General features: G+C 43.6%; 63 protein-coding genes and 2 other RNA genes (2 of these 65 only partly in view). 39 read left to right on the forward strand and 26 right to left on the reverse strand.

Annotation, left to right across the window (positions count from 1 at the left end):
- Both CFE23_RS02435 and CFE23_RS02440 read left to right on the forward strand, forming a co-directional pair.
- Positions 1-375, forward strand: partial view of a DNA primase gene (locus CFE23_RS02435; protein WP_291083474.1) — the 3' portion only. 39 nt of this gene lie to the left of the window's left edge; the window shows 375 of its 414 coding nt (coding positions 40-414); the start codon falls outside the window, past its left edge; its stop codon occupies positions 373-375.
- Positions 376-418: 43 nt separating this feature from the next.
- Positions 419-910 carry a DNA-deoxyinosine glycosylase gene (locus CFE23_RS02440; RefSeq protein WP_291083477.1) on the forward strand — a complete coding sequence of 164 codons (492 nt, stop codon included), beginning with the start codon at positions 419-421 and terminating at the stop codon, positions 908-910.
- Here the strand turns inward: CFE23_RS02440 and CFE23_RS02445 are convergent.
- From CFE23_RS02445 to CFE23_RS02465, 5 genes are all read right to left on the reverse strand, one after another.
- A complete protein-coding gene (locus CFE23_RS02445; RefSeq protein WP_291083480.1) occupies positions 891-1,406 on the reverse strand; it encodes a DinB family protein in 516 nt (171 codons plus the stop codon). The two genes, CFE23_RS02440 and CFE23_RS02445, sit on opposite strands and share 20 nt — an antisense overlap.
- Before the next feature lie 6 nt (positions 1,407-1,412).
- Complete coding sequence (locus tag CFE23_RS02450; RefSeq protein ID WP_291083483.1) at positions 1,413-1,910, reverse strand: hypothetical protein; 498 nt, start codon at positions 1,908-1,910, stop codon at positions 1,413-1,415.
- Positions 1,911-1,935: 25 nt separating this feature from the next.
- Positions 1,936-4,503, reverse strand: coding sequence for a phosphoenolpyruvate carboxylase (locus CFE23_RS02455; RefSeq protein WP_291083486.1), 2,568 nt, complete (start codon positions 4,501-4,503; stop codon positions 1,936-1,938).
- 79 nt (positions 4,504-4,582) lie between these two features.
- Positions 4,583-5,062: a winged helix-turn-helix transcriptional regulator gene (locus CFE23_RS02460; RefSeq protein WP_026705124.1), complete on the reverse strand. Its 480-nt coding sequence runs from the start codon at positions 5,060-5,062 to the stop codon at positions 4,583-4,585.
- Positions 5,063-5,109: 47 nt separating this feature from the next.
- Positions 5,110-6,270 carry a M14 metallopeptidase family protein gene (locus CFE23_RS02465; protein ID WP_291083489.1) on the reverse strand — a complete coding sequence of 387 codons (1,161 nt, stop codon included), beginning with the start codon at positions 6,268-6,270 and terminating at the stop codon, positions 5,110-5,112.
- A 283-nt stretch (positions 6,271-6,553) separates the two neighbouring features.
- On the opposite strand from CFE23_RS02465, the gene CFE23_RS02470 reads away from it, so the two are divergent.
- A complete protein-coding gene (locus tag CFE23_RS02470; protein WP_291083492.1) occupies positions 6,554-6,943 on the forward strand; it encodes a helix-turn-helix transcriptional regulator in 390 nt (129 codons plus the stop codon).
- Positions 6,944-7,116: 173 nt separating this feature from the next.
- Here CFE23_RS02470 and CFE23_RS02475 read toward each other — a convergent pair whose 3' ends face one another.
- Positions 7,117-7,686: a 1-acyl-sn-glycerol-3-phosphate acyltransferase gene (locus CFE23_RS02475; protein WP_291083495.1), complete on the reverse strand. Its 570-nt coding sequence runs from the start codon at positions 7,684-7,686 to the stop codon at positions 7,117-7,119.
- 61 nt (positions 7,687-7,747) lie between these two features.
- Between CFE23_RS02475 and CFE23_RS02480 the strand changes: the two genes are divergently transcribed.
- Positions 7,748-8,410, forward strand: coding sequence for a methyltransferase domain-containing protein (locus tag CFE23_RS02480; RefSeq protein WP_291083498.1), 663 nt, complete (start codon positions 7,748-7,750; stop codon positions 8,408-8,410).
- A 63-nt stretch (positions 8,411-8,473) separates the two neighbouring features.
- On the opposite strand, the gene kdsB is transcribed toward CFE23_RS02480, so the two are convergent.
- Positions 8,474-9,211 carry a 3-deoxy-manno-octulosonate cytidylyltransferase gene (gene kdsB / locus CFE23_RS02485; protein ID WP_291083501.1) on the reverse strand — a complete coding sequence of 246 codons (738 nt, stop codon included), beginning with the start codon at positions 9,209-9,211 and terminating at the stop codon, positions 8,474-8,476.
- 180 nt (positions 9,212-9,391) lie between these two features.
- Between kdsB and CFE23_RS02490 the strand changes: the two genes are divergently transcribed.
- Positions 9,392-9,781 (forward strand): hypothetical protein, encoded by a 390-nt coding sequence (locus CFE23_RS02490; RefSeq protein WP_291083505.1) that lies wholly within the window; start codon positions 9,392-9,394, stop codon positions 9,779-9,781.
- A gap of 119 nt (positions 9,782-9,900) precedes the next feature.
- On the opposite strand, the gene CFE23_RS02495 is transcribed toward CFE23_RS02490, so the two are convergent.
- On the reverse strand, positions 9,901-10,422 hold the full coding sequence (locus CFE23_RS02495; RefSeq protein WP_291083508.1) for a hypothetical protein: 522 nt from the start codon (positions 10,420-10,422) through the stop codon (positions 9,901-9,903).
- A gap of 296 nt (positions 10,423-10,718) precedes the next feature.
- Complete coding sequence (locus CFE23_RS02500) at positions 10,719-12,212, reverse strand: S41 family peptidase (protein ID WP_291083511.1); 1,494 nt, start codon at positions 12,210-12,212, stop codon at positions 10,719-10,721.
- 325 nt (positions 12,213-12,537) lie between these two features.
- On the opposite strand from CFE23_RS02500, the gene CFE23_RS02505 reads away from it, so the two are divergent.
- The 13 genes from CFE23_RS02505 (at position 12,538) to CFE23_RS02565 (ending at position 25,450) form a co-directional block, all read left to right on the forward strand.
- A complete protein-coding gene (locus tag CFE23_RS02505) occupies positions 12,538-13,023 on the forward strand; it encodes a hypothetical protein (protein WP_291083514.1) in 486 nt (161 codons plus the stop codon).
- A gap of 607 nt (positions 13,024-13,630) precedes the next feature.
- A complete protein-coding gene (locus CFE23_RS02510; RefSeq protein WP_291083517.1) occupies positions 13,631-17,617 on the forward strand; it encodes a PAS domain S-box protein in 3,987 nt (1,328 codons plus the stop codon).
- Positions 17,618-17,709: 92 nt separating this feature from the next.
- Positions 17,710-18,267: a metallophosphoesterase family protein gene (locus CFE23_RS02515; RefSeq protein WP_291083521.1), complete on the forward strand. Its 558-nt coding sequence runs from the start codon at positions 17,710-17,712 to the stop codon at positions 18,265-18,267.
- An 88-nt stretch (positions 18,268-18,355) separates the two neighbouring features.
- Positions 18,356-18,781 (forward strand): response regulator, encoded by a 426-nt coding sequence (locus tag CFE23_RS02520; RefSeq protein ID WP_291083525.1) that lies wholly within the window; start codon positions 18,356-18,358, stop codon positions 18,779-18,781.
- A gap of 101 nt (positions 18,782-18,882) precedes the next feature.
- Complete coding sequence (locus tag CFE23_RS02525; RefSeq protein ID WP_291083528.1) at positions 18,883-19,089, forward strand: hypothetical protein; 207 nt, start codon at positions 18,883-18,885, stop codon at positions 19,087-19,089.
- 162 nt (positions 19,090-19,251) lie between these two features.
- Positions 19,252-20,616 carry an exonuclease domain-containing protein gene (locus CFE23_RS02530; RefSeq protein ID WP_291083531.1) on the forward strand — a complete coding sequence of 455 codons (1,365 nt, stop codon included), beginning with the start codon at positions 19,252-19,254 and terminating at the stop codon, positions 20,614-20,616.
- Between the two features lie 63 nt (positions 20,617-20,679).
- Positions 20,680-21,240, forward strand: coding sequence for a DUF6642 family protein (locus tag CFE23_RS02535; RefSeq protein WP_291083534.1), 561 nt, complete (start codon positions 20,680-20,682; stop codon positions 21,238-21,240).
- 90 nt (positions 21,241-21,330) lie between these two features.
- The gene (locus CFE23_RS02540; protein WP_291083536.1) at positions 21,331-21,708 is read left to right on the forward strand and encodes a hypothetical protein; all 378 of its coding nucleotides are present in this window, start codon (positions 21,331-21,333) and stop codon (positions 21,706-21,708) included.
- A 135-nt stretch (positions 21,709-21,843) separates the two neighbouring features.
- Positions 21,844-22,479 (forward strand): hypothetical protein, encoded by a 636-nt coding sequence (locus CFE23_RS02545; protein WP_291083539.1) that lies wholly within the window; start codon positions 21,844-21,846, stop codon positions 22,477-22,479.
- A gap of 139 nt (positions 22,480-22,618) precedes the next feature.
- Positions 22,619-23,821, forward strand: coding sequence for an AraC family transcriptional regulator (locus CFE23_RS02550; protein ID WP_291083542.1), 1,203 nt, complete (start codon positions 22,619-22,621; stop codon positions 23,819-23,821).
- An 87-nt stretch (positions 23,822-23,908) separates the two neighbouring features.
- Positions 23,909-24,589, forward strand: coding sequence for a DUF2807 domain-containing protein (locus CFE23_RS02555; RefSeq protein ID WP_291083545.1), 681 nt, complete (start codon positions 23,909-23,911; stop codon positions 24,587-24,589).
- 10 nt (positions 24,590-24,599) lie between these two features.
- The gene (locus CFE23_RS02560; protein ID WP_291083548.1) at positions 24,600-25,091 is read left to right on the forward strand and encodes a DoxX family protein; all 492 of its coding nucleotides are present in this window, start codon (positions 24,600-24,602) and stop codon (positions 25,089-25,091) included.
- Positions 25,088-25,450 (forward strand): hypothetical protein, encoded by a 363-nt coding sequence (locus CFE23_RS02565; protein ID WP_291083551.1) that lies wholly within the window; start codon positions 25,088-25,090, stop codon positions 25,448-25,450. Before CFE23_RS02560 ends, CFE23_RS02565 begins: the two co-directional genes overlap by 4 nt.
- A gap of 4 nt (positions 25,451-25,454) precedes the next feature.
- On the opposite strand, the gene CFE23_RS02570 is transcribed toward CFE23_RS02565, so the two are convergent.
- A complete protein-coding gene (locus CFE23_RS02570; RefSeq protein WP_291083554.1) occupies positions 25,455-25,877 on the reverse strand; it encodes an EamA family transporter in 423 nt (140 codons plus the stop codon).
- Between the two features lie 74 nt (positions 25,878-25,951).
- On the opposite strand from CFE23_RS02570, the gene CFE23_RS02575 reads away from it, so the two are divergent.
- Together CFE23_RS02575 and CFE23_RS02580 are read left to right on the forward strand one after the other, a co-directional pair.
- Complete coding sequence (locus tag CFE23_RS02575; protein WP_291083557.1) at positions 25,952-26,368, forward strand: DUF1801 domain-containing protein; 417 nt, start codon at positions 25,952-25,954, stop codon at positions 26,366-26,368.
- Between the two features lie 45 nt (positions 26,369-26,413).
- Positions 26,414-27,091 (forward strand): hypothetical protein, encoded by a 678-nt coding sequence (locus CFE23_RS02580; RefSeq protein ID WP_291083560.1) that lies wholly within the window; start codon positions 26,414-26,416, stop codon positions 27,089-27,091.
- Here CFE23_RS02580 and CFE23_RS02585 read toward each other — a convergent pair whose 3' ends face one another.
- Entirely contained in the window at positions 27,092-28,513 is a 1,422-nt protein-coding gene (locus CFE23_RS02585) for an AAA family ATPase (protein ID WP_291083562.1), read from the reverse strand.
- 99 nt (positions 28,514-28,612) lie between these two features.
- Here CFE23_RS02585 and CFE23_RS02590 point away from each other — a divergent pair, with 99 nt between their 5' ends.
- Together CFE23_RS02590 and rsmD are read left to right on the forward strand one after the other, a co-directional pair.
- Complete coding sequence (locus tag CFE23_RS02590) at positions 28,613-29,431, forward strand: DUF3822 family protein (protein WP_291083565.1); 819 nt, start codon at positions 28,613-28,615, stop codon at positions 29,429-29,431.
- On the forward strand, positions 29,428-30,009 hold the full coding sequence (gene rsmD / locus CFE23_RS02595) for a 16S rRNA (guanine(966)-N(2))-methyltransferase RsmD (RefSeq protein WP_291083568.1): 582 nt from the start codon (positions 29,428-29,430) through the stop codon (positions 30,007-30,009). Before CFE23_RS02590 ends, rsmD begins: the two co-directional genes overlap by 4 nt.
- Positions 30,010-30,100: 91 nt before the next feature.
- On the opposite strand, the gene rnpB is transcribed toward rsmD, so the two are convergent.
- Positions 30,101-30,432: RNase P RNA component class A (gene rnpB, locus CFE23_RS02600), an RNA gene on the reverse strand.
- 148 nt (positions 30,433-30,580) lie between these two features.
- Between rnpB and CFE23_RS02605 the strand changes: the two genes are divergently transcribed.
- From CFE23_RS02605 to CFE23_RS02630, 6 genes are all read left to right on the forward strand, one after another.
- A complete protein-coding gene (locus CFE23_RS02605) occupies positions 30,581-30,898 on the forward strand; it encodes a hypothetical protein (RefSeq protein ID WP_291083571.1) in 318 nt (105 codons plus the stop codon).
- A gap of 2 nt (positions 30,899-30,900) precedes the next feature.
- Positions 30,901-31,971, forward strand: coding sequence for a DNA topoisomerase IB (locus CFE23_RS02610; protein ID WP_291083574.1), 1,071 nt, complete (start codon positions 30,901-30,903; stop codon positions 31,969-31,971).
- A gap of 9 nt (positions 31,972-31,980) precedes the next feature.
- Positions 31,981-32,610 (forward strand): hypothetical protein, encoded by a 630-nt coding sequence (locus CFE23_RS02615; protein ID WP_291083578.1) that lies wholly within the window; start codon positions 31,981-31,983, stop codon positions 32,608-32,610.
- A gap of 84 nt (positions 32,611-32,694) precedes the next feature.
- Entirely contained in the window at positions 32,695-33,780 is a 1,086-nt protein-coding gene (dnaX, locus tag CFE23_RS02620; protein WP_291083581.1) for a DNA polymerase III subunit gamma/tau, read from the forward strand.
- A 29-nt stretch (positions 33,781-33,809) separates the two neighbouring features.
- Positions 33,810-34,421 carry a DNA polymerase III subunit gamma/tau gene (locus tag CFE23_RS02625; protein WP_291083584.1) on the forward strand — a complete coding sequence of 204 codons (612 nt, stop codon included), beginning with the start codon at positions 33,810-33,812 and terminating at the stop codon, positions 34,419-34,421.
- Positions 34,422-34,694: 273 nt separating this feature from the next.
- On the forward strand, positions 34,695-35,342 hold the full coding sequence (locus CFE23_RS02630; protein ID WP_291083587.1) for a hypothetical protein: 648 nt from the start codon (positions 34,695-34,697) through the stop codon (positions 35,340-35,342).
- Between the two features lie 139 nt (positions 35,343-35,481).
- On the opposite strand, the gene CFE23_RS02635 is transcribed toward CFE23_RS02630, so the two are convergent.
- The 9 genes from CFE23_RS02635 to pyrR form a co-directional block, all read right to left on the reverse strand.
- Positions 35,482-36,057, reverse strand: coding sequence for a TMEM175 family protein (locus CFE23_RS02635; protein WP_291083589.1), 576 nt, complete (start codon positions 36,055-36,057; stop codon positions 35,482-35,484).
- 3 nt (positions 36,058-36,060) lie between these two features.
- Positions 36,061-36,951 carry a rod shape-determining protein gene (locus CFE23_RS02640; RefSeq protein WP_291083593.1) on the reverse strand — a complete coding sequence of 297 codons (891 nt, stop codon included), beginning with the start codon at positions 36,949-36,951 and terminating at the stop codon, positions 36,061-36,063.
- Between the two features lie 26 nt (positions 36,952-36,977).
- Complete coding sequence (gene ppk1, locus CFE23_RS02645) at positions 36,978-39,083, reverse strand: polyphosphate kinase 1 (protein ID WP_291083596.1); 2,106 nt, start codon at positions 39,081-39,083, stop codon at positions 36,978-36,980.
- Positions 39,084-39,085: 2 nt separating this feature from the next.
- Complete coding sequence (locus CFE23_RS02650; protein WP_291083599.1) at positions 39,086-39,568, reverse strand: histidine phosphatase family protein; 483 nt, start codon at positions 39,566-39,568, stop codon at positions 39,086-39,088.
- Between the two features lie 16 nt (positions 39,569-39,584).
- The gene (gene pdxH, locus CFE23_RS02655; RefSeq protein ID WP_291083602.1) at positions 39,585-40,226 is read right to left on the reverse strand and encodes a pyridoxamine 5'-phosphate oxidase; all 642 of its coding nucleotides are present in this window, start codon (positions 40,224-40,226) and stop codon (positions 39,585-39,587) included.
- 27 nt (positions 40,227-40,253) lie between these two features.
- Positions 40,254-41,159, reverse strand: a complete 906-nt coding sequence (locus CFE23_RS02660; RefSeq protein WP_291083605.1) for a ribonuclease Z — start codon at positions 41,157-41,159, stop codon at positions 40,254-40,256.
- A 62-nt stretch (positions 41,160-41,221) separates the two neighbouring features.
- On the reverse strand, positions 41,222-41,554 hold the full coding sequence (locus tag CFE23_RS02665) for a ribonuclease Z (protein WP_291083608.1): 333 nt from the start codon (positions 41,552-41,554) through the stop codon (positions 41,222-41,224).
- A gap of 48 nt (positions 41,555-41,602) precedes the next feature.
- Positions 41,603-42,529 carry an aspartate carbamoyltransferase catalytic subunit gene (locus tag CFE23_RS02670; RefSeq protein WP_291083611.1) on the reverse strand — a complete coding sequence of 309 codons (927 nt, stop codon included), beginning with the start codon at positions 42,527-42,529 and terminating at the stop codon, positions 41,603-41,605.
- A 6-nt stretch (positions 42,530-42,535) separates the two neighbouring features.
- Complete coding sequence (pyrR, locus tag CFE23_RS02675; RefSeq protein ID WP_291083614.1) at positions 42,536-43,075, reverse strand: bifunctional pyr operon transcriptional regulator/uracil phosphoribosyltransferase PyrR; 540 nt, start codon at positions 43,073-43,075, stop codon at positions 42,536-42,538.
- A 335-nt stretch (positions 43,076-43,410) separates the two neighbouring features.
- On the opposite strand from pyrR, the gene CFE23_RS02680 reads away from it, so the two are divergent.
- The 3 genes from CFE23_RS02680 to CFE23_RS02690 all read left to right on the forward strand — a co-directional run bounded on the left by CFE23_RS02680 (position 43,411) and on the right by CFE23_RS02690 (position 45,572).
- Entirely contained in the window at positions 43,411-43,845 is a 435-nt protein-coding gene (locus tag CFE23_RS02680) for a response regulator (RefSeq protein ID WP_291083617.1), read from the forward strand.
- A 13-nt stretch (positions 43,846-43,858) separates the two neighbouring features.
- On the forward strand, positions 43,859-45,280 hold the full coding sequence (locus CFE23_RS02685; RefSeq protein ID WP_291083620.1) for a sensor histidine kinase: 1,422 nt from the start codon (positions 43,859-43,861) through the stop codon (positions 45,278-45,280).
- A gap of 121 nt (positions 45,281-45,401) precedes the next feature.
- Positions 45,402-45,572, forward strand: coding sequence for a hypothetical protein (locus CFE23_RS02690; protein ID WP_291083621.1), 171 nt, complete (start codon positions 45,402-45,404; stop codon positions 45,570-45,572).
- A 47-nt stretch (positions 45,573-45,619) separates the two neighbouring features.
- On the opposite strand, the gene CFE23_RS02695 is transcribed toward CFE23_RS02690, so the two are convergent.
- A complete protein-coding gene (locus tag CFE23_RS02695) occupies positions 45,620-47,236 on the reverse strand; it encodes an ATP-binding cassette domain-containing protein (RefSeq protein WP_291083623.1) in 1,617 nt (538 codons plus the stop codon).
- Between the two features lie 98 nt (positions 47,237-47,334).
- On the opposite strand from CFE23_RS02695, the gene CFE23_RS02700 reads away from it, so the two are divergent.
- The 4 genes from CFE23_RS02700 to CFE23_RS02715 all read left to right on the forward strand — a co-directional run bounded on the left by CFE23_RS02700 (position 47,335) and on the right by CFE23_RS02715 (position 51,132).
- Complete coding sequence (locus CFE23_RS02700; RefSeq protein ID WP_291083626.1) at positions 47,335-48,099, forward strand: prolipoprotein diacylglyceryl transferase family protein; 765 nt, start codon at positions 47,335-47,337, stop codon at positions 48,097-48,099.
- Positions 48,071-49,462 (forward strand): radical SAM protein, encoded by a 1,392-nt coding sequence (locus CFE23_RS02705; protein WP_291083629.1) that lies wholly within the window; start codon positions 48,071-48,073, stop codon positions 49,460-49,462. The genes CFE23_RS02700 and CFE23_RS02705 overlap by 29 nt, the downstream gene beginning before the upstream one ends.
- Complete coding sequence (locus CFE23_RS02710) at positions 49,462-49,650, forward strand: hypothetical protein (protein WP_291083632.1); 189 nt, start codon at positions 49,462-49,464, stop codon at positions 49,648-49,650. Before CFE23_RS02705 ends, CFE23_RS02710 begins: the two co-directional genes overlap by 1 nt.
- A gap of 75 nt (positions 49,651-49,725) precedes the next feature.
- On the forward strand, positions 49,726-51,132 hold the full coding sequence (locus CFE23_RS02715; RefSeq protein WP_291083635.1) for a thioredoxin-like domain-containing protein: 1,407 nt from the start codon (positions 49,726-49,728) through the stop codon (positions 51,130-51,132).
- Positions 51,133-51,376: 244 nt separating this feature from the next.
- On the opposite strand, the gene fsa is transcribed toward CFE23_RS02715, so the two are convergent.
- The 4 genes from fsa to ffs all read right to left on the reverse strand — a co-directional run bounded on the left by fsa (position 51,377) and on the right by ffs (position 53,580).
- Positions 51,377-52,033 carry a fructose-6-phosphate aldolase gene (fsa, locus tag CFE23_RS02720; RefSeq protein WP_291083638.1) on the reverse strand — a complete coding sequence of 219 codons (657 nt, stop codon included), beginning with the start codon at positions 52,031-52,033 and terminating at the stop codon, positions 51,377-51,379.
- Positions 52,034-52,245: 212 nt separating this feature from the next.
- Positions 52,246-52,476 (reverse strand): hypothetical protein, encoded by a 231-nt coding sequence (locus CFE23_RS02725; protein WP_291083640.1) that lies wholly within the window; start codon positions 52,474-52,476, stop codon positions 52,246-52,248.
- A 57-nt stretch (positions 52,477-52,533) separates the two neighbouring features.
- The gene (locus tag CFE23_RS02730) at positions 52,534-53,334 is read right to left on the reverse strand and encodes an SDR family oxidoreductase (protein ID WP_291083643.1); all 801 of its coding nucleotides are present in this window, start codon (positions 53,332-53,334) and stop codon (positions 52,534-52,536) included.
- 148 nt (positions 53,335-53,482) lie between these two features.
- An RNA gene (gene ffs, locus CFE23_RS02735) (signal recognition particle sRNA small type) lies at positions 53,483-53,580 on the reverse strand.
- 88 nt (positions 53,581-53,668) lie between these two features.
- On the opposite strand from ffs, the gene CFE23_RS02740 reads away from it, so the two are divergent.
- The 4 genes from CFE23_RS02740 to CFE23_RS02755 all read left to right on the forward strand — a co-directional run.
- Positions 53,669-54,715: a glutaminyl-peptide cyclotransferase gene (locus CFE23_RS02740; RefSeq protein ID WP_291083646.1), complete on the forward strand. Its 1,047-nt coding sequence runs from the start codon at positions 53,669-53,671 to the stop codon at positions 54,713-54,715.
- A 189-nt stretch (positions 54,716-54,904) separates the two neighbouring features.
- On the forward strand, positions 54,905-55,354 hold the full coding sequence (locus tag CFE23_RS02745) for a carboxypeptidase-like regulatory domain-containing protein (RefSeq protein ID WP_291083648.1): 450 nt from the start codon (positions 54,905-54,907) through the stop codon (positions 55,352-55,354).
- A gap of 76 nt (positions 55,355-55,430) precedes the next feature.
- A complete protein-coding gene (locus tag CFE23_RS02750) occupies positions 55,431-55,787 on the forward strand; it encodes a BlaI/MecI/CopY family transcriptional regulator (RefSeq protein ID WP_291083651.1) in 357 nt (118 codons plus the stop codon).
- Between the two features lie 2 nt (positions 55,788-55,789).
- Positions 55,790-56,044: the 5' end (the start) of a M56 family metallopeptidase gene (locus CFE23_RS02755; RefSeq protein WP_291083654.1), read on the forward strand. 1,515 nt of this gene lie beyond the right edge of the window; 255 of the gene's 1,770 nt are visible here — the first part of the coding sequence; the start codon lies at positions 55,790-55,792; the stop codon falls past the right edge of the window.

A 56,044-nucleotide genomic window follows, 5' to 3' on the forward strand; every position in this document is an offset into this window, starting at 1 on the left:
GAGATTTTGAACCTGTTAGTGGAAAAATTCCCTGATGGATATGACGATTCTAATATCATTCGCTTTAAGAATGCCAAAGGCGAGTTGATAGAAGCCGTTGAAGTGAGGACGGAAGACACCATTTACCTTGTAAAAGTGAGTACAAAACTTGCTACAAGACTTGAGAATTTTGACGAAGATGATATTGATGATGTGGTTGAACCAATCGACACGATAAAAGGAATTGATATCGAAGATGAAGATGCTCCGTCTGACGAAGAGGATGACGAAGACGAAAACCTTGACAAACCCGACCTCGATCCTGAAGATGACGAAGATTATGATGGCGACAGGGAAGATATCGCGGATGACGAGGAAGATGAAGACGAAGACTAATACCAAAAGGAACTCTAACGGGTTCCTTTTTTAATTAATAACCATGATGATTAGTTCCTTTGCGCCTTTTGTTGATCAACAAACTAAAGTAATTGTTCTTGGCACAATGCCCGGCGCTACCTCACTCGCACTGCAGGAATATTATGCCTACAAACAGAACCACTTTTGGCGCATTTTTTTCACTTACTTCCACGCGCTGCCGGTTCCGGATTTATTTGAACTCCGGGTTGAAATACTGAGGAAAAACAATATCGGTTTATGGGATGTTTTGCAACATTGCGAACGAGAGGGCAGCCTCGACACCAACATCCGCAACCATCAGGTAAACGATTTTGTGCGCTTGTTTAAAGAGTTTCCGAATATTTGCCATATTTTGTTCAATGGAAAGGAAAGCCACAAGTATTTTATGAAGCATATTGGGGAAATCCCAGGCGTTAAATTTCACGTGATGCCATCAACAAGCCCAGCGAACACGATGTCCTTCGAGAAAAAATTTGAAATCTGGTCTGAAGCACTTATAAGTACCGCTCCCTAAAAATCCGCTGGTGGTGCTTCATGTGCCCGGTGATGATAAACCCAATGGCACGCACGGAAATTTCGTTATCTGATGCCGTACCCATACTTTTCAATTTCTCTTCTGAAAAGCTCTTAAATAGCGCCAGGGTTCCATGCCGTACGGTCGAAAGCTCGCTAAGTAAATCCTGGATGGTCCTGGCATTTGCATTGGCCGCATCAACGTAGCGGTTTTCCTCAAAACCAGGCAGGGGGGTTTTATCCCCCCGGGCGATGCGCAAGGCACGGTAACTGAAAATCCGTTCAGCATCTGTCAAATGCAGGATAATGTCTTTTATGGTCCATTTTCCTTCAGCATAACGGTAATCAAATTTGTCCATTGGAATATCCTGCACAAACCGGATAAAGTCGTGCAGGCTGATTTCAAGTTCTTCTGTCAGGTGGGTATCGTCTAAAGCCTTGATGTAATTTGCGTAAAAGGCACCATATTCATGGTCCGGTAAAGCCGATGATCTCATAGTTGGTTATTTGCTATCGTTACGGGTGGTGATTGTGTATTTCCATTTCGAAGGGATGTGGTCATTGGTAAGCGCAACCGGAACCAACATTCCCAGTCCGGGAGGCGTCAATGCCACTGTGGCGATAAATCCGTATCCCCCAGCTGCAGCACCCGCAATCGCTCCGGTTAAGCACAGCCCGCCCACAACAATCAACATGGGACGCAGGATTTCTCCATCTACAGTACGGCGCTTTATCTTGACAATGTCATTAAGTGGAAAAGAAGTTCCATTAATCGCGATGGTCTCATCATCAATGATGGTGTATTTCCCAATGTGCTTTTTACCATCTTTAGTCCGGACCTTTAAACGTGTGTTCTCACGATAGAAAATTTTCCGATGCGTGAAGCTGTGTTCGATTTCAATACCTTTATCCTGTGCAGAAATAAAAAACACATTCGCCAAAATCAAAAATAAAACAGACCATTTTGAAAATTGGGTAACTCTTGTGTCGATGTTTGTCATAGTTTTTGGTTGGTGTTGCCGAGATTTATGCCGAATTCCTGCTAGCGTTCGTATTGCCAAACAGCGACCGTGTCACGATCTTCTCATACACCGCGATAAGATTTTCATCTGGCACGGCAGCCGCGTTCAGTTCTTTAACGCGCAACAGTGCGTATTGTTGTATTGTCAACAGTGGCATGACGATATGTTCCCGCATTTCAATCGACGCTTTACCATCAGGATAATTTTCCATGAGCGCTGTATGTCCGGCAATTTTCAAAAGCAAACGCTTCGTAAGCAGGAACTCTTCGTAAATAATTGTCCAAAAAGGCCCAAATTCCGGATCCTCCTTCATGTAAGCCGTTAATGGAAAAAATGATTTTGCCAAGGACATCATACTATTTTCCAATAACGTTTTAACGAAGAGTGAATGATCAAACAAATGTTGTATTTCATGCCAGCGTCCTGATGTTTCGAAGTAAGATAAAGCGGAACCTACTCCAAAAAAACCGGGTACATTTTGCTTCAATTGGCTCCACGAACCCACAAATGGAATGGCACGTAGCTCGGAAAACTCCAATCGATCTGATTTACTTCGTTTTGCCGGTCGGCTGCCAATATTCGCTTTTGCAAAGTATTTTAGGGTACTGACCTGTTCCAGGTAGGGGATAAACTTCGGATGGTTTTTAAAATCTGTATATTTTTCAAAACCCTTTTCTGCAAGTTCATCGAGTATTTTTTTGTCTGCGCCTGAAAGCAGATTCTCATCTTTATCAAAAATCTGATTCGCCACCCCGGCACTCAATAGGTTTTCAAGATTGTAACGACACGAATCCAACGTACCAAAGTTAGAACTGATGGTTTGACCCTGTATTGTAATCTGGATTTCCCGATTCTCAATATTTGGTCCCAGTGACGCGTAAAACTTGTGGGTTTTACCTCCGCCCCGTGCCGGAGGTCCTCCCCGACCGTCGAAAAAGATTACTTTAATACCATATTCGCGCGAAATTTCCGTGATTTCCTCTTTCGCTTTGTAGATGCTCCAGTTTGCCATCAGGTAACCGCCATCCTTGGTGCCGTCCGAGAATCCGAGCATTACCGTCTGCTTGTTCCCACGTCTGGCGAGGTGCTGTTGATACGCCTCATCGGTGTAAAGCGACTCCATCACCGATTTTGCGTTGCGAAGATCATCGATTACTTCAAAGAGCGGAACGATGTCAACAGTGGGATTGTCCCAGCCGCACAAACGGAATAACGCCAGTGCCTGCAAAACATCTAATGCCGTTTCATTATTGCTGATGATATAGCGATTGCAGCCCATTTCACCGTTTAGCGATTGTATGGTACGCATTGCGTACACAGATTCCAGTGTCGATCTTGTGATCTCATTGTAATCATTGGGATTAACTCCGGGCTTCGCATTGCTGATGATCTCCGCTTTCTGGATTGCATCAGCCGACAAATAGCCATTGGCAAGATAAACCCCCTCCTTCGCAATTTCCTCAAACACCTGGTGGTGTATCCTGCTGTTTTGGCGGACATCCAATGAAGCAAAATGAAAACCGAACAACCCAACATTGCTAATAAATAAGTCCAAATCGTCAAGATACAACGACTGGTGCTTCTGCTCAACAATGCGTTTGATAACGTTCAACTGCTGCTTGAGTTCGTCCAGGGTGAGAAAAATCTGATCATCGGCACTGTGTATTGAATCATAAAGTTTCAATTCAATTTCAGTAACCAAAATATCTACATCATAGAATGTTAACTTCCTTTTCAATCGTCGGATTTCATTGTAGTAACATCTAAAAAGAGCAATGCGCAAACGGCTTGCAACCCGCAACGTGATTTCCGTAGTCACAAACGGATTGCCATCTCTGTCGCCTCCGGGCCAAAATCCAAAGTTGAGCAGCGAATTGTCGTTTATCTCCTCTTTAAAAATATTCTTGTTGATGTAATGCACCATATCGCCGGCAGTATAATAGAACACATTTTCCAGATACCATACCAGGCTGACCGCTTCATCGAATGGGGTTGGCTTTTCCTTTTTGATAAATGGCGTCTTGCCGAGCTGTGCAAGAAGCTCTTTAATGCGCTGCAAATCATTTTCCCTTACAGCAATCGTCAAATCGGTGATAATGCCCAGCACCGGACCAGGATAAAACTGCGTAGGATGCGCTGTCAGGACGGTACGGACTTTAAAAGTGCGGAAAAAATCACGAAGCGCATCGAGTTTATTTTTTGCCTCCGCTTTCTCGTTAATATCCCGAAGAGAACCACGCCCTTCCATGTTATTAACGATAGGAAAAGCCGCATCTTCAATAGCATCAAACAATACAATCTGGCGCTCAATATATTGTATGAATCGGAACATCAGGTTGATTTTATCCTGTTCAGTCTTGTTGTCGAGGAATTTATCCGAAAACTGCTCAAATATCTGCCTTGGGTTCAATTGTTGCTTAAAACCACTCTCACACATTTCGGAGAACAACGGGAGCAATACACCGGTATTGTCAATGGAGTCAAATGGCAGCGTGATAAACACGCTATTGTAAATATGGTATTTGGAAAGCACATTCTCATTGAAGCGTTCAATTTTCGGAGGCGTATACATCAGCAGGATAATTTTGGTTTAAATTAATAAAAAAACCCCAAGCTTTCACTTGAGGTTTGAATATTTTATAAAGATCCGATTACATGTTTTTGAAAATCGTATGCATCAGGCGCTTTTTGTCGTTGATGCTTTCTTCGAGCGAAATCATCGTTTCAGTCCTGTACACCCCTTCGATATCGTCAATCATGAAGATTACATCCTTAGCGTGTTTGGTATCTTTCGCTCTTATTTTACAAAAGATATTGAATTTCCCGGTAGTCACATGAGCCACGGTAACGAACGGGATATCGTTGATGCGTTCCAGCACAAATTTAGTTTGAGAAGTATTATTCAAAAATACACCAACGTAGGCGATGAAAGAATAACCCAGTTTTTCGTAATCCAACGTAAGTGAAGAACCCATAATGATTCCGGCATCCTCCATCTTTTTTACCCTGACATGCACCGTTCCGGCCGAGATCAGTAGTTTCTTTGCGATATCCGTAAACGGAACCCTGGTATTGTCTATCAGCATATCCAGAATCTGATGATCTACTTCATCTAAGCGAAATTTACTCATATTGTTGTTTGTTTTATGGTTATAGTTACAATAAAAGAAAAAACCAATTACGCCCGTGTGACGAGTTTTCCATTCAGAAATTCTAACCCACTATTCAGAAAAAAGTCGGCTTTCTGATCTGGTTTTGGAACACCACCATATAAATCTGAATATCTAGCAAAGCCTCCATCAAATTCATGATGCCCAAAACAATCATGTAAATCGCCTATTTTCACAATAAAAGCGTTAAAATTAATGGTATTGTTCACTAATTCTTCCCTGTACTGTGCCGCAAAATTGGTGATTATTTCTGAACTATCATAATTTATTTTGATGTTTTTATAAACAAAATCGAAAAAATTCGGATTATTTTGCGGAATATTCACATAATATTCGATTTCGTTATCAACTATAACGTTTTCGTAGATCGCTGTGAATCCTGACAATAATGCAATAAATATGTATTTTCGCGTAATTTCGCGGTTATAGTCTCCTGCATAATGTCCTGCCTCAAAAAGAATGGTGGGCGTTCCCAAAAACTGAAAAGTGTCACCCACACAATTGATGTTAAAGGAGTCGTCGAATCGCCCAACCTGCCCTGGAATATGTAACTGCAGTACGGCATTCATGCCATTAATAACCCGGATCGCTTTACGCCTGACTTCATTGTGATGTCGCTCCACGTTGAACGCTGGTGCCAGAAATGAAACCGTGGCAGGCTTTCCGGTATCCGCTACCCCAAAAATGGTGCGCTGGTCGTGCATGTTGTAGCAATAATCTGGCTTAAAATCATCATATACCTTACGCAACACCATACTTTCAGGCTGTGTTTGATCCTGCGCATCGCGATTCAGGTCGATTTCGTTGGCATTTACCCGCGTGTACGCCCGGGCGCCATCAGGGTTCAATATCGGAATAAACTGAAAGGTAAAAAAGGAAAGGAGCTTTTGCTGCTCCGGCGAGTCAGTGACCAGGAAATTAAACAAGTCAAAAAGTGCTTTTGTGGTCGTGCTTTCATTGCCATGCATTTGCGACCACACGAGGATTTTAGTTTTCCCGCTACCCATCTTCAAGCCGTAAATATTTTGCCGTAAAACCGATTTTCCTAAAATCGTCAGTTCCCCAAAAGAGTCCAATCGCGTCAAAAGCGGCTCAACATGCTGCAATGAAATGTACCTCCCGAAGAGTTCATTCGCTTTAATCTCTTCATAAATTTTTTCGTAATCCATATCCTGAAATTGCATCAACAAATGTAAACTTATTTGCTTTTACAAATGTAAATATCAATTGCGTTTTACAATGTTTATCACTGTAAACACGTTCTTTCCGCATCTGTCTGACAAAATTTATAAATAAATATATATGTACACATATTACACAAAATCAATATTTTAAAACCAATTATATAAATTTAAAAAACATCATAAATTGATCCGTATTCAAGGTTTTACAATTGTAATCATCCCTGCTGTTTTTCTTTTATTTACATTTGTAACACCAACTTAATTTACAATGTTAACTACCGCCGATTTTATCAAAAGACTCGAACAACTGATGGAACATTACGAACTCAACGCCTCCCTGTTTGCCGACAAGATTGGTGTACAGCGCTCCGGTATCTCCCACCTACTGTCCGGACGAAATAAACCCAGCCTCGATTTTGTAATGAAAATTTCAGAGGAATTTCCCGAAGTAAATTTGTATTGGTTGCTCAAGGGTGAAGGGACATTTCTAAACACAGCGGGAACCGAGTTCGAAGTGAGTCACAATACCACCACCGAACCAAAGCACACCAAGTCCCCCACCCTTCCGATTTCCCGAAATACAGCCATTGAGAAGATTGTAATTTTTTACCAAGATGGTAGTTTTAGCGATTACCAACCGCTTGCTGAAAAGCCCTGAAATAAGAAAACCCCGTTTTTGGGAAAACGGGGCTTTCAAAACCAATAAAACAAACACAAACTCCACGGCAGCAAAACTGCCTATTTTTTTATTCTCAGTATTTGGGGGCAAAAAGGATCAGCATCTCAGCAACCTTTATACACTCATTTACGATACAAAAAAGGGTTTGGTTTTCATTTGGATGTTTTTTTTTGATATCCAAAGCTTTTTTCGGGGAATTTACCTGTAACTCCTTCAAAATAAGCAATTAAAATTTTCATATCGGTATCGAAATTTCCTGTGGGATAAAACGCCGGATAGAGGACAACCTGCCTTTTCCCGTAATCAAACGCGATGGGAATGATCGGAACTCCCGCTTTGAGCGCAATGAAATAAAATCCTGACCGGAGTTCGCCAACCCACTTCCGCGTGCCTTCCGGAGAAATGGCCATCCGGAACACCTCACGTTCCCGAAAAGTTTCCGCAATTGCATCAACGGTATTGCGCCCGCCACTGCGGTCCAGGGGTGCACCACCCATCCAACGGAAAAAGCCACCCAAAGGAACCCGAAACAGCTCCTGCTTCCCTACCCAGTGCATGTCGAGCCCCACAATTCCCCTCGTAAACAATCCAATAAAGAAATCAATCCACGACGTGTGTGGCAGTACCATCAGTACCGACTTCCGGATACGCGCGTCCATCGTACCAGTAATACGCCAGCCCATCAGCCTGAAAAAAATAAATTTGTAGATGATTCGCTTCATTCGCCTTCAATATTTTGGTAAAAATAATATTATTGGCTTATTTTGAGCAAAATTCAACACTATGGTTCGCAGGCTGCTCAGTTACCTTATCCCGATGAACGTCGCGAGCAGGAAATCCACATGGAGCAAAAACCTTGAAATTACCTGGAACAACGGCCAGCTCGTGATGGATTCCAAAAACACAAACTACTCCTATGGCAGCCTCCAGCGCATCCTCCGCAAAGGCCTTCAATCGATCGGGTATAAGGAAATCTGCACCATGGAACACATCCTCGTGCTCGGCGTGGCCGGCGGAAGTGTCATCAAGACATTGGTTGATGAAGTAAAGTTCAAAGGAAAAATCACCGGTGTCGACATCGATGCACAGGTCATCGCGATGGCAAACGAATATTTTAAGCTGAACGAAATCCCAAACCTGGACATTATTATTGACGATGCGTTCGAGTTTGTACTTAAAACCAAACACAAATACAACCTCATCATCATCGACATCTTCCAGGACACTACGATGCCGAACTTCCTGTTTGAGGCATTCTTTTCCAAAAGACTGCATTTCCTGCTTGAGGATCGCGGCATCCTGTTATTCAACACCATGCTGCTCAGCGCTAAAGACAACCTGCGCAACCAGCAATACATCAAAGAGGTTCAGCCGCTGGGATTTGATATCCAACTGATCCCAAGGGTCGAGGAACACAATGAGTTGATTATTGCAAGGAAGGGTTGAGAATTACGAATTGGGAATTAGGAATTACGAATTGAGGCACAGGAACTCATAATTTATCATAATTCATAATTTGTAACTCATAATTGTACGTGCTTTGTCCAAATCTTCCGGCGTGTCAATCCCAATCCCGGCGTGTGTGGTTTCGACCATTTTTATTTTCTTCCCGAATTCAAGATAGCGCAGTTGCTCCAGCTTCTCCGACGCCTCCAGCGATTGCATCGGAAGGCGGTAGAAGTCCAGCAAGGCCTGTTTGCGGAAGGCATAAATCCCAATATGGCGGAAATAACGCACCCCGACGTTCTTTTCCCTGGGATACGGAATCACAGAACGGGAAAAGTACAACGCAAAGCCATTCTGATCCACGACTACTTTTACAACGTTTGGGTTGTTGATATCCACTTCGGCGGTAATCTGGCACATCAATGAGCCAAGATCAACCTGCTGGGCCGTATCAGCCTTAAACACCTGAATCAGCTTCGCCAACGGCTCCGAATCGATAAAAGGCTCATCGCCCTGCACATTGACCACGACATCCACATCAAGGTGCTCCACGGCCTCAGCAATGCGGTCGCTGCCCGACTCGTGTTCCTTCATACTCATAATCGCCTTACCCCCGCTGACGGTGACCGCGTCGTAAATGATCACAGAATCAGTCACGACAAATACCTCATCGAACAAACCTGTAGCCACTGCCGCCTCATAGGTTCGCAGGATCACGGGCTTCCCGCTAAGGTCCTGCATCAGTTTGGCAGGAAAACGGGTGGAGGCATAACGGGCGGGAATGACGGCTATAATTTTCATGGGCGGAATTGGAATTTGGATGCTAAGATAAGGGTTTTTGTTTATTGGGTGGCAGGGTTGTAAAGTGGCAAAGTAGCAAAGTCGCAAAGTTAGATAGTGGCTGAGTATTCATAATCCGGTCGCTTCGCATACTAAACTATCACAAACTTCGTTCGTAAACCTAACCAATACCAATTAAATATGAAACACAAAAAACTACTACTCGCCCTTTTTGCCACCACGCTTTTCTATGCCCATGCACAGGCACAAAAGGAAAATAAGGACAAGATCGTGGGTTGCTGGAAACTCGTCAAAATGGAGTTTGAAGACCCCAATGACCCCGGCAAAGAAGATGCAGATGCTGCCATCAACAGCGTCGTATGCCTGAAGAAAGACGGGAAATTTGAAACCAATGCACAACAACGCAAAGTACAGGGCGTTTACGCCATTTCAGCGGACGGGAAGACCATGACGCAAAGCATGGAAGGCATGGATGGTGGCGAAGACGGCGAAATCCTGCTTCTGACCGATACAAATCTCGACATCAGCGCGGCCGGTGCCATTCTGCACATGGTTCGGATCAAGGAATAAATCGGTGTCCAACATCAGTTGGCACGACATAAAAAGGCCAATAGCATTTCCGTCCGTGGAAGTCCTATTGGCCTTTGCTTTTTATCCAAAATGGCCCGCAATCCTGCGCGCAGTATCTGCTATTCCAACCCATACCTGCGCACCAGCCGATCGATTTTCTCCGAGGGTTTGTCGCGGCCTGCCGACAGTACCGCGGCGGTCACCAGCGCTCCCACGACGTAATAACCCACCGTCAGCGCCTTCACCGTGTTGTTCCTGGCAACGGGTTGGTCATGCAGCCCCATCTTTTCAGGAAGCACCACCGCGCCCACACCAGCCACCACGCCCAGTGTAATGGCCCGCGCCCAGTAATGTTCAGGCTGTCCGGCGCCAATGAGGCTGTAATAGGCCGCATTCGACAGGATGTCACCGCCCAGCGTTGCGCCATAAAGGGTGTCTTTGTCTTTGATTTTATCGATTCCCATCTGCTCAAGCCCCTCCTGTAGCGCTTCTTCGCCCAACAGGTCGATCCGCGGCGTGTTGTGCAGGTGCTTTAGCGACTCATGCAGTACATTCAGCGCGACGGCTCCAGCCAGCCCTGCCAACGTGTTTTTTATTGTTCCCATAATGATACTCTTCTTTAGATTCCGAGGACGGAACACGAAATTCCGTTTCACGTAAAACTACGGCAAGGGTACGCCAAAAATTTATGGACTGCCCGTTTAATATTGTGGGATTTACGGGGCAACCCTAATGGTTTCATGTCGCTTTTGACGGTGAATACTTGGGTTTATACAATCGGCTCATACCGGTGCTGCAATAACATCCGACGCCCTCACAACTCAGTTGCGGCCTTTGGAACTGAATACAATGGGCTGGACAAAAAGACGTTATGGAAAAAGCGATTACATTTTACAAGGTGAGGAGCAATTGTGTGAAACCGCTGTTGTGTGCCGTTTTATTTCATTTTGCATTGAATTATCGCAAAGTTTAAAACGCTGTCTTTATTAGCTTTTAAATCTGACGGTGTTTCGAAAACTTGATAATCTGGTAATCTTTTTTTGGAGTAATCTTTGTTTAATTCGCCAAAGCACAAGAATGGCATGTCAACTTCAATTCCACTGTAGGGTAACTTGATTTTATAACCTTGCCCAGCACAAATTGTATTGCAAAAAATATCACCGCCGTTTTCTTCACCTACAAAGTAAATTTTTCTTTGGGATTTTTCTCTGTTTTTGTAGAGTTCACTGACTACTCCATTTGTGGCTGAAAAAGAACCACCATTTATCAGTACTACAAGATTACCTGTGAAAACATCTTTTGGAACGTTTTTATTTTCTGGCGACATCATTTCTACATACACATCCTTGATGTAATTGCTACTATCGTCTCTTAAAAACTCTTTTGGATTCGCAATAAATCCTTTGACATCGTCAGACAAATCTATTGTATATTGACTAAATTTAAATTCGCTCCCAGGAACTTTTATAATGCCTTTGGATTTAGCAGGAGCACTATTCAAATATGAAAGTAGTATATTGTCATAGCCATCACCTCCGCCTTCATTATTTCGAAGATCGAGTATAACATTCTGGATACCGTTAGATTTGATATCTGTAAACGTGCTGTCTAAAAACTGTTCATATTTCTGTCCAAAATTTTCAATGAATCCTTTATAAAAACTGCCAATTTTTAGATAGGCAGTCTTATTCGGAAGACCAAGTTTGTATGCTAGTTGCTTATCATACTGACTGATACTTTTCTTGTTCTTGGAAGTGTATATATTGTCTATTGCTTTTGGAACAAGTAGTTCTATGTAATAGTCTGTTTTATCATTTTCTAACTGAATTGCAATTCCTTTTTTTTCTGGATAAAATAAGTTGAACAAATAATTAAAATAGAAATAATTATAGAGGGAATAGTATTTGAATGTCTGATTTATTCCATCCGCCGGAATATATTTTATCATCCGCTCAATAAGTTTTTTTGCGCTTAAATTGTTTATACTTTTTACTACCGAGTATCTGGGAAAGAGTTGTTCTTTACTACAATCCTCTTTAATAATTAGTTGTTTGTTTACAATCAAAAATTCATAGGGCAGATAAAGTTTTGTAGTGTCCAGAACTGCCATTCTGTAATTCACATTACCGTTGTTTGGCAATGATATTCTTGTATGGCCGTGATTCAAAGTAGTAATTAAATACCGAAGCTTTAAGTAGTAGTTTTCAATGCTGGAATTATTCTCGAAAGTATTTTGAATACTATCACATTTTTTACGGAAGGCAGTTTCGGTAATGAAATAGTAGAGTCCCGAATGGCCTTCCTGAAGTCCGCCTTTGAAAATTGCGAACTCCTCATTTTGCTGTTTGACGCTCAGAAGCGAAGGCTGTCCATTGACATTTGTAACAGTAGTTAATGGCAAGAAAGAAATTAGAAGTAAAAGCTTCTTCATGAATTTTAGTTTTTGTAATGCAAAGCTTCACTTTATTTTAAAAAAAAGGGTGGCAAACACTAGTTTTTTAGACTCAAATTATGATTTGAGACGAAATTTTTGTGTTTAGATTCCTTCTATTGTTCCTAAAAATGGCACACAGCTAATTGAAATACGAATATTGCGAAAATGTGTTTAAAAATATCCTAAATATCTAAAATAAGCACATTGATTTGTTAACAAAATACTAAATATATATTAAAATAGCTAAATTTCTGTTAATGACGTATTGCTAAAAACACTGTTTTAGTAGTTTTATTCTTATTAACAATTAATTTTTTGATTTATGCCTTTTACAAATTTTGACAGCAGGCACTTCGCTGCCGCAGACAAGACCGCAGTCAATACTGCGCTTGCAACACTTGAAACCGCTTTGGCTAACAAAGTGGCTAACCTTGACGCTGCCGAGCGCCAGCAGTACGGCAGCGTAAACGAACAGAACAAACTCATCATCAACAAGGTAAAAGATTACCGCGACAGCCAGCCTACGTTAAGTAGCCCGGATGTGGATTGGGTAGAGTTTGCAAACGATCATGACACGCGGAACTACCTGCAAACGACCATCCAGAGGCTCCAGAGCCTGATTGATGGCTTAAGCGGCGCGAAGATCCTTCATGATTACGACAATTACCAGGCTTCGTTAACCGACTATGATTATGCGAAGTACAAATCGGCGACGCAGGCTACCGGGTACAATACCAAAGTAAATGAACTATCACAATTCTTTACCGGTGGTGATCCCCGTACCTCTAAGAAAGAAAAAGAAGCCTAAGAGGCTTTGAGCCACACGAGACCCGGATTATTCCGGGTTTTTTTATGCCCGGACGTGGTTGACCACGTCCTGAACTCCGTCAATCGGGTTATACAACGTGGTACACCAGGTTCCGGACGTGGTAAACCACGTCATATCATGTGGTAAACGGGTTAAATGACGTGGTGTACCCCGTTACACGACGGGGTAAATGGGGCAAAAGATTTGGTCGACCACGTATGACAACGGGGTTAACGGAGTAAACGACGTGGTAGACCACGTTGTCGGACGGGGTTTCAGGGCGTCGGGATCTCATCAACCGGGTCGTGGGCGGGGCATATGGGCTTGCGAATGGTACATGTGGGGTGATGGACGTTGCCGTTGGCGTAATTGGGTTCGTCACCGGGAATGGGCTCCCGATAGCCGATGTCCCGCACCCTACCGATGGAATGAAGCCAATGCCATTTGGGTGGACACGATCAAACCGCCCCATCCCGAAACACATCATTTTTTGATCACGCCATTTGATATTATAAAAAAGAAGTATCTTTAAAACGGTTTACATTGCGGTTGAACCGACCGGCTTTTGTAACGCAAAAAATAGCATAAACACAAACCTCAACAACCGATGGGCTACACGAATGCCGACCACTATTTCCTTAATGGAGGCGGGCAAATGGGCGAATTGATCCGGGCGAAGGACTGGAGCCGGACGGCTTTGGGCGACCCGGCACACTGGCCACAGAGCCTGCAGACGACCGTGGCGGTGATGCTCGAGAATCCGTTTGGCATGTCTGTCATCTGGGGCACGGAATACACCCAGCTTTACAACGATGGATACCGCCCCATCCTCGGCGCGACCAAACACCCTAAAGCGCTTGGGAACAGCGTCCGCAATACCTTTCCTGAAATATGGGACACCATCGGCCCAATGTTTGACGCCGTGATGCACGGAGAATCCATACGGCATACCGATTTCCTGCTCTTATTAAACCGAAATGGCTATGAGGAGGAGTGTTATTTTGACTTTTCGTACAGCCCCATCCGAACGGAAACGGGAGCCATCGGCGGCGTGCTGATCACCGTTGTAGAAACGACCGAAAAAATCAGGGTACAGGCAGAGCTGATAGAAAGCACCAAAGAGTTGAAGTTTGCGATGGACGCGGCTGAACTCGGGACCTGGGATTATGACCCTTTCACCAATAAATTTTCGGCCAACGATCGTTTGAAAGACTGGTTTGGATTGTGCGCCGATGAAAAAATTGCGCTCCACCACGCTACAGATGCCATTGCCGACAAAGACCGCGAACGGATCATCATGGCCATCTACAAGGCTTTGGATTATTCGTCAGGCGGTATTTTTGACGAAGAGTACACGATCATTAACCCGTTAACGCAAAGAGAAATCGTCGTTGAAGGCAAAGGAAGGGCATGGTTTAACGAGGAAAAAATCGCTTACCGGTTTAACGGCGTGTTGCAGGAAGTGACTGAAAAAGTGTGTTCCAGAAAAACACTCGAGGAAAGCGAAGCACAGTTGCGCATTGCCATCGAGGGTGGCGAATTCGGCACGTTCGATTTCTTCCCGAACACCAAACAACTGATCTGGTCTGATAAGACCCGGGAATTGTTCGGATTGCCAAAAGATGCGCCTGTCAATTATGAGACTTATCTGTCAGCTATACATCCCGACGACCGGGGAAGATCGATGTCCATTGCACAACAGCAGGAACAGTTGAAGCGAGGCGGTCTATATGAACTGGAATACCGCGTCATTGGCATCAGCAATGGACAACTGCGGTGGCTGCGCTCTAAGGGTAAAGCAACTTACAATCAGAATGGGGAAGCGATTCGGTACACCGGCGTCGTACAGGACATCACAAAGCAAAAGGAATCCGCGGAAATTATTCGGGAAAGTAACGAGCGCTTTCGCAATATGGTCGAACAGGCACCCGTGGCGATGAGTGTATTAAGGGGTCCGCAGTTCGTCGTAGAAGTTGCCAACGAAAAGCAGCTTCAGCTTTGGGGCAGGACATACGGGCAGGTCATGAACAAACCCATCTTTGAGGCCATCCCTGAAAGTACGGGACAGGATTTTGAGCAACGGATTGCGCATGTGTTCGAAACCGGCAAACCGTTTGTAGCAGATGAATTCCCGATAACTTTGATTCGGAACGGCAGGGAAGAAACGATTTATGCCAATTTTGTTTACGAACCCCTGTTTGACAGCCACCACAACGTAAACGGTGTCTTATCGGTTGCGATTGACATCACGGAACAGCTGCTGGCCCGCAGGAAGATTGAAGAACGCGAAGCCCAATTCAGCGCCCTGTCTGACAACATCTCGCAGTTTGCCTGGATGGCCGATGACAAAGGGTCGATATACTGGTACAACAAACGCTGGTTCGATTATACGGGAACCACGCTTGAAGAAATGGAGGGATGGGGCTGGACAAAGGTACACCACCCGGATCATCTGGAACGGGTTGTGGCTAAAATACAGCATTCCTGGGATACGGGTGAAGTGTGGGAAGATACCTTTCCGATCCGAAGTAAAGACGGCGAATACCGCTGGTTCCTGAGCAGGGCATTGCCGATTCGGGATGCAGCGGGACAAATCATCCGATGGTTTGGCACGAATACCGACATCAACGAACAGAAACAGGCAGAGGAACAATTCAAAGTACTTGCAGACCAGGCCCCCATGTGGGTTTGGCTGACGGACAAGGAAGTCAATGTTTTATATGCCAATCCGGAATTGCTCCATTTTATTGGCATTGAAGATTATACCGCTTTCACGGGCCGTACCTGGGAAGAAAAAGTACATTCGGAAGATATAGCCGTTGTGCTGCAGTCTTTTGCGCAGGCCGTATCGGAGCAACAAACGTTCACGTGTGAATTTCGCGTGCTGAATGCCGCCACGCAACAATACCAGTGGTTTTATATTAAGGCCGTACCACAGGTGGAGTCGGGTGAATTTTCCGGCTTTATCGGAACCGGCATCAACATCAACGAGCAGAAAATAATATTGTCTCAGCTGGAATACCGGAAAGCACTGCTGGAAGCGCATAACGAATCGAGTCTGGACGGCATCCTGTTGGTGGATACAAAAGGGAATATGCTTTCGTATAACCACCGTTTTATTGAAATATGGAACATGCCCCAGACCATTGTGGACGCTAAAGACGATCATGCAGCATTGGAATTTGCACTGACACAATTGGTCCATCCGGAGACCTTTATGGTGCGTGTAAACTGGATGTATGAGAATCGCGATGCCGTGAGCGTAGACGAACTCGAGTTAAAGAACGGGAAGGTTATTGAGCGGTATGGATACCATGTAGCGGGCGCTGACGGGAACTACTATGGATGCAGTTGGATATTCCGGGATGTCACGGAGCAAAAGCAATTTCAGAAGATCATCAAGGAAAGTGAGGAAAAGTTCCGCCTGCTGGCAGACTCGATGCCGCAACACATCTGGACTTCGGATCCGGAAGGGAATTTGAATTACTACAACCGTTCGGTCTTTGATTATTCCGGACTGACGTGGGATGAGATCCATGAAAAAGGCTGGATGGACATCGTTCACCCTGATGATCGGGAAGCGAATATTAAACAGTGGCTCCATGCCATTTCCACAGGCACTGATTTTTTATTCGAGCACCGCTTCAGGAAACACGATGGCACCTACCGCTGGCAGCTGAGCCGGGCGATACCACAACGGGATCAGGATGGGAAGATTCAAATGTGGGTGGGAACAAGTACGGATATTGAGGAACAGAAAACCTTTACCCGGAAACTGGAATTAGAGGTTAAGGAACGTACAAAACAATTGGAGTTGAACAATGTACAGTTGCAGAAAATGAACAAGGAACTGCAGTCTTTTGCCTACATCAGCAGCCATGACCTACAGGAGCCGTTGCGGAAGATCCAGACTTTTGCCAGCCGGATATCCGAAAAAGAGCAGGATAATTTGTCTACCGATGGCAAGGACATGTTTCTGCGGATGCAGAATGCTGCAAACAGGATGCAGACGTTGATTCAGGATTTACTGGCGTACTCACGCATCAATCCGGCTGAATACGAATTTGAAACGACAGACCTGAATAAAATCGTCGACGAGATCAGGGAGGATTTTCACGAAGAATTGAACGAAAAGCGTGCCACGATTTCGACAAACCATTTGTGCGTCACCGATATTATTCCGTTTCAGTTTCGACAGTTGCTCGTGAATTTAATATCGAACGCGTTAAAGTTTGCGAGTCCACAGCGCCTGCCCCACATCGAAATTAAATGTGAGGTTGTAGACGGAAGGGAATTGAAAACCCTGAATCTGTTAAAAAAGAACTATTGCCATATTTCCGTTTCTGATAACGGCATTGGTTTTGAACAAGAATACAGCGAAAAGATATTTGAAGTTTTCCAGCGGCTTCACGCCCGAAATGAGTATGAAGGTACTGGTATCGGCCTTGCTATCGTAAAAAAGATTGTAGACAACCACCATGGCGTCATCACTGCAAACGGAACAATCAACAAAGGGGCTACTTTTGATATCTACATTCCCTGCAGGGACCATGTAAAAGCGATACCGGATGCCAAAATGCAAACCACAAGCTAATCAAATCAGGTTCCGAATGGCGCATTGGCTTAGGCATATGATCCTTCCTAAATTAAACTATCATTACGATTTAAAACTATTTACACAATCCAATGTCTAAAATATTCTTCACCTCGGACCAGCATTTTGGTCACGCCAATATCATCAAACTAACCAACCGCCCATTCGCAAATGCCGAAGAGATGGACCGCGAATTGATCAGACGCTGGAACGAACGCGTTGCACCGGAAGACGAAGTGTACCACCTTGGCGACTTCGCGCTGAGCACAACGGAAGCGCTCACCGACGTGTTAAATCAGTTGAACGGCACCATTTACCTCATCAAAGGCAACCACGACAAGACGGCGCTGGCCCTGCCCAAACGCTTCAAATGGATCAAGGATTATCACGAAGTCACGATAAAAGATCCCGATGCCTTCAATGGCTCGCGGCTGATCATCCTGTTCCACTATGCGATGCGCATTTGGCGGAATGACTTCCGGGAATCGTGGCACCTTTACGGGCATACGCATGGCACGCTGCCAGACAAGGAACACAAACTGGCCATAGATGTGGGTGTGGATTGCCATGACTTCTACCCTATTTCGTATGACGAAGTAAAAGCGATCATGAAACGTAAGCAATGGAAAGCGCCGTTTGGGCCGCGTTAGTGCACTCGTGGATGCATCCCCTTTTGAATTAACCGTTCCGCTTTGAACGTGGGGCGGTATTAAAGGTTACCTTTGGAAAAATCCAAAAATGAACAAACGAGGCCCCATTATTTTTATTGAAGACGACACAGACGACCAGGAGGTAATTGCCGAAGTGTATGCCGAACTGGACTGTACCAATGAGATCATATTTTTCTCAGAAGCAGAAAAAGCGCTGGAATTCTTAACCGAAACCAAAATCAAGCCTTTCATCATTTTTTCGGACATCAACATGCCCCGGTTGAGCGGATTGGAATTAAGGGATAAGGTCCGTGAAAACAAAGCGCTCGAAATCAAATCCATTCCGTACCTGTTCTTCACTACTTCCGCCGAACAGCAATACGTAATCGATGCCTACTCCAAATCGATTCAGGGATTTTTCGTCAAGCCTTCCAATTACACCGAGCTAAAGAAAGTCCTGACCGTGATTATTAACTATTGGCAGCACTGCGTTTCTCCGGAATATACCGGATAAAAGTCAAGGTACCTGAATCCCATAAGATTTATACAGAATACTGTAAAATTATGGGCAAACCATCCGATAATTTTACAGTAAAGCAACACTAAAACTATCCGATGGAAACTACCGATAAAAACAACCAGGCAGCGGAGGAACATCCCGTTGCAGAAAATCTATCCCGGCACGACGATCCGACACCGGTTACCACACCTGCTGCGGACGGCACCAGGCAACAACACATAACAGGAAACGATGAAAATCAAAATGGGCGCCTTGAGCGTAATGACGACATTGATAATGCAAAGGAGTCAGGGACCCGTTAACTTTTCACTTGTTTTGGTTTGGGCGGCACGAAAGTGCCGCTTTTTTTTGTGTCATTTTTTAACGGCTTTCATCATGTTAAAGAAGGCAGGTGTGTCATTTAATGTTTTAGTTTTGTAGGTGTTCCTGAACCATCAACCGCGGTTCGGGCACGAATTGGGACAATGAAAAATCACGAATACGCCATAGTCGATATTGAAACCACCGGTGGCAACGCCCGGGGCAGCCGCATTACGGAAATTGCGATCATCATACACGATGGCGTTACAGTGATTGACCGTTGGGAAACGCTGGTAAACCCACAGCAGGAGATTCCGTTGCCGATATTTGCATTGACCGGTATTACTAACGAGATGGTCGCTGACGCACCCGTGTTTGATGACATCGCCGAAAAGGTACACGGATTGCTCAGTGACCGGATATTCGTGGCACACAATGTCAATTTCGACTATTCCTTCTTATGCCACCAGCTTTCAGAAAGCGGATTCAAATGGAGTGCGAGGAAGTTGTGCACCGTACGCGCCGCAAGGAAGATCAAGCCGGGACTGCCATCTTACAGCCTGGGGAACTTATGCCGTTCGCTGGACATTTCGCTCGAAAACCGACACCGTGCCGGCGGCGATGCCGATGCGACTGCCATTTTATTTTCACAGTTGATTGCATCGGATAGCCAACAGGTCATTGCCCAAATGATTAAGAAAACGGCACAGGACCAGCGATTGCCCCCTAACCTGCCGCCTCAGGACTTTGAACAATTGCCTGCGAAACCGGGCGTTTATTATTTCTATAACGAGGCGCGAAAGGTCATTTATGTCGGGAAAGCAATCAATATAAAGAAGCGGGTGGCCTCCCACTTCACCGGGAACAGCACCACACCGCAGCGGCAGCATTTTTTGCGGGATATCTACGGCATTTCGTTTGAAGTTTGTGCGACGGAACTGATGGCCTTGTTGCTTGAATGTACCGAAATCAAAAAGTTGTGGCCCACGTACAACCGCGCGTTAAAACGCTTTGAGGCCAAATTTGGGCTTTATGAATATGAAGCCCGCAGCGGATACCGTTACCTGGCGATTGGGAAGGTCGGTAAATTCCAGCGCTGTATCGAATCCTTTAATACGATTCATGAAGGCATCAATCTGTTGCGCAGCCTGTCAGAACAATTTGATATCGACCATAGGTTTTGCAAGTACTGCCTTCCGCAGGTGTTTGAGCCATTTCACCACATCGATTCGGAAGTATTGCCCAATGTCGATCAGCACAATGCTCAAATTGACAAAGCGATTGCATTTCTGGCGGACAGCAGGTCCAGTTTTGCCATTTTGGATAAAGGCAGGTCGGAAGAAGAGCGCAGCTGTATCTGGGTAGAAAATGGCCGTTTTTATGGGATGGGTTACATTCCGACGGATGTTGCCATCACCGAAGCCGGGCTATTAAAAGAATACGTAATCCCATATCGGAGCAACCAGTACATCATGCAACTGATCGGCAATTTTGCAAAGAAATTCCCAAACAAGATTATCACAGTTTAAACTTCATCCCTAAACTGTATTCACCTTACTTTCGCTTATTTTTTTAGAACAAAAGACACCCCTATGGATTACGAAAAATTCATTTTCTGCCTTGAAGCCGTTGCCGATGTTGAAGCCGATACCGCAACGCCAGTGCTACGGAACCTCGAACAACTGGCCTCTCGCGAAGGCATTGAAAGCATTTATAAAACCTGTGACACGATTGAAGGGCTTGAAGACAGCCTGAATGCGCTGCTGTACGACGACCATCATTTTAAGAATTATGAAATCATCTACCTCGTCATGCAGGGAGCCGAAAATAACATCTGCCTGAATAATTATTATTACAGCCTCGAGGAAATCGCGGAAATTTTTGAAGGCAGGCTGAAGGGCAAGATTATGCATTTCGCAAACGCCAAAGTGCTCGACCTGACGCCTGAGGAAGCACAATACTTCCTTGATGTTACAGGAGCACGCGCGATTTCAGGTTACGGAAGGCCGTCATTGGTGGTGAGCAGCAGCGGTTTAGACAACCTGTTTTTCAGTCTTTGCCAGGACGATGACGATGTGGTTGACATTGTGGAAACGCTACACGAAAAGCAGTATGCGCTGTGCCAGTTGTTGGACTTCAGGCTTTATTATTGAGTGCTTTTCGTTGTTATCCACAATCATAATGTTAACACAAAAACGAAGGTCCCGCCGGAATAAGGCCTACCTTTAAGAAAAGTAAACAATATGTCAGAAAAAAACAAGAAGCAATTTGGGGTCTGGATGGACTCGCACCATGCAACGATTGTAGGAAAAGCGCAGGACGGCCAAGGTGATTTTATTATACTGGGCCACGTGAGCAGTGCTGCCCGCGACAACAATTCAAACGAAAAAACGGCAAACAACCACGAAATTGGGCTGACGCAAAAGTTCTTTAAGGAAATCGCGGCAATGATGCCAAACATCGACCAGGTCCACATTACCGGCACCGGACAGGTGCAGGAACAATTTATGAAATTTCTTGCGGAAACGGCACAATACAAAAATGCCGAATCGGAAGAAAGTACTTCAAACAAAATGAGCGAGGAAAACCTGGTATCTTTTATTGCGAAGCATTTTAATTAAAATTTTGCATTATTATTGATTCACAAGCCGTTGATTTAACCAGCGGCTTTTTTTTATGATATTGATTTATTCCTCCGTAAACGATGACGGTATGTCGGATTTTACTTATTTTCGGACAGCAATTTGACCATCCGGATGATAAAGAAGCATTTTATTTTGATTGGCACTGCCATAACGCTGTTGTTGATGACAACGGCCGCGATGTTTTATCCCGGCGGATCGATGTTTGATAAGCATAGTGTCGGTTATAGCTGGCGGCACAACTACGTCAGCAACCTGTTTGGTGAAGACGCGATCAATGGTATGCCTAATCCCGGGCGGTACTGGGCGCTTTGCAGCATGATCTTCCTTTCTGCCACCTGCTCCCTTTTCTTCATAGAGTTTTCCAGAAAGATCCCTGACGCACGCGCGGCAAAAATCATCCGCTATTCAGGGATTACCTCAATGGTGTTTGCCGTTTTTATCGCAACGCCCCTGCATGACCTGATGATCTCGATATCAAGCAGTATTTTCCTGCTGAGCACCTTTTACATCACGGTATTTATCTTTAAATCGCGGCTTCACCTTTTTAAATGGCTCGCAGTCTTGTATCTCGCTGGTTTTTATGGAACGTTGTACATTTACAACTCAGGTGACGTACTGGAATACCTGGCTGTAATCCAAAAAGCGCTTTTTGCGATGACCGTGGTCGTGGTACTCGCATTGCATTATGGTACTAAGGCAACGGATTTTGTTCCAAAAAAGGATGTTACCCACGCCACAGACAATTAAGACGTCGTGCAAAGTTTATTGATGTAGTGCAAATTTGCCCGAATGGTTATTTTTTAATAATTGTTAAAGCAATAGTTGTTTCCAAACCAATAGATTTGTGATGTATGCCCAAAAAATAATTAAAACCACCCGACGGCCTATGATTTTCCAATTTGGATTTTACAGTTCGCTTTTGCTCATTACTTTTTCGCAGGGTATTCTTTACAGCCTGTTGCTTTTGAGGAAAGGAATAAAAAATGGAGACAAATCAAACTACTGGCTTAGCGGTTTTATTTTTGTATGCAGCCTGTATGTAGCGCCCTGGATGCTTGGGTTTGCTGGTTGGTACGACAACCAACCTTATCGGGACATTTTATTTTATACCCCGTTTCATCAATTATTCTTATTTGGTCCTTTAATTTTCTTTTACACACAAAGCCTTTTAAACCCGAATTTCAGGTTATCGGTAAAGTCGGCGTGGCATTTTCTTCCCGCAGTGTTGTACCTGTTGTACAGTCTTGGGATGTGGGTATATGACCAACTGATCCATCACGGCTACTATTTTTATGCTGATGGTGCGGATAAGGATTTTGACTTTTGGTACCAGTGCTGCGGATTCATTTCCATGCTTGTCTACCTGGTGCTGAGTATCCGATTTTACAATATTTACAGGCGTTTTGTTTTCCAGGTCACCAGCTTTGCCGAAAGCATCCTGTTTAAATGGGTAAAAACGTATTTGGTTTCGTTTTTGGTTTTAATGTTGTTGCCGATTGCTTTTGATTTGCTTGGATTGATTTTTCCCGAAGTAAAGACGTATACCGGAAGCTGGTGGTTTTTCCTCGCTTTTTCGATTGTGATGTATTACATCGCCATTACAGCCTACTCCAACCCGGTGATTTCAAAAATACCGTTCAGGTTGTCCTTTTTTGACTCCCATCCGGTCATGTTGCTGGCAGACGATCAACATCCGGAAACCGAAAATGTCATTGCAGTGGAAGAGGATAGCATCCCCGTTTCTGACAATGCAGAAATCCGGGAATGGAAAATCCGGATCGAAGCGTTGATGGAGCAGCAGCAGCTGTTTAAAAATCCGGAATTGACATTATCAGAGGTGGCACGATTGCTGCAAAGCAATGCCTCGGTCATTTCAAAAGTGGTAAACCAGGGATTCGGGCAGAATTTTAATGACCTGATTAATAAGTACCGTACTGAGGCCGTTATCAAATGTATTGCGGATGGCGCGCATAAAAAATCCACATTACTGGGCATTGCATTTGACTGTGGCTTTAATTCAAAGGCCACTTTCAACCGGGCTTTTAAAAAACACACAGGCCGCTCACCAAAAGATTATACAGCAGTCTGATACACATAGGTCTCAAATCATGATTTGAAGCGATTGACGCGGATAGATGGCGCAAATTTGCCTTGTATAACGCTAAAATCAATTATCATGAAAAGCAAAAATTTATTCTTCACACTTGCATTATTTATTGCAGTACACATGTCCGGGCAAGTCAATGGATCCGGAAAAATCATTTCCAAAACCTACGATTACAAAAACTTTGACAAGATCAGCCTGATGGATCTTACGGGAAAGGTGTCCATCGAAATCGGAAAAACCTGGTCCATTAAGACCGAGATCGACGACAACCTGCAGGACCTTTTGGAGTTCACCCGGAACGAAAAAGAACACCTGCTTGCAATTTCATTCAAAGGCAATCAAAAAAGCAAAATGTACATCGGGCAATCGAATGTCAAAATTACGATTACGATGCCCGAAGCCTCAGTCATCATCCAGGATGGCAACAGCGACCTTACCATCACCAATCTGTCTGGCCGTTACCTTCGGATTGAAAACCTCTCGAATGGCAACATTACCGCGTCCGGCAAAGTAGACCAGGTAGACATCCGCCACGATGGAAACGGCGATGTTGACGCCGGGAAACTGGTTTGTGCTGTCGCAGAAATTAAAAGCTCAGGCAACGGCGATGTGACCATATGCGCCAACGAAGCACTTGACGCATCTGGTTCAGGCAATGGAGAAATCGTCAACACCGGAAAGGCATCGTTTTCCAAAACATCATCAAAGCAGGGCAACGGCAAACTCATCAAAAAAATAAACCAACGTTAATACAATCCCTATGAAAAAAATACTCTCCCGGTTAACCAAACCAATGACAATGAAATATTGGTGGCAGGATCTTTTGTTCGCAATTCCAAGGATCGTCTGCGGCTATTTACTGACCTCAAATTTCGGTGCTGCCAAGTTTGGCATGCCCTGGTCCCCTCCCGATAACAATCTCGGTTTGTTTGAAGTGGCGTTCTGGTTCCCGAACGATGTCGCCCAGTATGGCGGAATATTCGCTACGTTTTCTGTGTTCTTCGCCTGGATGGGTGCCTTCAGCGAAGCGGTAGGAGGCTTGATGCTGGTGGTGGGATTCCAGACGCGTATTGCCTCATTCCTGTTGGTCTGGACAATGATTGTCGCTTCTTTTGTACAGCATTTACATGATGACATGTGGAATAAACTCCCCGGCATGGGCTTTTTATGGGTGGCGATCTTTACCACTATTTTGGGATCAGGAAAGTTTGGACTCGATTATCTACTAACACTAAAATCAAACAAAAAATGAATGCATTTACCAAATTAATCATTCTTGCTGTGTTGGGATTACTAACCAGCTGTGTGCAGCCCTCTTACAATCGTACCGTCGTTTTTGAACTGGATGCCAAAGCGGTCAAAGACATCAAAACCGTTGGGATTCGCGGAAATGACAAACCACTGAACTGGGAAAACGATTATCCGATGCAGTTTGACCCTAAAGACAGCCTTTATAAAGCTACCGTCACCGGAAAAACCGGGTATCTTTTTACCGAATTTAAGTTTGTTGTAAATGGGGATTTTGAACTTAAGGAGCGTGACAACAGGAAAGTGTATTTTAAAAATCAGGATACGATCGTGTACAAAGCCACATTTGATAAACTTCCTTAGACTATTACTTTAAAGTCAGGACCAACAGCCCTGCGATGATCAGGCTGCCACCAACCGCCATCTTCCATGTGAATTGTTCATTCAGGAGAAGCAGCGACAGCAGCACGGTAATCACAATGCTTCCCTTATCAATCAATGCGACCTGTGAAACATCGCCGAGCTTTACCGCGCGGAAGTAGAATATCCAGGACAACCCAGCAGTAATTCCGGAAATGGAAAGTATTAGAATATCATTTCCGGAAAGGTTCTTAAAATCCTTCGCTGATTGGAAAAATAGCGCATTTATGGCAACGACAATCACCACTGAAATCGTCCGTACTACAAGTCCTGTATCGCTGCTGACATTTTTCAATCCCATCTTGGCTATGACAGAAGTAAGTCCGGCGAAGAACATCGAGATTATCGCGAAGACGATCCAGTTTTTCATAATGAAGGCATAAGTGTATGCGTAAATTTAAAAAAATAGATTGGATTAATTATATTTGGTCCAAACGCAATGCGATGGCAAAAAATAAAACTACTGAGACCGACGTGAATGTCGAGGATTTTGTCAATAAAGTCGGTCACGAAGGAAAACGCAACGATTCGTTTAAACTCATGGCACTTTTCAGTTCGCTGACAGGTAAAGAGCCCAAAATGTGGGGACCGACGATCATCGGGTTTGACAGCTACCATTACAAATATGCCAGCGGACATGAAGGCGAAGCCCCTCTGGCGGGTTTTTCGCCGCGAAAAGATGCGATCGTCCTGTATTTCGCCTCCGATTATAAGGACCGTGACGCCTTGCTTGAAAAATTGGGGAAACATAAAAGTTCAAAAGCCTGCATTTATGTAAAAAAACTCGAAGACATTGATTTGGGTATTTTGGAGCAGATGATCCTGAACTCGATGGCAGCGATTCGTGAATTATATCCCTGAAATACATGATAAGAAAATAAAACGTCCCTAAGTAACGCACTTTATATGAAACGACCTTTGTTGATTTTTTTGGCGGTGTTCGTCATTTTCGGTTATTCGTTTATCGGGGCAACTGCTAAAGTTGAAGGCGAGTATGCAAAAATCAAACAACCGTTGGTAGAAGACACCTTGGTCTATCTCAAAAAATTATCGGTTACAGGCGATTTCGACGGCGATGGTAAGCAGGATACCATTTATCAGAATACGCTTAGTGGCATTACCCATCAGTTTGTCGATAGTTTTCCGGCCAGCGCATGGGATTCTATACAAATCTATTTTGACCGAATTGACGCCGATGTGTTTTTAACTGTCCGCAATCGGAAGTGCGATACGTTGCACCTTGGCTCCGGCGGCGGACTCTATTGCCTGATTAATATGGGTGATAACAACAAGGATAAGAAAGACGAGATCGCTTTAGTGTTGGATAATTATAGTTTTACAAACATCAGCAATTGCACTATTTACTCGCTTTGTGGCAGCCAGTGGCAGGAACTGAAAACTTTTCAAATCCACCAGTTTGCTTTTGAGTATGAAGGTATTGATGAACCCGTCTTTAAACGGATTAAGGGATTTTTAGAGTCCCGGAAAAACAAATGGTTTTATATTGATTACATGGATTGGTTTAATGCCGAAAAAAATCAGGATACTGTTTTGAAACCCTTGAAAATAAGGAAGTGTAATTGATTACTCTTCAAAATATTCCTTGCCAAACCCAATCAGGTATAATTTATCCTTCGCCCGGGTCATCGCGGTGTACAACCAGCGCACGTAATCCCTATTGATGCCATCCGGAAGGTACGGTTGTTCTACAAAAACGGTGCTCCATTGACCACCTTGTGACTTATGACAGGTGATCGCATATGAGAACTTCACCTGTAAAGCATTGAAATATTCATTTTCCTTTACTTTCAGGAAACGCCGGTATTGTGCCGTTTCATGCTCATAATCCTTCATCACCTCATTGTACAATTTGTTCGATTCGTCATACGTCAGTGAGGGCGATTCGCTGTGGATGGTATCGAGCAACAACACGGTATCAAACGGAATCTGTTCCGGATAATCGATCATCCGGATGCGTACTTTGGCAAATTTAAAACCATACAACTCTTTCAAGCCATAAATCTGGAGTACTTCAATAATATCACCATTGGCAATAAAACCAGCGACATCCGATTCCTTAAGCCAGAAATAATTGTTCTTGACTACCATCAGTAAATCGCCTGCGGAAAGTTCGCTTTCCTTATCTAGGATTCTGGACCTGATCTGTTGGTTATATTGGTTCGCACGTTTATTTGACCGGACTATGAACGCCGTATCCTCAATGCCAAGATTCGCATAAGCGGAGTGGATCGCATCCTGAATTTCATAGCTGTCTGTCAACCGGACAATATCCTTGAAATGACTGAGTTCGAACCTGAATTCCTCGTAAAAATCTTCCTGCAGCATCTCTCGAAGCAAGGTCGCATTGTACAGAATTCCTGAGCCTTCCTCCTGCCGCATGACTTCATCGAGTTCGATATTGTAGACGTCCTTTTGGTAATGCAGGGAAAGCGTGTCCGTATCCAAAGCCGGCGATACCTCCAGATTAACGGGTGGAAGCTGCGCAGTATCACCCAGCAAAATCAATTTACAGCCCGTCCCGGAGTAGATATAGGAAATCAAATCATCGAGCAGCGAGCCATTCTCGTACATTTTGCTATCAGAAACCGAATCGGAGATCATCGACGCTTCATCAACAATGAAAATGGTGTTTTTATGCTTATTGGGCTGTAGCGTAAAGGATACCCCGCCTACTTTTTTCTTTGGAAAATAAATCTTTTTATGAATCGTCAGCGCTTGTTTCTTTGAGTAATTTGCGATGACTTTAGCAGCGCGCCCGGTGGGTGCCAGCAATACATATTTTTTATTGATCTCGGGCAGGTTGCTTACAATGGCTGAAATTACGGTCGTTTTTCCAGTTCCGGCGTAGCCTTTGAGCACAAAAATTTCGTCCTGGATTTTATTGGTTACAAAATCCGAAACCTGCTGAAAGAAAATATCCTGTTTGTAGGTAGGCTGGAATGGAAAATTTCTTTTCAGGATCGTATAGAATTCGCGGGCGTCCATGTGATTTTTTGTCTTGCCGCAAAGTACGCAAAGTTTCCCCGAAATATCATGGGCACAAACCACCAAAAAAATTGTAAGTTTGCCTCATTCACAATTTATATGTCGGCCAATACCAGCATCACCGAAAAAAACTACAGAAAACTGATTATCCGCGCGGGCCTGGAGGGTTTCTCCTTTGCCGTTAAGGACACGCTGAACAATCAGATCCTGTCATTTGAAACGGTTGATTTTTCCGGTTATCCGCGTACGCACAAAGTGGAAGAACATTATTGGAAAGCGTTTCTGGAATACCGTGAGCTGACAAAAATATACGATGAAGTGGTTGTATTGCATGACAACAGCCTGAACACTTTTGTGCCATCAGCACTGTTTGATGAGGCATATGCGGGAAGTTACCTTCAATACAACACCAAAGTTTTTGAATCCGATTTCTTTACGTTCGACAGTATAGAAAGTCCGGAAATCAAGAATGTATACGTTCCTTATGTGAACATCAATAATTTTTTGATTGACCAATTTGGGCCATTTGAATACAGGCACGTAAGTACTGTGTTGGTTTCGAGGCTGCTCGACCTTTCTAAAAACGTCGACGAAAAGCAGGTCTTCGTTCATTTCGAAAACAAATGTTTCCAGATTGTGGTGGTCCAAAACAGGAAACTGTTGCTGTTTAATTCTTTCGAATTCCAGAATGCCGCGGATTTTATCTACTACCTATTATTTACCGCTGAACAGCTGAACCTGAATCCTGAAAGTTTCCGGTTGCAGCTCCTTGGCGCAATAATTGAGGACAGCGAACTGTTGCGGATTGCCTACAAATATGTCCGCTATGTTTCACTGTTGGAAACAACGGCTTTGACTTTTCAGAATGACTTTTCACACGACCAGAATCTGCAGCATTTTATCTTACTCCAATCATGAGGATTATTTCAGGAAAATACAAAGGACGGCGCATTAGTGCTCCAAAAAACCTGCCCGTACGGCCAACGACCGATATGAGCAAGGAAGCACTTTTCAATATTATCAACAACCACTTTAATTTCAGCGGATTAAAAGTCCTCGATCTTTTTTCAGGTACGGGCAACATCAGCTATGAGTTTGCTTCGCGTGGCAGTGCACCGATTGTCAGTGTTGACGGCGATTTCGGCTGTGTGAAATTCATTAAGCAGACCGCGTCCGAATTTGACTTTGACATCGCTGCAATAAGAAGTGACGTTTTTAAATTCCTTGAAAAACACAAGGGTTCGTATGACATTATCTTTGCCGATCCGCCATACGGAATGGATCAGGCCTCATTTGATAAGGTAATTAAACTGGTTTTTGAAAATGAACTGCTCGAAGAAGACGGTATGATGGTGGTGGAACATTCCAAATACACGCCGCTGGACCATTTGATCCATTTCTCCTATAAGAAAAGCTATGGTGGCTCCTTTTTCTCTTTCTTTGAATTTGAAAGCAATGAAGCACAGGATATTGAAGAAGGCACCGAAGAGGAATAGTTTTAAACGGATGCTGGGCAACCAGAAAACCAATCCCAACTATCGACGCTTTCCGTTAATTATTAATTGTTAACTATTAATTGTTAATTAAAAAAAAAGCAGGCCTGTAAGCCGGATTCTGTATCCCGATAAATCGGAATCCTTATCATTTATCTAGGCGCAAAGTTACCCGTGCGCTCAATCTTTCTACCCTTCGACAGCGGACGAGAAGCCCTTAAAAGCCGATATACTTGAAATTTCACCGCATAGAGTTTACCTGGTTTCACTACAGCTTCACCTGTACATACTTTCTGTTGCACTTGTCCTAATCCCGTCCCTATAACTATAGATACGGAACCGACGGGCGTTACCCGCTATGCTTCTCTTTGGTGTCCGGACTTTCCTCTCCCGACATATGTTGGAAGCGATAAGGCGGCCTGCGGTGCAAAGCTACGACAATAAAAGGACTTTCGGGAAATTCCATAATCTCCGATGGAAATCTCATAAACTCATTTAACACTTCGTTGGTAGCCGCACAAAAGCGTTATCGTAATTTTAAGGCTATAGAATTTTAACCAAAAAATATCAAATCATGGAACGTCAAATGTACCACTATGCCACAGTTTCAAAGGCATTAGACGAATTAAGGGAGAAAGGATTTACCACCGATTTTAACATTCAGGAAAAGAGAATAATTGAAAATCCAGACGACTTTGAAATAGTTCATATCTACCGCTATGAAGGCGAAAGCGATCCTGGGGATGAAGCCACTGTTTACGGCATTAAAGCAAGCGACGGAGAGCGCGGTGTGTTTGTGGCAGGCGACCTCTCTATGGGCGAAAAAAGCGCAACCAGGGTATTGAATGACCTAACTATCAAAGGGAGAGAAAACCGCCCCGACGCAGAGTAAATATGAATAGGTTACAGTCAAAGCTTGAGAAAATTGGGCGTGACCCAAAAATTACGGCTAAGGCGGTGGGATTGCGGTACTCGGGTAACTTTAACCAAGGGTACTTTCGGATACGCCTCGCGGATGGCTTTAAGATTGTCGATGAAAAACATATAAGCGTCCGAAATAAAGAGGTGCTTGAACGGATCAGGAAACTCGTAATTCCCCCTGCCTGGGAGGATGTGTGGATTTCCCCCTATGAAAATGGGCACCTTCAGGTTACCGGTACCGATGCCAAAGGAAGGAAGCAATACCGTTACCATGCCAATTGGAACAAGATAAGGAACCAATCAAAATTTTTCAGGCTTCGGAATTTTGCGGCCGCTTTGCCTAAAATTCGTGCACAGGTTGATGCAGATCTCCGGCTGAAAGGGCTCCCCTATGAAAAAGTAGTAGCTTTAGTAGTCAAACTAATCGAACAAACCAATATCCGGATTGGAAACGATGCATACAAAAAACTGTATGGTTCGTTTGGGCTTACGACAATGCAGGATAAGCACGTTACGTTTGAAAAGTCGGATATTTACTTTGAGTTTGTCGGAAAGAAAGGCGTAAAGCACAAAATAAGCCTCCACAGCAGAAAACTGTTGAACCTTGTAAAGCAATGTAAAGAAATTCCGGGGCAAGACCTTTTCCAATATTATGATGATTACGGAAATCACCATGTCATTGGTTCGGCAGATATTAACAACTACCTAAAAAATATTACCAACGAGGATTTTACAGCCAAAGATTTTCGACTCTGGTCCGGAAGCGTAAATGCGCTTTGTGCTTTCAGGGAAATCGGTGAACCAAAAAATGAATCCGACTGTAGGCATAAAATCGTAGATGTAATAGACAGCGTGGCGGTAAAGTTGGGGAATACACGTGCTGTGTGCCGGAAGTATTACGTCCATCCTACTGTTATTGCCGCTTATGAAAAGGGTTCCATATGGAAATACAAACCGGCAAAGAGCAAATTAGAATTAACGAATGAAGAAAATATTTTAGTGAATTTATTGAAAAATGAAGCCATCGCGGAAGTCATCGCGTGAAACAAACCCATGAAAACACTCCTCTTCCCATTGTGTTTTGCCATTGCTGTTGCGGGCTGCACAAAAAAACAGAACCTCGAAACGCCATCACTTGCAGATTCCGCTGTTTCAAATCAACCCATGGTACACGTGCATCCCCAAATGCTGATTAATCCAGGCATTTCCATTGGGATGACTGCTATTGAGGAAAGCACCTCCAAACTTGCAGCACTTGGCCAGCCTGATGAATCGGATGCTGCAATGGGTAAAGCGTGGCTGACCTGGTATGCTAAAAACCAAGATACCATGCCGGATGAGCTTAATATTTATACTACGTATAAAGATAAAGAGATGAACGAAAAGGTAATTCGGCAAATCCGTGTCACTTCATCTGAATTTAAAACCAAAGAAGGAATTAATACGCAGAGTTCACTCGCTGAAATCAAGAGCTTATTCCCCAATATCCAACCTGTGGGTAAATTCGATCATCCTGATAATAAGATTGAAGTTATGGTCTATGATGACGCGCAATCGGGAATTGCTTTTGAAATCGAAAACCCGCATGGAAAGGACCGGTGTTCCGCGATAATTGTACATCCAAAAAACAAAAAAGTCACAGAGGAATACCTGTACCTGCATCCCTACATGGTGGTGCTTTAACCGTGAATAACTTTTGGGTTTTGAAAGCTGAAAAAATTCCAATCTTTAAATTTTAGAACTATATTTGTCGTCCAATAGGCATTTATGGAACAATTCGTAGTATCGGCAAGGAAGTACCGCCCGCAGACGTTTAAGGATGTGGTCGGACAACAGGCTATTACGAATACGCTGCTAAATGCTATTGAGACAAATCATCTTGCTTCTGCATTGTTGTTTACGGGACCGAGGGGCGTCGGCAAAACGACCTGTGCGAGAATTCTCGCCAGGAAAATCAACCAGCCTGGTTACGACGACCCAAATGAGGATTTTGCATTCAATGTATTCGAATTGGATGCCGCTTCAAACAATTCGGTAGACGACATCCGGAACCTGATTGACCAGGTCAGGATTCCACCACAAACCGGACAATATAAAGTATATATCATTGACGAGGTGCACATGTTGTCATCGGCGGCTTTTAATGCGTTCCTGAAAACACTAGAAGAACCGCCAAAACATGCAATTTTCATTCTCGCAACTACCGAGAAGCACAAGATCATCCCAACAATTTTATCGCGTTGCCAGATTTTCGATTTTAAGAGAATTACGGTGAAAGACGCCAAAGAACATCTCGCCGAAGTAGCTATTAATCAGGGCGTTTCATTTGAAGACGACGCCTTACACATCATTGCCCAAAAAGCTGATGGTGCGATGCGAGATGCGCTTTCGATATTCGACAGGGTCGTTTCGTATTGCGGCAATAACCTTACGCGGCAAGCCGTCACTGAAAACCTCAACGTACTGGACTATGAAACGTACATTAATATCACCGGATTAATCCTTGAAAATAAAATTCCGGAGTTGCTGGTGGCCTACAACGACATCCTTTCGAAAGGTTTTGACGGGCACCATTTCATTGCCGGTCTTGCATCCCATTTCAGGGATTTGCTCGTTTCCAAAAATCCTGCCACATTATCTTTGCTTGAGGCGGGAGAGCAGGCGCAAAAAATGTATGGAGAACAGGCGTTGAAAGCACCGCAGGACTTTCTACTCAAAGCGATTGATATCGCAAATGATTGTGACCTGAAGTTTAAAGTTTCCCAAAACCAACGCCTGTTGGTAGAACTTTGCCTGATGCAATTGGCCTCCATCACTTTCGATGGAGAAAAAAAAAAGCTGACGGATATATAATACCAGCCAACCTTTTTTATGGAAGGGTAATGGAAATCGCGGTAAAATCGCCAGAAATCCTTGATATTTCCGCTATTCAGCCAATCGAAATTCAACCCGAAATTCAGGAAATCAAACCATCTGATACCCCATTAGTCGCTGCGCCAGATGCGACTTTTGCACCTGCTTCGGGGACATCCACCACAAAAGTTTCTGCACTATCGCTCGCGAGCATTCGCGCTAAGAAGGAACTGGAGCAGTCAGGGAAAGCAGCGACAAAAGAACATACTGAGCTTCCCACTGAGCCCTTTTCAGAAACAGACATGCTCCTGCAATGGAATAAATATGCGCAACGACTCAGTGACAAAGGCCAGAAAATTATGGAAGCCCTGCTTTTGATCAACGATCCAAAATTAGAAGGAACGGTCATCAGGCATCAGTTGCCTAACGAGGGGTCTGCAATTGATTTTGAGAGCGGGAAACACGAGCTTTTGGGCTATCTGCGTGGAAAACTCCACAACCACGATATTACGATTGAGGTCATGGTGAATGAAAACATCAGTAGCCGTAAAGCGTTTACACCGCAGGATCGTTTTAACAGGCTGAACGAAATCAATCCAAGTTTGGAATTGTTGCGAAAAACGTTTGACTTAGACTTTTAAGCTTTGGTTTTCCTGAAATAACCTGTGAAATAATACTTTAACAAAAAGGACGGCTTTTCCGTAAAATATGTGCCGCGAAATTTGTAATTTTCCTTTATGGGAAGGGGACTATGGAAGTATTCCCTACAAAATTCCGAATTATTTCAATACGGAAATTCCGTAAATTTTGTTAATGTTTTGCATTGCTGATTAGATATGATTATCCATCTCTTCAGGACAACGCATAAATAATAAAAATCAATGTTTTCGAGTTTGTTTAATAAACCGGAAACAATGAAAAAACCCATACTTGTCTTATTCCTGCTCTTTATATTCTGTAGTAAAGCTAAAACTGTTTTAGACTATACCCAATTAAAACACCAGATTACGGACAAGCGAAACGACTTTCGGAAATTGTACATTGCCGGCTCTAACTCTGTTAAAGACTCGGTGATAATAGCTTCACGCGACTATGTTTTCGAATCCACTACAAATGATTTATTTGATCAATGGTATGATACACCGTGGAGTTTTTATGGGCATACAACAGCACCAAAAAAGGGAACAATTGCCTGCGGTTATTTTGTAACGGCAATTTTAAGTGATGCCGGATTTAAAATTCCACGGAATGAGTGGGCAAAATTGGCCTCGAAAGCATTTATTGTAAAACTAACAGATGATGTAAACCGATCCCAATACAAGCCCATTGAAGATGTGATTACCTATTTGAAAAGGCGCGGCGATGGGTTATATGTTGTCGGACTGGACTGCCATACGGGATTCGTGTACGTTAAAGGGAGTGCGATAAAATTTGTGCACTCCAATTATTACCAACCGAAAATTGGCGTGATGGCACAGGAACCGGATGGCAAAAATCCGTTGGCGGATTCGAAATACCGGATCTTAGGGAAGTTACTAAACGACCGGATGACGGAGAAATGAATTATGAACATGGCTTATTAAGAAACCCTCCATACCCCTAGCCCCGATTGAGGCATTGTCGGAGCTCTTTTGCGTAGTTTACGCAGCAAAAAGCGACTGCCGAAAGCGGGAATAGCTACAGAAAATGCACAATTGGTGGTTATTCTCCAATCACTTTTTCAATCCGTTTATCCGGAACCAGCCACATCAGCGCGACGAAAATATAAACGGCGCCTGATAACCATTCGCTATAAAATGACAAACCAATCCCAAGTACATAAAGCGGCGGCGAAGAAAGCCCTTTCAAGTCCCGTCCAATGGCCTTTTTTAGTAATGAGTTTTGCCCCTGGCTTTTGATGATGATGCTTTGCAAGATCCAATACGCAACGCCAGCCATCAGCAGCATCACGCCATAGACGGTCATGGTGGCTTTGGCAAAATGGTTCTCGCCCGTCCAGGCGGTTGCGAATGGCACCAATGAAAGCCAAAACAGCAAATGCAGGTTTGCCCAAAGGATCTTGCCGTTTACACGGACAACACTATGCAGCATGTGGTGGTGGTTGTTCCAGTAAATCGCGATGTAAATGAAGCTCAGGATGTAGCTTATAAAAACAGGAATCACTTCCTTTAGCGCTTCGAATGTGGCGGCTTCCGGAACCTTGAGTTCCAGAACCATGATCGTAAGAATGATGGCCAAAACGCCGTCACTGAAAGCTTCAAGCCTGTTTTTATTCATATCTTAAATTTTTCCGTAGTACAGTGCTTTTACGATGCCATCAGACAGCCCGATTTTAGGGACATAAATACTGCGCGCGCCACTCCACTTCATCGCATTCAGGTAGACGCGGAGTGCAGGAATGATCACATCAGCGCGATCAGGATTCAGACCTAAAACAGAAATTCGCTGCTCATAAGACAGTGCATTCAGCATGGTGTATTGCGAATTCAGGTAAATGTATGACAATGGCTTTTCTTCCTGCTTGCCGGACATTTTAAACAATTTGTTAATGTTTCCGCCCGAACCGATAAGCGTAACACTTTCGTATTCCTGGGTATGGGCGCGGATCCATTTCTCGATTTCGTGCCAGACGATGTCATTGACCATTTCGTTTAGCAGCCGAACGGTCCCTACTTTAAAGGATTTTGAAACGATCATTTTCCCGTCATCGAAAAGTGAAAACTCAGTACTGCCGCCTCCGACGTCCACATACAGATAGGCTTTGTCTGTTTTTAATAAGTAGTGCAGATCAGTCGAAGCGATGATGGCTGCCTCTTTTTTTCCGTCGATAATTTCGATCTTGATATCTGCTTTTTTTCGGATTAAATCTGCCACTTCCCTGCCATTGTAGGCTTCGCGCATGGCTGATGTCGCACAGGCCATGTACTTTTCAACCTTATGTACCTTCATCAGCAATTTAAACGCTTTCATGGCGTCGACCATGCGTTCGATGTTCTCTTCGGAGATTTCGCCGACGGTAAAAGCATCCTGTCCCAAACGGATTGGTACACGTACGAGTGCACTTTTCGTAAACTGCGTTTCTTTTCCCTGTTCTTCGATGATGTTGGAAACCAGCAGGCGCATGGCATTGGAACCAATATCTATCGCCGCGTATTTTTTGATGTTAATCATTCAATTGTTTTAGGTGCTTTCGTTTTTTATAACTCTTCAGCGGTCACATCGAGCAGGTTCCGATAGAAATTATAGGTTTCCAGTTGCGCGCGCCATATGGCCTGGTGACCCCTGACACGGTATTTGTTGTCGAGCTTTTCAGAATGCAGCCTCGCCTTTACATTCCCTTTCCAGCTTACCTCAAAACTGTCAATCAATTCCTTGCGGACATCGATATCATAAATCGGGCAGCTTACCTCTACCCTTCCGTCGAGATTACGCGTCATAAAATCAGCCGATGAGATATACACTTCGGGATTTCCGTCGTTTCCGAAAATATACACTCTCGAATGTTCCAGATAATTGTCGACAATACTAATGGCTTCGATGTTTTCGCTCATGCCTTTTACGCCGGGAATCAATGAACAGATGCCGCGGACAAGCAACTTAATTTTTACGCCGGCGCGGCTTGCTTCATACAACTTGTCAATCATCTTAAAATCAGACAGGCTGTTCATTTTTAAATTGATATAAGCCTGCCGGCCTAATTTGGCATACATAATCTCTTTGTCAATCAGGCGGTAGAAACGCGTACGGCTGTAATGCGGCGACACAATCAGGTGTTTGTAGCGGTGCAGCCTGTAATTGACATTAAAGAAGTCAAATATTTTCGAAACATCTTTCAATATCTGCTGGTGTGCCGTAAACAAAGTTACGTCAGTGTACACATTGGCGGTCGCCTCGTTAAAATTTCCAGTAGAAATAAATCCGTAACGCTTTGTTTTTCCTTCTTCAATGCGTTCGATTACACAAATCTTACTGTGGACCTTGAGACCTTTAATTCCAAAGATCAGGTCAATTCCCTCCTGCTGCATCTGTTCCGCATACGAAATGTTACTGGCTTCATCAAAACGGGCCTGCAACTCGATTTGTACCGTAACCTTTTTTCCGTTTTTCGCGGCATTGATTAGCGAACTAATTACCTGCGAATTTTTGGCGAGACGATAAAGTGTAATTTTAATGGTGATGACATTTGGATCAAGCGCTGCTTCCCGTAAAAACTTGATAACATACGAAAATGACTGGTACGGCGCATTCACGAGGTAATCCTTTGCGGTAATTCTGTCCAGAATACTTCCCTCAAGGCTTAATCCGGGAACCGGTAACGGCGGATTTTGCTTGTACAAAAGGTCGAATCGCCCCAAATTAGGAAAATCCATATAATCGCGACGGTTGTGGTAACGCCCGCCCGGAATGATACTATCAGTGGAATCAATGTTCATTTTCGAAAGGAAAAACTGCAGCGTATCCTTTCCGATGGACTGGTCGTATACAAAACGTACCGGTTCTCCGATCCTTCGGTCTTTGACGCTGGTGGCGATCTTTTCCAACATACTCTTGCTCAGGTCAGAATCAATTTCAAGCTGTGCATCACGCGTGATTTTGATCATATGGGCCTCGACGCTCTCACTGTCAAAAATGTTAAAAATGTGTCCCAGATTGTATCGGATGACGTCGTCAAGCAGCATTACTGAATGCGTGTCTTTTTTCGACGGCAGTACCACAAACCGATTGATGGTCTTGGGCATTTCGATCAAAGCGTAACGAATTTCCGGTTTTGGCTTTACCAGGCTCAGCAACGAAGATTTCTGTTTTGGCTTCATGACTAACTTTACCGCCAGGTAGCCGGAAGTGTCCTTAAGCACTGGAAACTCCGCAAGGTCATTAAGGATAATAGTTACCAGTGCCGGGCTGACTTTCTGTATAAAGAAATCATTCACAAAACTCTCCTGTTCCGGGGAAACTTCTTTTTCGTTGATGATGAATACATTTTCAGCTTCAAGCTCTTTCTCGATGATGCTCAGGATCCGCAGGCTCTCCGATTGCTGGCGAATGACAATTTCTGTAATGTCACGCAGCAATTTTTCTGCTGAGATGCCGCCCAGGATTTTTTCTCCGGATACTCCGGAGAGGCTCAACCGCCTAACCGCCGCAAAACGCACCCTGAAAAACTCGTCGAGATTGTTGGAAAAAATTCCAATAAAACGAAGCCTGTCCAGCAACGGAACTGTCGAATCTCCCGCTTCCTGCAGTACACGCGCATTAAAGGCGAGCCAGCTTTTTTCGCGGTCAATATATCTGTTTTCTGTCATTGTTATTTTAAATCTCTTGGGAAAACAATTTTTTCTGTGGTTCCCTTTCTGATGTCCTGCCAGGAATCAGTGTCGAATTTAATCCACACCAGACCCGCGGTCGGTACGTTATCGATGGGAACATTTCCAAATTTATTCACAAAACCTGTAATGGCATCATTGTGCCCGAAAAGCATAACATTTTCATAACTGTCCGGGAGTTCCCGAACGATGCTTTCAAAACGATCCTCGTCAAAGGTGTAGAGCGCGTCCATGGGTTCTGCTTCTACACCTTTTGGATAAGTGATGCTGAAAATGTTTGCGGTACCAGCCGTACGCGACGCGGTACTGGAAAAAACGTGCAGCTTTTTTGGCAATTTCCCCATAAGGTGCTCCGCCACGCGCGCGGCACCGCGAACCCCTTCAAGCGTTAATTTGCGTTCCTTATCTGCTGCTGTTGAATCCTGCTCGGCTTTAGCATGCCTTACGATAATAAGATTTTTCATAAAATTAGGTATAAAGTTATGGTGCTAGTCTATCTATTTTCCAATTGAAATCTTCCTGAACATGGTACCTGATCCGGTCATGAAGCCGGTTGGGCCTGCCCTGCCAAAATTCGACTTCCACAGGACGCACAAGATATCCGCCCCAGTGCTGAGGCCGGGGCACTTCAATGTTTTCATATTCCTTCTCCAGGGCCGCCAGCTTTTCCTCGAGGAACTCCCTTGATGGAATCACCTGGCTCTGGTCAGAAACTGCTGCGCCAAGCTGGCTTCCGTGCGGACGGCTGCCAAAATAATTGTCTGATATGTTGTCAGCCACTTTTTCTGCAATCCCTTTTATGATCACCTGCCGCTCCAGGGTTGGCCAGAAAAAAGAAAGGCACACATGGGGATTCGCAGCGATTGCGTTTCCTTTTTCGGAATCGTAATTCGTGTAAAATACAAAGCCCATTTCATCAAATTTCTTCAGTAAAACAACGCGGGATTTCGGGAAACCGTCTTTTCCAAACGTAGCTACTGTCATTGCATTCGCTTCTCCAACACCTGACGCATCCGCCTCATAAAACCACTTTTGGAACAGGTTGATTGGATCTTCAGGTATATTATCTTCTGTGAGTGAATCTTTCTCGTAGGATTTTCTATAATTACTTAAGTCTTCCATTTTACAGGCTTTCAGCTAAGATAAGGATTAAAATTCAAATACTTTCCCGTCATCGGCAACATCGACTGCAGCGAATATCGCGGACGCCTCTTCTTTAAAAAGGTCAATGGAATCATACCGGGTGGAAAAATGACCCAGTATCAATTGTCTGGCATTTGCTTTCAGTGCAATTTCAGCGGCCTGCCTTGCGGTACAGTGCATGGTCCGTTCAGAAAGATGCGCTTCGGATTCCAGAAAAGTCGATTCGTGGTACAGCACGTCTACGCCTTCAATTACCTCCAGATAGCTTTCCGTAAATACCGTATCAGAGCAAAACGCATAGCTTTTAGGCTGGGGAGGATCATAAGTCAACTCGGCATTTGCGATAGTACGCCCATCGTCTAATGTAACGTCTCTCCCATTTTTTATATTTTGGTAATAGCAAACATCAATATTGTACCCTTCTACGACAGCGATGTTTAATTTCCGTTCCCCTGCCTTTTCCTGAAAAAGAAACCCATTCGTATAGACGCGATGTTTCAGGGGAATGGTGCGCACCACAACCCGGTCGTCTTCAAGAATCACCTCGGACCCGCTGGATTGAAGTTCGTGAAAAAATAATTGGAAACCGGTGAATGAATTGGCATAACGGAGTTGCAGCAGGATAATTTCTTTAATGCCTTTTGGCCCATATACATGCAGATCGGTGGTCCTGTTCAACAGCGTAAACGTCGAAATCAATCCGACCAATCCATAGAAGTGATCTCCGTGAAGGTGCGAAATAAAAATATGGTTGATCTGGGTAAACTTGGTTTTATTTTTTCGAAGCTGTACCTGTGTTCCTTCTGCGCAGTCAATAAGAAAATGCCGGTTTTTGATCTCGAGGACCTGAGATGTCGGATTGGTAAAGGTGCGAGGGGTTGCGGCATAACAGCCGAGTATGGTAAGCTTCATTCAGTAATTAATAAGGCATAACCTATAACGAAAAACATCATTGATTATTAAATGTTAATTGATCAAAATCCGAGATCGCGCTCGATTTCCTCCATTTCGATGATATCGTGCGCCTCAATTCTAGTGGGGACAACAGAAAGCTTTTCTGAAACCTTATTAAAATCAACATCATCAGCAACAATCACAAAAGATTTTTTTGCTTTTTTATGCAATTTTGAAAGTGGAAGAAAACCATTAATTTCCTTCACGGATAATCCTTTAAGATTGGAAACGTCAACAATCAGGTTCTGGGTCTCAAATGACTTAAATTCGTGCGTCAGCTTCATCAGGAACGCGGTAAAATCTCCCTCATTTTCCTTGATGATTGTGGTGTTCGCTTTCTTTTCTACTTTCATTTCTTAAACGGATTTGAATGTAGCTAAGATAGTAAGATTTTTCGGGTTTTACTGAATTTTGGAGGCTAAAAGATAGATTACCGCCATGCGGATCGCTACACCATTCTGAACCTGATCCAGAATCAGGGACTGGGAAGAATCGGCAACATCTGACGTGATTTCCACACCGCGATTTATGGGTCCCGGGTGCATGATCACGATCTCTTTACGCAGCGATTCGAGCAAGGCTTTGTCGACACCATATTGCTGTGCATATTCCCTTGTTGAGGGAAAGTAATTGATGTCCATGCGCTCATTCTGTACCCGAAGCATATTCGCTACATCACACCATTCGAGGGCCTTCCTGAGATTAGTCTCGACCGACACGCCGAGGCTTTCAATGTATTTTGGAATCAGGGTTTTTGGCCCACAAACCTTTACCTCAGCGCCCTGAAGCTTAAGCGCATATATATTTGAAAGCGCGACCCGTGAATGCAGAATATCACCCACAATGACTACTTTCTTACCTGCAACCTCACCCATTCTTTCCCGGATGGAATAACTGTCCAAAAGGCCCTGGGTAGGATGCTCGTGTGCGCCATCACCGGCATTTACAATACTGGCTTTTACGTTCTGAGAAAGGAAGTGTGCTGCGCCCGGACTGGAATGACGCATCACGACCATATCCACTTTCATTGCCAAAATATTATTCACGGTATCAATCAAAGTCTCACCCTTTTTTACGGAAGACTGCGCCGCCGAAAAGCTGATGACATCGGCAGACAGCCTTTTTTGCGCCAGCTCAAAAGACAATTTGGTCCGCGTACTATTCTCAAAAAAAATATTTGCTATGGTGATGTCGCGAAGGGAGGGCACTTTCTTGATGGGACGGTTAATCACTTCCTTAAAATGATCGGCGGTTTCAAAAATGAGGTCGATGTCATCTTTAGTGATGTATTTAATCCCCAGCAAATGATTTACGCTTAATTCTTTCATACTTCGTTAATTTCTGATTAAATACACGGCGTCTTCTCCTTCATTCTCTTCCCAGCAAACCTTTACTTTCTCGTCGTTAATGGCATCCACCTGACGCCCCCTGTAGTCGGGCTGGATCGGCAAATCACGGCTAAAACGCCTGTCAATCAATACCAGCAGCTCAATCCCCGAAGGCCTTCCAAAAGATTGTATTGCCGTGAGTGCAGAGCGGATACTCCGTCCGGTAAACAACACGTCGTCTATAAAAATCACCTTTTTATCTTCCACTAAAAAGTTGATGTTCGTCCTATTGGCTTCCAATGGCTTACCGGACCGCCGAAAGTCGTCCCTGAAAAATGTGATATCGAGATAACCCAGCATAATGTCGTGTACCTGATAGTCTTGTTCCAGTAATGTTTTAAGCCGTTCGGCAAGAAAAGTGCCCCGTGGCTGGATTCCAACGAGAATGGTATCTTTAAAATCGAGGTGTTTTTCAATCAGCTGACAGGCCAAACGATGCAGAATGATATTGACTTCCTTTGAAGTGAGCAATATTTTTTGACTCATGACGAAGTGTTTGTTTGGTCTGTAAAAGTACTGAAATAACCATTACACGAAAAATTTATTTATAAAACAACCACCATAAATTCGAGCAGAAAATTGGCAGCAATTATATTTTAGCATTCCATTTTACCAGCAGGATGAAGATACGACGTCATTAGAAAATCTCTTTGAAGAATATCCGGAAGACCGACATGCGTTAACAGCGATAGTCAATCCGTAGAAAATTTCCCTCTAACATTAATAAAACCGAACGTTGCAACAAGTTTTCGGATTTGCAAAAACAAGATTCCGATTATATTTCTATATATTTATGACCTCAAATCTCTTTTGTCCGGGGCATGAATATTTTTCTTACAGATGACGACAGCGATGACTGCATGCTTTTTTCAGAGGCACTGCAGGAAACTTTTTCGGAGGCAACCCTGACAATTACAACGGATGGTGTAAAACTGATGGAAACGCTGAAGAATTTAAAGCCCGACAGCCGTGTGATACTTTTCCTGGACCTCAATATGCCGCGCAAGAATGGATTTGAATGCCTGGATGAGATTCGCGAAAACAAAAAATTAAAAGATGTTTCGGTTATTATATTTTCCACTTCGTCGAATGCTGATATTATTGACAAGACTTACAAACAGGGTGCAAATTATTTCATTTCGAAGCCAAATTCATTTTCGCTGCTAAAAAAGACAATCGAACACGTCCTGTCCTTCAACAATGACCAGTTGGTACAAAGACCAATGCGTGAGGATTACGTTATTCATGTAGCCTGAAAATGATCTGTGTATGAGAAAGTCAAAACAGACCAGGATCCGGCTTACGTTTATTTTCGCAATCGTTTTTCTACTCTCCCTATCGGTATACTGTTACCTACGGATTAGCGACCTAAACCGTTCTTTTTATTGGGTAAATCACACCAACCAGGTCAAACTTGAACTTGAAAGTTTTGCTTCCACGATTAAGGATGTAGAGCTTGCGCAGCGCGGATACCTGCTTACACGGGATTCCGTATTTCTGGATGAATTTCAAATGCAACTTGATAAAGTCAGTAAAAAGTTGATTTTTATTAGGAAAATCGTTGCCGACAATAGGCAGCAGGAAACCAATTTAAAAATTCTGGGAGCACTGACGACATCACGACTTGCCGCCATAAAACATATCGTTAGCATTGGATCGATTGAAAAAATCCCATATGCCCAAAGAATGAAATACCGTGAACAACGCAAATTCTTCAGGAATCACATCTCAAAAATGATGGAAGTCGAAGAATCCAACCTTAGGGAAAGAACGCGTTTTATGCAGCGGCAATCGTCACTGACCCCTTTATTCACCATTCTTCTGATGATTTCAGCGCTGTTTGCATTGGTGTTTTCGTATTACGCAATCAATCGGGAATTGAAGATCTCCGACTTTTTAAAAGGCAGTCTTGAAGAGCGAAAGCAGGAGCTGATTGAAAAAAACAAGACGCTGCAATCCAATAATAAAGATTTGGAAACTGTCAACAAAGAGCTTGAAGCCTTCACGTATATTTCGAGTCATGACCTGCAGGAACCGCTACGGAAAATACAAACGCTGATATCGGTTGTAATTGAAAAGGAATCTGCCCTGCTAACCGAATCTGGTAAAAATTACCTGGAACGCATCCGAACATCGTCTGAAAGAATGAAATCCCTCATACAAGACCTTCTCGCGTATTCCCGCGTCAATGTCCAGGTTTTTCCTGTTGAGGATTGCAGCCTGCAGCAGATTGTTGACGAAGTAAAAGAAGACCTCGAAGATGACATTGAGGAAAAAAATGCGGTCATTCATGTACACGGCGAGGCCAACGTAAAAATCATTCCCATGCAATTCAGGCAGCTGCTCACCAACCTGGTGGCAAATTCGCTAAAGTTCTCGAGGCAGGGAGTCGTCCCGAAAATCTCTATTAAAAACGATTACATCCAAGGCAGCGAAATTGATTCTACAAAAGCAGCTCCTGCAATTGATTACTCGCGTATTACCATTTCCGATAATGGAATTGGTTTTGATCTTCAGTACCGCGATCGGATTTTCGATGTGTTCCAACGTTTGTATAGTGATCAGCAGTACGCTGGTACCGGTATCGGACTGGCGATTGTCAAGAAAATCGTCGAAAACCACAAAGGGTTTATCACCGTCGACAGTGTTGAAGGACAGGGGACTACTTTCAGCGTATACCTGCCTGCCTGATTTTTTGAAATCCTGTCCGTTTAGAATTCCGTAACAATTAAAACTAATTCTGTAAAACAGGATTTTGATGGTTTTAGCAATTTTACAATATTGAATAGCTAACCATTAAATCCTTGAAATCATGAAAACAAAATTGATGCGAATGCTGGTACTGATCACGATATTGATCACTTTTACCAATTGTGAACTGGTGGAAGGCATCTTTAAAGCCGGCGTGGGTGTTGGCATATTTATTGTAATCGCGGTCATCGCTGCGATTATTTATGTCATCAGCCGATTTGGAAAAAAATGATTTAAAAAATCGATAAATAAAGAAATCCCGCTTAGGCGGGATTTTTTTTATGAGTACATTTTCTGTCTGAGTTCCTGTACTTTTTCATCATCGAGATATTCGTCAAATGTCATATAACGGTCAATCGCGCCATTCGGGGTCAGTTCAATAATTCTGTTCCCGACGGTCTGCGCGAATTCATGATCATGCGTGGTAAATATTACCGAACCTTTAAAATTTTTCAATGAATTGTTGAAAGCCGTGATAGACTCGAGGTCCAGGTGATTCGTAGGCTCATCGACCATCAGGACATTTGCCCGTTCCATCATCATTCTTGAAAGCATGCAACGTACTTTTTCCCCCCCTGACAATACACGCGAGGTTTTAAGTGCTTCTTCACCGGAAAAAATCATCTTTCCAAGAAATCCACGGATATAAACTTCGTCGCGCTCTTCCTCGGTTTTTGCCCATTGTCGCAACCAGTCTACCAGGGAAAGGTCATTTTCAAAAAAGGCGTGGTTGTCCACAGGAAGGTAGGCCTGGTTGGTCGTAATTCCCCAGTCATAAGTCCCTGAGTCCGGCTTGATATTGCCATTCAATATTTCGTAAAATGCGGTGGTTGCCCTTGAATCCTTAGAAAAAAGAACGATTTTATCACCTTTAGCCATGTTGACGTCGACGTCTTTAAAAAGCACTTCACCATCTATTGAGGCGCCGAGGTTTTTGACGTTTAAAATCTGGTCTCCTGCTTCCCTTTCCTGGTCAAAAATAATCGCAGGATAACGTCGGCTGGACGGCTTAATTTCAGAAATATTCAATTTGCTGATCATTTTCTTACGGGAAGTTGCCTGCTTGGATTTGGCTACGTTCGCGCTAAAACGGCGAATAAACTCTTCCAACTCCGCTTTTTTCTCTTCCGCTTTCTTGTTTTGTTGTGCACGTTGTTTCGCGGCGAGTTGGCTGGACTCATACCAGAAGGTATAATTACCGGAATAGTGGTTAATTTTTCCAAAGTCAATATCCGAAATATGGGTACAAACTGCATCAAGAAAGTGACGGTCGTGCGACACTACAATTACAGTATTCTCGTAATTGGCAAGGAAGTTCTCCAGCCACCCGATTGTTTCAAAGTCAAGGTCATTTGTGGGCTCATCCATAATTAGGACATCTGGATTTCCAAATAAAGCCTGGGCTAACAGCACACGTACTTTCAGCTTTCCGTCAACATCGGCCATCATCGTATAATGCAGGTCTTCGCCAATACCCAGATTTGAAAGCATGGCAGCCGCATCAGAGTCCGCGTTCCAGCCATTCATCTCTTCAAACTGCACCTGAAGTTCACCTATTCGATCAGCATTTTTGTCATTATAATCAAGGTAAAGTTCGTCCATCTCCTTTTTAACAGCAAAAAGCACTTTATTTCCCATCATTACCGTTTCAAGTACGGTATGCTCATCAAACATATTGTGGTTTTGGTTCAGCACCGACATCCGCTTTCCGGGTTCAAGATGTATATGGCCAGAGGTTGGGTCCATATCGCCTGATAGTATCTTAAGAAAAGTAGATTTCCCGGCTCCGTTTGCTCCGATTACACCGTAAATATTTCCGTGTGAAAACGTCGTATTTACTTCATCAAACAAGATTCGTTTACCAAACTGAACCGATAAATTATTTACTGATAGCATGAATTTCCTGTGTTTATAATTTTTTTGCAAAAGTAGAAAAAATAGTGGAGATTTACGGACATCTATGCAACCTAAAACGCAATTAAAAAAACACCGGGATGATTTTTTTTCCTGACTTTCCGTTGTTTGAAGAACCTGGAAAGGTGCACTACATTTTTGAGTGCCTCGCCTTCGTTGTCGGTATCCGCATCTACAATTACCATAGAAAAAGTATCAATGATCCCATCTCTGATAAAAACAGGCTTTTGATATTGTTGGGTGCCGTGCTGGGTGCGTTTCTCGGTTCGAGGTTTATTGCCATCCTGGAAGATCCAGGTCGTATTGCCGATTTAAGTCTTCTGGAATTGTATCAAAGCAAAACGATTGCCGGGGGATTTTTAGGAGGCTTATTTGGGGTTGAGCTCATGAAAAAGGGCATCGGCGTCCGGATTGCGTCCGGAGATGTGTATGTTTTCCCAATCCTGATTGCCGTTTTTATCGGGCGTATCGGCTGCTTTGTGACAGGAATCAAGGAGCCAACATTCGGCAACCCAACCCATTTTTATTTCGCTATGGACCTGGGTGATGGCATTCCGCGGCATCCGGTGGCGCTTTACGAAATGTTTTACCTGGCGCTCCTGTATGGGTTGTTTTACGGGATACGGAAGCGAAACCTGATTAACGGCGACCGGTTTAAACTCTTTATGGTGCTTTACTTTTTATACCGGTTTTTGGTGGAATTTATCAAACCCTACCATCCCCTTTTTTTAAGGCTTAGCATTATCCATTGGATTTCGCTGTTTCTATTTATCTACTATTTCAAATTCCTGAAAAGGATTTTAATCCCTTCCTGTTATGAAAACCAGAGACTACGTTTATTATGATTACACCAAAAGCATTTGCCCGGACTGCCTGAAGCTTGCCGACGCGAAGATCGTATTCCAGGATGAAAAGGTATGGATGCTCAAGCATTGCCGGGAGCATGGTGACAGCAAAGTATTGCTCGCCGATGACATTGAATATTATAAACAGATCCGGAACTACAACAAGCAATCTGAAATGCCTTTGAGATTCAATACCAAGGTACACTATGGCTGCCCCTACGACTGTGGTTTATGTACAGATCACGAGCAACATTCCTGCTTAACAGTGGTTGAAGTCACCGATCGGTGTAACCTTTCCTGCCCGACCTGCTATGCAAACTCAGGACCTAATTATGGCAGGCACCGCACTTTAGAAGAAATTGAAAAAATGTTTGATACGGTTGTGGCTAATGAAGGAGCGCCGGATGTAGTTCAGATTTCAGGAGGTGAACCGACGGTACATCCCGATTTTTTTAAGATTCTTGACATCGCCAAATCGAAGCCTATTAAGCATTTAATGGTAAACACTAACGGAATCCGTATTGCAAAGGATATCCGGTTCGTGGAAAAACTAGCCTCGTACATGCCTGATTTTGAAATTTACCTGCAGTTTGACAGTTTCCGCCCAGAGGTTCTGGAAAAACTCCGTGGAGAAAACCTGGTCGAAATTCGGCGAAAAGCAATTGAACACCTCAATGCTTTTAACATTTCAACGACGCTGGTAATTACGCTTCAAAAAGGCGAAAATGACGACGAGATTGGGGAAATACTCGAATATGCCGTCAGCCAGAAATGTGTCCGCGGCGTGACATTCCAACCGACACAGGTTGCGGGGCGAAATGACAACTATGATGACAGTAAGGGCCGTATCACCCTAACCGAAGTCCGCCGTAAAATTTATGAGCAATACCCAATTTTTACACCGCAGGACCTGATTCCGGTACCGTGTAACCCCGATGCACTTTGCATGGCGTATGCGTTAAAAATTGACGGAGAAGTAATTCCAATGACGCATTTAATAAACCCGGAGGATCTGCTCAACAATTCTAAAAACACCATCGTTTTCGAGCATGATGAAAAACTAAAGGAACATATGCTGACGTTATTCAGCACTGGAATTTCGGTTGATTGTGCTGAAGATACGTTCGGTGAACTGATGTGCTGCCTGCCCAAAGTACAGTCAGAAACTTTGGGCTATGACAATTTATTTCGTATTATTATCATGAATTTCATGGATGCCTATGATTTTGACGTCCGTGCGGTAAAAAAATCATGTGTACACATCGTTAGTGATAAGATGAAAATCATTCCGTTCGAAACCATGAATATCTTTTACCGCGAAAACCAGATCGAAGCAATTAGGAACGAATTAAACAAGATGTAATGGAATTTATCGGAATACTCATTTTTTTGATTGTCATCATCAGTCCGCTGTCCGCGGTATTCAGCCTGATCGTATATTGGGCAACCAAAAATGAAGAAACAAAAAAAGTGGCAATGCGTGTCCTGAATGGCAGTGTAATTGCCTTTGTTATTGGTTTCGGAAGCTGTGTTGCATTGCTCAATTCCTGACCGGTTTACATTTAACTATGCCTTAACAATATAATCCCCTGTAACTGAATATTTTTGCTTACTATATTTAAAAATATGCGAGACACAAACGTTATAAGACTACTCATCCCCGCCTGTCTTGTGCTGCTGTTTACGTCGTGCCAAAAGCAATTCGGCAATGATAATTTTACAGCCTATTTTGGCGGCGAAGTTTCTAATCCCACTACACCTTATATCCTGTTCTGCAAAGGCGCTAAAGTGATTGACACCATCAGACTCAAGAAAGACAACACGTTTATGATGAAGTTCGATTCGCTGACCCCGGGGCTTTACAGTTTTAAAAGTGAACCGGAATACCAATATATCTATTTCGATAAAAACGACAGCCTGATGGTCCGCATCAACGCGAACGATTTTGACGAATCCATCGTTTTCTGTGGCCGCGGAGAGGATAAAAACAACTTCATGATGGAGCTATACCTCAAAAATGAGCGTGAAAGGAAAAAGATTTACGACGTTTTTGAATACGATTATCCGAATTTCAAAAAAAACATAGATTCTGCACAGGCCTCCAAAAGAAAGTTCTATGAAGCTAAAAAGGAAGAAATCAAATGGGACGATAATTTTGATGCTTATGCTAAGGCTATGCTCGACTACAATTACTTTTCAAAGAAAGAAATTTATCCCGTTGTCCATGAGATGCGTACCGGAATTGCAGTAAAGGAAGACCTTCCAAAAGACTATTATTCGCATCGCAAAAGCATTGATTATAATGATGCAAAACTCACCGATTTCTCACCATACGTGCGCTATCTAACCTGTATGCTGAACAATATGGCACTCAGTAAAGAACTGCCCAATGTGTCGGAGGCCGATCAGTCTTTGGAAATGAACGTACGCAAACTGCACATTGCAGATTCCCTTTTCAGAAACCAAAGTATTAAAAACGCCATCCTGAACAATATCGCTTTTACCTATTTGCTGGAAGATCAGAATATCGTAAACAACAAGAAGTTTTTAGACAAATACCACGCGTTGTCCACCGATAAAAGCAAGCATAACGAGATCTTAAAAATCGGAAATGCCATCCAAAAGTTGAAGGAAGGCAATGAACTTCCCGAAGTGGGTTTGCTGGACCGAAACGACCACTCCGTCGATTTCCCTTCACTAATTACGCGCAAAACAGTATTGTTTTTCTGGACAGAAAGCCTCGAATCGCATGTGATCGCCGCACATAAAAAGATTATAGAATTGCGGAAACGCCATCCGGACTATAACTTTATTGCCATCAACGTAGACCGTGACCAGGAAAAATGGAAAAAAAACCTGAACAATTATAAATTTGACGGCATACAGGAATACCGCGCCTCCGATTTCGAGCAGATTAAAGACAAATGGGTCATCAATAAAATACACCGAACCATGCTGCTGAACGCCGACGGTACCATCGACAATGCCTTCGTGAGCCTGTTTGACCTGAAATTTGAAGACAACCTGAAATAGTTTGGAAATTCGGTAATTGACGAATGAGACAATTAGATAATTAGCGAATTAGAAAATGAAAAATCCCGACGTAATTGACGGGATTTTTTTATTGTAACTGTAGCTAGCGAATTTTAAAATGAGATAATTAGATAATGGGGTAATGAAAATCCCGTCGTAACTGACGGGATTTTGATATTGTAACCTGGAAACTAAATCTCCAATTGTATAATTCGCTAATTATCTCATTTTCTAATTATCCAATCTACTGATTCCCTTTGTTGTAATCCGCAAGGAATTGTGCCAGACCAAGATCAGTCAATGGATGTTTCAACAACCCAAGGATGGCTGAAAGTGGTCCCGTCATGACATCAGCGCCGATTTTTGCACAATTCACGATGTGCATCGTATGACGTACTGAAGCCGCAAGAATTTCGGTTTCGTATCCATAATTATCATAGATTCCGCGGATCTCCTCAATCAGGTTCAACCCATCTGTAGAAATATCGTCCAAACGACCGATAAAAGGCGACACATACGTAGCTCCGGCTTTAGCAGCCAATAACGCCTGCCCGGCCGAAAATACCAACGTCACATTGGTCTTCACTCCTTTTTCAGAAAAGTACTTACAGGCTTTGATGCCTTCTTTCGTCATCGGAAGTTTCACGACAATCTGCTCATGCAGGTCGGCAAGCTCCTCACCTTCCCGAATCATGCCATCGTAATCCACCGCAATCACCTCAGCACTCACATCACCATCGACGATACTGCAGATGTCTACATAATGTTTCAGGATGTTGTTTTTCCCGGTAATGCCTTCCTTAGCCATCAGTGATGGATTCGTGGTTACGCCATCAAGTACCCCTAAAGCCTGCGCTTCTTTAATCTCATTCAGGTTGGCGGTGTCAATAAAAAATTTCATGTTTTATATATTAAAGTTGTGTTTATGCTTTCGGCGCTGCCTTCGGCCCGGGCTGTTCGCTGTATCTTTTTTTGCCTGATGCCCTGAACAGAGTCAGGAATTTGTCCGGCAAAAAAAGGATGTCGCTGCCATCCCTAGCGCAATTCCGGTGCGAAATTACGATTATAGTTTTAAGTGGCAAAGTGGCAAAGTGACAAAATCGCAGCGCCCATTTAAGACACCGTATTGTTCCGGTCGCGGAGGCCCGATTCCAGCTTGTCGATTTTATCCTGCAACTCGTCCAGTTTCTCCATCAATTCTTCATGGTGCTCCTCCACCTGGCCCATTGCAGTAAGCGCTTTTGTCAATCGTCTCAGAAAAATCCAGGCGAATACAAAAATGAATATTACGATCCCGAATTTAATCATTTCCGAAATCATCCGGAGTATCTCGTTATTTTCCATCTGCCTTTTTTACTTTGTTACTTTGCAACTTTTGACTTTTGACTTTTGACTTTACAACTACAACTTATAATGATTCATCAGCATTTTCTCATACATCTTGTCCGGCAGTATCCTTTTCAACACGATGGAAAACCTTGATAAGAATGGCCCTACCTTATAATGGATGTTTGGTTTTGGGGTATTGATAATCTTGTATATAGCACCACCCATCAACGCCGGATCATCTCCGCCTCCAACCTGGCTGTTAATCACTTCAATGGTTTTGGCATATGCTCCATACGGCGAAGCCTGGCTTACTCGAACGTGATAACGGTGCGCGGCAATATTTGTGGCAAATTCGCCCGGCGCTACATTCGTCACCTCAATCCCGAAGGGCTTAACCTCCATCCGCAACGCTTCAGTGACATATTCTAACGCGCCTTTGGATGCTGAATACACAGACCTGTAAGGCAAGCCCATGTAACCGGCAATCGATGTGATATTGATAATCAATCCTGATTTCTGGATGCGCATCTGCGGCAGTACGGCTTTCATAACCTCAATCGGGCCAAAAAGGTTCGTTTCAAAATTGTTTCGGATTTCGTCAGTTGGGATTTCTTCCAGCGGACCCAGGATCCCTACGCCGGCATTGTTCACGAGCACATCGATACGGCCTTCAGCAGCGAGCAGCTTTGCCACCGCATTATTGATGCTTTCCACATCGCGTACTTCGAGCTGTAAAAGTCGAAAAACGGAATCAGTGATTTTATCGGGATTGCGGCTGGTGCCATAAACGGTATAGCCCTTTTCGTGCAGGAATTCACCTATGGATTTTCCAAGTCCGGACGAAGCGCCGGTAATAAGGACAACTTTTTTCATGTGGGTCGTGTTTAGCCCTGATGGAAGCGGCATCCTTTTTATTTTTCCTTTAAAAATAAAAAGATATAGCGGACAGCAGGAATAGCTTCAAATTATGGTTCGCCCAAAAATAGAAAAATCCCGATGAATCGGGACTACAAAAAAGAAAAAATGGCAAGCGACCTACATCGCACCGCTCAACCACGTACCCTTGCTATGTTCCCATCCTGGGGGATTCTGCAGGAGCTGGTCGTGTAGGACTTGCCGTTGCAAATATACAATCTTTTTGTATTTTCGCAAGCGGTGCGGTGCAATATGCCCGCATTTTTAAAACGCAATTATGCAACTCATCCTTATGAAAAAATATAACTTACTCGCGCTCATTTCGTTAAACGCCCTGGTAATCGGTTGTGGCGATGGTAAAAAAGATCATTTCAGTTTTGACGAATCGAAATTTGAAGAAAAATACACGAATACCCAAAGCGTTTCCATCGCACTTTTAAACGGCGATGACAAGGAAATTGACAGTGTGGCTTATTTTGTAAATGACAAAAGGGTTGCCGGAAGCAAGGACCTGAAAGCAGTATCTTATCCACTCAGCGGCGCTGCATTGGGTTACCAGGAATTGGTCGCAAAGGTATATTATGGCGGGAACAAGGAGCCGGAACAGGTAATCGGACGGATTGAAGTGGTGTCGGCAGTTTCACCGAAGCTGCTGAAATACACCGTAGTCAACACGTTTCCACATGATACCACTTCTTTCACCGAAGGGCTTGAATTTTACCGCGATACCTTGCTTGAGGGTACCGGCCAATATGGCGCGTCTAAATTGCTGAAGGTCGATTACAAAACCGGTAGGATTTTGAAAGAAAGTCCGTTGCAAAGTGAGTATTTTGGCGAAGGCATTACGGTATTGGGAGGTAAAATCTACCAATTGACCTATAAGGAAAAAACAGGTTTTATCTACAATGCGGACACCTGGAAACTGGAGAAGACATTTACTTATGACCGCGATATCGAAGGCTGGGGAATGACGAATGACGGCAACTACATTTATCAGACGGATGGTTCTGAAAAAATATGGAAAATGGATCCGGCAACGCAAAAAATGATCGGGTCGGTGAATGTATATTCAGCGTCAGACAAAGTCAAACAGCTCAACGAACTGCAATGGGTTGACGGTGTGATGTATGCCAATGTCTGGCAAAAGGACCTAATCGCAGTGATCAAAGCGGATACGGGAGACGTTACGGGCATTTTAGACCTTTCCGGTTTACGCACAAGCCTGACTTACAAACAGTCAGAAGTACTGAACGGCATCGCTTACAATCCGAAAACGAAAACATTTTTCGTCACTGGTAAGAACTGGGATAAGCTGTTTGAAATCAGGATCACGGAATAGCCTGCAAAATTTTGGTAGAGCGATATCAATACGTTTAAAAAAAGCGTCCTTTTTTTAAAGCGCCTTTTTTCACTTCATTGGAAATTTACTCAGGTGAAGAACAAAAAATTATTGTATCATTTTACCTGCGCTCGTAATTTCTACTTCGCAATTCATAATTTGTAATTTGTAATTCATAATTCAACCAACATGCTGCCGTACCTTAAAACCATTGCCACCCTCATCCTATTTTCCCTGTGCGGAAATCATTTCGTCTCTGCACAAACAGATACAGCAAACAAGGAGCATCTTCACACGATTACAGGCAGGATCACAGACCAGGACGGTTTCCCGGTTCCCGGCGCGATGGTAATGATCAATAAAACAGGTCGAGGCGTACTGACAGATATTGCCGGAAATTTCTCAATATCCGCTTATGAAGGAGAACTTTTGATCGTCAATGCACTCAGTTATAACAAAGCGGAGATTATCATCAGCACAAACCGGCAATACAATATTTCCATTAAACAGGAATTACAGGGCACAGGACCACCGGTAATCATTGAAACGTTCCGTAAACGCACATTCTTCGGGCGTATCTTCCACGCTATTGGCAATTTTTTCCGGGGGAAAGGTGAATTCGGCGTGCGCGTTTCTTAAAAAATAGTTAAATAACTATTTTTATAGTTGTGTAACTAAAAATATAGTTGTACGTTTGATTTCAAATTAAGCAACTATGCAAAATCTCACGAATAAAGAAGAAGAAATCATGCACATCCTTTGGAAGCTGAAGAAAGCTTTCGTCAAGGATGTGATGGCAGAAATTACTTCGGACCAGCCACACTACAACACGCTGTCTACCATCATCCGAAATCTTGAAGAGAAAGGCTACGTGTCACATACCGCTTATGGAAACACACACCAGTACTTTCCGATTGTTGCCCTGGAAGATTACAGGAAAAAGTTTATGAACACTGCGATCGAGAATTACTTCAACAATTCTTACAAGAATATGGTTTCGTTTTTTGCGCAGGAAGAAAAAATATCTGCCAAGGAACTTCGTGAAATCCTTGACATCATCGAAAAGAAATAGCCATGGAAACGTTGCTGCTTTATCTGATCAAATCCAGTGCATTGATGGCATTGTTTTTTTGCGGCTATCATTTTCTTTTGCGCCGGGAGACGTTTTTTAACGGAAACCGTTGGTATCTTTTAAGCGGATTATTCATTTCTGCCGCATTGCCGCTCTTTTTTATCAGGAAAATTGTCTGGGTTCGGGCGCAGTCGTTTGGTCCCGAACAAATTCCGGCTGTCACACAAACCGTCGTAAAAGATCAAATGGTCTCCGCT

Origin of the sequence: Flavobacterium sp. BFFFF1 (assembly GCF_002256285.1) — a bacterium.
GTDB lineage: Bacteria > Bacteroidota > Bacteroidia > Flavobacteriales > Flavobacteriaceae > Flavobacterium.

What these genes read in the sequence shown, in the direction of transcription:
- CFE23_RS02440 (WP_291083477.1), top strand. Translation starts at nt 419, where the DNA reads ATGATGATTAGTTCCTTTGCGCCTTTTGTTGATCAACAAACTAAAGTA.
- CFE23_RS02445 (WP_291083480.1), bottom strand. Translation starts at nt 1,406, where the DNA reads ATGAGATCATCGGCTTTACCGGACCATGAATATGGTGCCTTTTACGCA.
- CFE23_RS02450 (WP_291083483.1), bottom strand. Translation starts at nt 1,910, where the DNA reads ATGACAAACATCGACACAAGAGTTACCCAATTTTCAAAATGGTCTGTT.
- CFE23_RS02455 (WP_291083486.1), bottom strand. Translation starts at nt 4,503, where the DNA reads ATGTATACGCCTCCGAAAATTGAACGCTTCAATGAGAATGTGCTTTCC.
- CFE23_RS02460 (WP_026705124.1), bottom strand. Translation starts at nt 5,062, where the DNA reads ATGAGTAAATTTCGCTTAGATGAAGTAGATCATCAGATTCTGGATATG.
- CFE23_RS02465 (WP_291083489.1), bottom strand. Translation starts at nt 6,270, where the DNA reads ATGGATTACGAAAAAATTTATGAAGAGATTAAAGCGAATGAACTCTTC.
- CFE23_RS02470 (WP_291083492.1), top strand. Translation starts at nt 6,554, where the DNA reads ATGTTAACTACCGCCGATTTTATCAAAAGACTCGAACAACTGATGGAA.
- CFE23_RS02475 (WP_291083495.1), bottom strand. Translation starts at nt 7,686, where the DNA reads ATGAAGCGAATCATCTACAAATTTATTTTTTTCAGGCTGATGGGCTGG.
- CFE23_RS02480 (WP_291083498.1), top strand. Translation starts at nt 7,748, where the DNA reads ATGGTTCGCAGGCTGCTCAGTTACCTTATCCCGATGAACGTCGCGAGC.
- kdsB (WP_291083501.1), bottom strand. Translation starts at nt 9,211, where the DNA reads ATGAAAATTATAGCCGTCATTCCCGCCCGTTATGCCTCCACCCGTTTT.
- CFE23_RS02490 (WP_291083505.1), top strand. Translation starts at nt 9,392, where the DNA reads ATGAAACACAAAAAACTACTACTCGCCCTTTTTGCCACCACGCTTTTC.
- CFE23_RS02500 (WP_291083511.1), bottom strand. Translation starts at nt 12,212, where the DNA reads ATGAAGAAGCTTTTACTTCTAATTTCTTTCTTGCCATTAACTACTGTT.
- CFE23_RS02505 (WP_291083514.1), top strand. Translation starts at nt 12,538, where the DNA reads ATGCCTTTTACAAATTTTGACAGCAGGCACTTCGCTGCCGCAGACAAG.
- CFE23_RS02510 (WP_291083517.1), top strand. Translation starts at nt 13,631, where the DNA reads ATGGGCTACACGAATGCCGACCACTATTTCCTTAATGGAGGCGGGCAA.
- CFE23_RS02515 (WP_291083521.1), top strand. Translation starts at nt 17,710, where the DNA reads ATGTCTAAAATATTCTTCACCTCGGACCAGCATTTTGGTCACGCCAAT.
- CFE23_RS02520 (WP_291083525.1), top strand. Translation starts at nt 18,356, where the DNA reads ATGAACAAACGAGGCCCCATTATTTTTATTGAAGACGACACAGACGAC.
- CFE23_RS02525 (WP_291083528.1), top strand. Translation starts at nt 18,883, where the DNA reads ATGGAAACTACCGATAAAAACAACCAGGCAGCGGAGGAACATCCCGTT.
- CFE23_RS02530 (WP_291083531.1), top strand. Translation starts at nt 19,252, where the DNA reads ATGAAAAATCACGAATACGCCATAGTCGATATTGAAACCACCGGTGGC.
- CFE23_RS02535 (WP_291083534.1), top strand. Translation starts at nt 20,680, where the DNA reads ATGGATTACGAAAAATTCATTTTCTGCCTTGAAGCCGTTGCCGATGTT.
- CFE23_RS02540 (WP_291083536.1), top strand. Translation starts at nt 21,331, where the DNA reads ATGTCAGAAAAAAACAAGAAGCAATTTGGGGTCTGGATGGACTCGCAC.
- CFE23_RS02545 (WP_291083539.1), top strand. Translation starts at nt 21,844, where the DNA reads ATGATAAAGAAGCATTTTATTTTGATTGGCACTGCCATAACGCTGTTG.
- CFE23_RS02550 (WP_291083542.1), top strand. Translation starts at nt 22,619, where the DNA reads ATGATTTTCCAATTTGGATTTTACAGTTCGCTTTTGCTCATTACTTTT.
- CFE23_RS02555 (WP_291083545.1), top strand. Translation starts at nt 23,909, where the DNA reads ATGAAAAGCAAAAATTTATTCTTCACACTTGCATTATTTATTGCAGTA.
- CFE23_RS02560 (WP_291083548.1), top strand. Translation starts at nt 24,600, where the DNA reads ATGAAAAAAATACTCTCCCGGTTAACCAAACCAATGACAATGAAATAT.
- CFE23_RS02565 (WP_291083551.1), top strand. Translation starts at nt 25,088, where the DNA reads ATGAATGCATTTACCAAATTAATCATTCTTGCTGTGTTGGGATTACTA.
- CFE23_RS02570 (WP_291083554.1), bottom strand. Translation starts at nt 25,877, where the DNA reads ATGAAAAACTGGATCGTCTTCGCGATAATCTCGATGTTCTTCGCCGGA.
- CFE23_RS02575 (WP_291083557.1), top strand. Translation starts at nt 25,952, where the DNA reads ATGGCAAAAAATAAAACTACTGAGACCGACGTGAATGTCGAGGATTTT.
- CFE23_RS02580 (WP_291083560.1), top strand. Translation starts at nt 26,414, where the DNA reads ATGAAACGACCTTTGTTGATTTTTTTGGCGGTGTTCGTCATTTTCGGT.
- CFE23_RS02585 (WP_291083562.1), bottom strand. Translation starts at nt 28,513, where the DNA reads ATGGACGCCCGCGAATTCTATACGATCCTGAAAAGAAATTTTCCATTC.
- CFE23_RS02590 (WP_291083565.1), top strand. Translation starts at nt 28,613, where the DNA reads ATGTCGGCCAATACCAGCATCACCGAAAAAAACTACAGAAAACTGATT.
- rsmD (WP_291083568.1), top strand. Translation starts at nt 29,428, where the DNA reads ATGAGGATTATTTCAGGAAAATACAAAGGACGGCGCATTAGTGCTCCA.
- CFE23_RS02605 (WP_291083571.1), top strand. Translation starts at nt 30,581, where the DNA reads ATGGAACGTCAAATGTACCACTATGCCACAGTTTCAAAGGCATTAGAC.
- CFE23_RS02610 (WP_291083574.1), top strand. Translation starts at nt 30,901, where the DNA reads ATGAATAGGTTACAGTCAAAGCTTGAGAAAATTGGGCGTGACCCAAAA.
- CFE23_RS02615 (WP_291083578.1), top strand. Translation starts at nt 31,981, where the DNA reads ATGAAAACACTCCTCTTCCCATTGTGTTTTGCCATTGCTGTTGCGGGC.
- dnaX (WP_291083581.1), top strand. Translation starts at nt 32,695, where the DNA reads ATGGAACAATTCGTAGTATCGGCAAGGAAGTACCGCCCGCAGACGTTT.
- CFE23_RS02625 (WP_291083584.1), top strand. Translation starts at nt 33,810, where the DNA reads ATGGAAATCGCGGTAAAATCGCCAGAAATCCTTGATATTTCCGCTATT.
- CFE23_RS02630 (WP_291083587.1), top strand. Translation starts at nt 34,695, where the DNA reads ATGAAAAAACCCATACTTGTCTTATTCCTGCTCTTTATATTCTGTAGT.
- CFE23_RS02635 (WP_291083589.1), bottom strand. Translation starts at nt 36,057, where the DNA reads ATGAATAAAAACAGGCTTGAAGCTTTCAGTGACGGCGTTTTGGCCATC.
- CFE23_RS02640 (WP_291083593.1), bottom strand. Translation starts at nt 36,951, where the DNA reads ATGATTAACATCAAAAAATACGCGGCGATAGATATTGGTTCCAATGCC.
- ppk1 (WP_291083596.1), bottom strand. Translation starts at nt 39,083, where the DNA reads ATGACAGAAAACAGATATATTGACCGCGAAAAAAGCTGGCTCGCCTTT.
- CFE23_RS02650 (WP_291083599.1), bottom strand. Translation starts at nt 39,568, where the DNA reads ATGAAAAATCTTATTATCGTAAGGCATGCTAAAGCCGAGCAGGATTCA.
- pdxH (WP_291083602.1), bottom strand. Translation starts at nt 40,226, where the DNA reads ATGGAAGACTTAAGTAATTATAGAAAATCCTACGAGAAAGATTCACTC.
- CFE23_RS02660 (WP_291083605.1), bottom strand. Translation starts at nt 41,159, where the DNA reads ATGAAGCTTACCATACTCGGCTGTTATGCCGCAACCCCTCGCACCTTT.
- CFE23_RS02665 (WP_291083608.1), bottom strand. Translation starts at nt 41,554, where the DNA reads ATGAAAGTAGAAAAGAAAGCGAACACCACAATCATCAAGGAAAATGAG.
- CFE23_RS02670 (WP_291083611.1), bottom strand. Translation starts at nt 42,529, where the DNA reads ATGAAAGAATTAAGCGTAAATCATTTGCTGGGGATTAAATACATCACT.
- pyrR (WP_291083614.1), bottom strand. Translation starts at nt 43,075, where the DNA reads ATGAGTCAAAAAATATTGCTCACTTCAAAGGAAGTCAATATCATTCTG.
- CFE23_RS02680 (WP_291083617.1), top strand. Translation starts at nt 43,411, where the DNA reads ATGAATATTTTTCTTACAGATGACGACAGCGATGACTGCATGCTTTTT.
- CFE23_RS02685 (WP_291083620.1), top strand. Translation starts at nt 43,859, where the DNA reads ATGAGAAAGTCAAAACAGACCAGGATCCGGCTTACGTTTATTTTCGCA.
- CFE23_RS02690 (WP_291083621.1), top strand. Translation starts at nt 45,402, where the DNA reads ATGAAAACAAAATTGATGCGAATGCTGGTACTGATCACGATATTGATC.
- CFE23_RS02695 (WP_291083623.1), bottom strand. Translation starts at nt 47,236, where the DNA reads ATGCTATCAGTAAATAATTTATCGGTTCAGTTTGGTAAACGAATCTTG.
- CFE23_RS02700 (WP_291083626.1), top strand. Translation starts at nt 47,335, where the DNA reads ATGATTTTTTTTCCTGACTTTCCGTTGTTTGAAGAACCTGGAAAGGTG.
- CFE23_RS02705 (WP_291083629.1), top strand. Translation starts at nt 48,071, where the DNA reads ATGAAAACCAGAGACTACGTTTATTATGATTACACCAAAAGCATTTGC.
- CFE23_RS02710 (WP_291083632.1), top strand. Translation starts at nt 49,462, where the DNA reads ATGGAATTTATCGGAATACTCATTTTTTTGATTGTCATCATCAGTCCG.
- CFE23_RS02715 (WP_291083635.1), top strand. Translation starts at nt 49,726, where the DNA reads ATGCGAGACACAAACGTTATAAGACTACTCATCCCCGCCTGTCTTGTG.
- fsa (WP_291083638.1), bottom strand. Translation starts at nt 52,033, where the DNA reads ATGAAATTTTTTATTGACACCGCCAACCTGAATGAGATTAAAGAAGCG.
- CFE23_RS02725 (WP_291083640.1), bottom strand. Translation starts at nt 52,476, where the DNA reads ATGGAAAATAACGAGATACTCCGGATGATTTCGGAAATGATTAAATTC.
- CFE23_RS02730 (WP_291083643.1), bottom strand. Translation starts at nt 53,334, where the DNA reads ATGAAAAAAGTTGTCCTTATTACCGGCGCTTCGTCCGGACTTGGAAAA.
- CFE23_RS02740 (WP_291083646.1), top strand. Translation starts at nt 53,669, where the DNA reads ATGAAAAAATATAACTTACTCGCGCTCATTTCGTTAAACGCCCTGGTA.
- CFE23_RS02745 (WP_291083648.1), top strand. Translation starts at nt 54,905, where the DNA reads ATGCTGCCGTACCTTAAAACCATTGCCACCCTCATCCTATTTTCCCTG.
- CFE23_RS02750 (WP_291083651.1), top strand. Translation starts at nt 55,431, where the DNA reads ATGCAAAATCTCACGAATAAAGAAGAAGAAATCATGCACATCCTTTGG.